The sequence below is a fragment of the Halorubrum californiense DSM 19288 genome, from assembly GCF_000336875.1.
In the GTDB taxonomy this organism is placed as follows: domain Archaea; phylum Halobacteriota; class Halobacteria; order Halobacteriales; family Haloferacaceae; genus Halorubrum; species Halorubrum californiense.
Window position 1 is genome coordinate 1 of the sequence record NZ_AOJK01000017.1, and the last position, 54853, is coordinate 54853.

The window sequence follows — 54853 nt, forward strand, 5'->3', positions numbered from 1 at the left end:
AGATGTGTATAAGAGACAGGAGCCGGAGAGCGTGGGGATGCTCCCGCTCCCGTTCGGCACCCGCGAGGCGTTCGGCGGGACCGTCCTCGTCGGCGCCGTCCACCTCCTCGGCCACTGGGTGTGAGGTAGGCGTCGACGTGCGCTCCGCCCCTCACGGTCTCGGATCCGTTCTCAGCGCTGAGAACCGCGGGGGAGCGATTAAGTGTTCGCTGTGCCCCGCTTCAGACAACAATGGCTACGCGGGTACTCATCGCCGACGACTCGGAGTTCATGCGGAACCTCCTCCGGGAGATCCTCGAAGGCGAGTTCGAGATCGTCGGGGAGGCGGAGAACGGCGTGGAGGCGGTCAACATGTACGAGGAACACGGGCCGGACCTCGTGATGATGGACATCGTGATGCCGATCCGCGACGGGATCGAGGCGACGACGGAGATCCTCGAAGAGAACCCCGACGCGACGGTGATCATGTGTACCAGCGTCGGGCAGGAGGAGAAGATGAAGGCCGCGATTAAGGCTGGCGCGGAGGGGTACATCACCAAGCCGTTCCAGAAACCGAACGTGCTCGACGCCATCGGCTCGGCGGTATAATGCGCGTCGACGTCCGCGCGCTCGGCGCCTGTAACCGCCTCGCGGAGCGAGGTGCCAAACAGGCCGCCGGCGCGCTCTCAGACCTCACCGGGACCGACCTCGCGGTGGAGGTGACGGGCGCGAGCGTCGCCAGCGGCGAGGACCTCGCGGAGTCGTTCGCGGGCCGGGAGTCGATCGGCGTGAGCGTCGGGCTTCGCGGCGGCTTGGACGGCGAGGCGGTCCTCGCGTTCGACGCCGCGAACGTCGACGCGCTGCTCTCGCTGCTCCCCGGCGGCGCGTCGATGGAGCGGAGCGCGGTGACGGAGGTCGGTAACATCGCGCTGGGCGGCTTCCTCGACGGCTGGGCGAACTACCTCGGGAAGGCGATCGACATGTCCCCGCCGCGGTACTTCGAGGCGGACGGCGCGGCGGTGCTGCCGGACGGGGCGCTCGCCGGCGACGGCGTGTTCCTCTTCGAGAGCCGCTTGGACGCGACGACGACCGACCTCGACTTCTCCATCTACATGCTGCCCGACTCCGGCCCGTTCCGCGACCTCATCGTCGGGAAGACGGCGCGCGCCGCGACGGCCGGCGGCGAGGCGGACGGCGGCACGCAGAGTACGGCGGTGCCGTACGAGTCGCTGTCGACGTTCTCCTCGCTGGCGAAGCGAGGGTCAGCGAACGCCGCCGACAACATCGCGATGATGACCGGGTTGGAGACCAGCGTCGACGTGAGCCGGCTCCGATTCGTCCCGCTGGCGGACGTGCCCGCGGAGGTCGGGACCGAACCGCACGCGGGCACGGTGTTCGAACTTCGGGGAGAGCCGAGCGGCTACCTCGCCATCCTCTTCGAGGAGTCGTCGGCCGCCGCGGTCGCCGACGCGATGCTGCCGATGGAGCCCGACGAGCCCCTCGGCGACATGGCCGAGAACGCGCTCTGCGAGCTGGGCAACGTGATGACGAGCGGGTTCATCGACGGGTGGGCGAACGTCCTCGGTACGTCGATCACCCACTCGCCGCCGGAGTTCGTCCACGACATCGGCGCGTCGACGATCAGCCCGCTCGTCGCGAAGCTGAGCGAGCGGCAGGACTACGGCTTCGTGATCGACACCGCGATCCAGACGGAGGGGATCCAGGCGCGGTGTGACGTGTACGCGCTCCCCGACGAGCGCGAACTGGCCCGGGCGCTCGACCGGCTCTCGGGGTCGTGACCCGCTCGCTCTCCGACGACCGGCCGGACGATCCGCCGGACCGAACGGAGAGCGGCGGGGACGCGGTCGCCGACGCGGAGCCCGCGGCCGTCACCGGCGGCGCGGCCTCCGACGATCCCGGCCGGATCAAGGTGGGCGTGGGCGAGCTCGCGGTCACGAGCGACGACGCGGTCCTGACGACCAGCGGGCTCGGCTCCTGCGTCGCGGTCGCGCTCGTCGACGAGCGGGCGGGCGTCCGCGGCCTCCTCCACGCCATGTTGCCCGCGGGAGAGGGCCGGACGACGGCCGTCTCGCGGCCCGCGAAGTACGTCGACACCGGAATTGACTCGCTGATCGGGGCGCTCGACGACGCTGGCGCCGACCCGCGTCGACTGAAGGCGCGGGTCGCCGGCGGCGCGGAGATGCTCGACCTCACCGACGCGGTCGGCCCGCGGAACGTCGACCGGGTCGGAGAGGTGCTCGACGCTGCGGGCGTTCCCGTCGTCGCCAGTGACGTCGGCGACGCGGTGGGTCGAACCGTCCGGTTCGGCCCGGACGGTCGGCTCGTCGTCCGGGCCGCGGACGGCTTCGAACGAGCTATCTGACGCCCAGTCGATCGTTCGGGGGACGCTCAGTCGCCCGGCTTTCTCGTCTCAATTCGGATCGCGGCCGATCTCCGTCCCGTGGCGTGTTTTCTCACGGTTGATATTTTGAGGGGTGAATTGAAGTGTGTTCTGCGGGTCGTACACGGTAATGGGCCTCGAACTACCGGTGTGGGGAGCTCCAACCGCCGCCTGGGCAGTCGCCACGCTGGGGCTCGTCGGTGCGAGCGTCCTCGACAGGTTCCTCGACGACGACGGATCCGACGACGACGGTTCCGGAGGTATGGACGGCGACGACGATCCCTTCGGCGGCGACATGGGCGGCGGCGGTGGCGGTATGGGCGGCGGCGGTGGCGGCGGTGGCGGTGGCGGCGGCGATGGCTTCGACGACTTCGACGGCATGGACGAGTGGGACGACGAGTTCGACGACGGCGGTGGCGGCGGCGGCGCGGCCACCGACGAGCTGGAGAACCGGCTCGACGAGCTCGAAAACGAGGTCGCGTCGCTCTCCTCGACCGTCTCGACGGTCCGCTCGGAGAACGAGGAGATATCGAACGCCGTCGACGACATCGAGGAGGACGTCCGCAACCTCCTCGACATCTACGAGATGGTCACCCGCGGGATCAACCCGTTCGTCGACGACGGCGGCGGCTTCGACAGCGTCGCCGGCGGCGGCGAAGGCTCGTTCGGCATCTTCGACGACGAGGACGGCGGCGAGGAGGAGGACCTCGACGAAGACGTCGCGAACGCCGACGCGGACGGGTTCTTCGACGACGACCTCCTCGACGAGGAAGGAGAGGCGGACGAGTTCGACGAACTGGACGACGACGCGGACGGCGACGACGGGTTCGAAGACCTCGACGACGCGGACGGCGACGACGAGTTCGACGAACTGGACGACGGCGGCTTCGACGACCTCGACGACGAGTTCGACGAACTGGACGACGACAGCACGGACGACGCCGCGTCCGAGACCGAAACGGCGGACGACGGAGACGACATGAACGACGATGGAAAGAGTTTCAGCGAACTGAAAGAAGAGTACGACTCCGGGGAGGCCGACTGGGCCGAGGAGGGCGACGACGCCGCGGACGACGACCCGTTCGAGGACGGGGACGACTCGTTCGCCGACCCCGGCGACGAAACGGACTCGTTCGACGACGGGGCCGCGGACGACGGGTTCGGTGACGACCTCGGCGGAGACGACCTCGGGACCGAGACCGGAGGCGACGGCTTCGGCGAACCGGCGGAGCCCGAACCGGCCGGCGGGGCCGAACCGGATCCCGCCGCCGACCGCCGACCCGGCGGCGACCCCGCCGAGGCCTCCGGCGGCTTCGAGTACGTCGGGAAAGACGACCTCTCGGAGGGGAACGGCCGCGGCAAGCCGTACCTCACCGAGCTGCCGGGCGACTACGTCGGCGACCTCCTCGTGATGGAGTGGCTGGAGTTCCTCGTCTCCGAGAGCGACGTCACCGACGCGGTGCGCGCCATCAACTACTACGAGCGGATCGAATGGGTCGGTCCCGACGCCGCCGCGCGGCTCCGGGACTTCCTCTCCGGGTTCGGGACTATCGACCGCAACCTCGTCGACCGGCCGGGCACCGACCGGCTCGTCCGCGAGCACCACACCCGCAGCCTGCGGTACGTGACCCAGCTCAACGGGACCAGCACCCACACGGTCCTCCTCGACCGCTGGGACGACCTCGCCGGCGGCTCGATCGGCGGCGGCGGCGGGCCGGTCCGCGGTCGCCGCGACGGCCGTCGCAGCGGTCGCGCGGATCCCGGCCGCAACGGGCGGAACGGGCGGAACGGGCGCGACGCGAGAGACGACCGCCCGGCGGCCGAGCGGAACGGCCACGCCGACTCCGGCCGGCGGGACGCCCCCGACGAACGCGGGCGACGGACGAACGGCGCGGACCACGAGGCGACGGAGCGCGGCGGCGCGGGACGCGAGGCGGACGCGGACCGACGCGACGACCGGCGCAACCGGAACGGCTCGACGCGACCGATGAACGACCCGAATCCCCGTTCCGACCGCGCCGATCCGGCCGACGGAGGGTGGGGAGATGGGCGTTAGCGTCTCCGCGTCCACGGCCATCATCGTTGCGGGGCTGTTCTTCGCGTTCACGACGCTCTACCCCGTGGCGGCCAACGGGCTCGACCGCGTCTCCGACGCCCAACACGGCATCAACGAGCGCGCGCTCGAACGGCAGAACACCGACTTCGCGGTGACGAACGCGACCTTCGACGGCGACACCCTCACGATCAACGCGACCAACGAGGGCTCCGTCGGCCTCGTCGCCGACGACGCGACGCTCGTCGTCGGCAACGAGTACGTCGACGTGGGCGGAACGAACGCGTCCACGACCGTCGACGGCGACGGCGACACCGCGCTCTGGCTCGGCGACGAGACGCTCACCGTGCGGGTCGCACAGGACGACGCGGCGACGACCATCGACAACGGAACGCGCGTCGTCCTCGTCGTCGAGTCCGGCGTCCGCGACGCCGCCACCGTGACGGAGGTGAGCGCGTAGATGGCCAGCGTCCCCGTCTCGCACCTGATCCTGTTCATCGCGAGCCTGGTGATCGCCGCCGGCGTCGTCGGCACGATCACCACCGGCGTCGACCGGGTGAGCGCGGCCGTCGACGACGCGGGCCTCGACGCGACGGAACAGCTCCGGACCGACGTGACCATCATCTCGGACCCCAGCGCGGGGGTGTACAACGCGAGCGGCGACCAGAACGTGACGCTGTTGATAAAGAACACCGGCACGTATCGGTTGGCTCCCGACGGCTCCGACCTCGACGTCGTCTTCGACGGCGCGTACGTCCGGCCGGGCGCGCTCTCCGGTGAGGTGGTCTCCGTGGACGGCGCGACCGCGTGGAGCCGCGGCGACGTGTTGCGGCTCACGATAGACGTGAGCGATATCGAGGGGCAGGACGGGGGACTCGTCGACGGCGACCACCGCGTCTACCTCTCCGTGAACGGCGACGAGGAGCTGTTCCAGTTCCGCGTGGAGGGAGGTAACTGAGATGCCCCACGACAACCTCCTCTCCCTCGGCCTCGGCGAACGAGACCGGCTCAACAAGGAGCTGGGCGGCGGCATCCCCCGCGGCAGCATCGTCCTCATGGAGGGGGATTACGGGGCGGGCAAAAGTGCCATCTCCCAGCGGTTCGCCTACGGCCTCGTTCAGGAGGGCGCGTCGGTGACGATGATGTCGACGGAGCTCACCGTCCGCGGGTTCATCGACCAGATGCACTCGCTGGAGTACGACATGGTGAAGCCGCTCCTCCAGGAGGAGCTGCTCTTCCTCCACGCCGACTTCGACTCCGGCGGCGCGTTCTCCGACGGCGACGGCGAGCGCAAGGAGCTGCTCAAGCGGCTGATGGACGCCGAGGCGATGTGGAACTCCGACGTCGTCTTCCTCGACACGTTCGACGCCATCTTCCGGAACGACCCCACCTTCGAGGCCTTGGTGCGGAAAAACGAGGAGCGACAGGCCGCCCTCGAGATCATCTCCTTCTTCCGTGAGATCATCTCGCAGGGGAAGGTGGTCGTGCTCACCGTGGACCCCTCGGCGGTCGACGACGACGCGATCGGCCCGTTCCGGTCGATCGCCGACGTGTTCCTCCAGCTGGAGATGATCGAGGTCGGCAACGACATCCGCCGGCAGATCAACGTGAAGCGGTTCGCGGGCATGGGTGAACAGGTCGGCGACACGATCGGGTTCTCGGTCCGTTCCGGAACCGGAATCGTCATCGAGAGCCGCAGCGTTGCCTAACACATGACCCGCCGACGCACAGCCGGTCCGCGCGCACGGACCGCGACCACCGCGACGACCCGTAGCACATGACCGAACACGGCACCGCTCAACCGTCCGAAGAGCTCCGAAAGGCGGCCATGCGGCGGCCGCACCTCCGGGAGCACCTCCGCGAGTTCAAACAGATCACCGGGGAGTTCCCGCAGTTCATCGAGGAGCCGAAAGACGAGTACGAGTCGGCCCGGCCGAACGTCATCTACCCGGTCGGCGGCCCCATCTACAGTCACATCTACGGCGACCTCGGGCAGGACACGAAGTACTACGCCATCGAGCCGGAGCTCTCCGGTTCACAGGCGGAGATTCTCAACGAGGTGAAAAACCGGCTGCTCACGGTCAGCGGCCAACACACCGCTCCGGACAACGAGGCCGAGTACGACGACCTCATCGAAGAGCTGTTAGAGGAGGTCACGCACATCGACGAGCAGAACGGCGGGCTGCGGGGCAACCTCTCGAAGGTCCTCAACATGGGGAAGCTCTCAGTGACCGAGGAGACCTACGAGAACATCCGGTACCGACTCAACCGCGACATCGTCGGGCTCGGCCCCCTCGAACCGATCATGCGTGACCCGGCCAACGAGGATATTCACGTCATCGGTCCCAAGGAGTGTCACGTCGACCACGGCACGTACGGCATGCTGGAGACGACCGTCGACTTCGGCACGCCCCAAGAGTTCGATAACTGGCTGCGAAACATGGGCGAGCGGATGGGTGACCCCCTCTCCGACTCGGACCCCATCGTCGACTCGACGCTGCCCGACGGGTCGCGTATCAACATCATCTACTCCGACGACGTCTCGCTGAAGGGCTCCTCGCTCACGATCCGCCAGGGCGACGAGGTGCCGCTGTCGATCAACCAGATCACGAACTGGGGGACGCTCTCGCCGCAGCTGGCGGCGTACCTCTGGCTCTGCCTGGAGAACGAGCAGACGGTGTTCGTCGTCGGGGAGACGGCGTCCGGGAAGACGACGACGCTGAACGCCATCCTCTCGTACATCCCCGACGACTCGAAGATATACACGGCGGAGGACACCGCCGAGGTCATCCCGCCGCACAACACCTGGCAGCAGTTGCTGACCCGGGAGGGGGGCGACGAGGGGTCGACCGACGTCGACATGTTCGACCTCGTCGCCGCCGCGCTGCGGTCGCGCCCCGACTACATCATCGTGGGCGAGGTCCGCGGCGCAGAGGGGCGCATGGCGTTCCAGGCGGCCCAGACCGGCCACCCCGTCATGCTGACCTTCCACGCGTCCGACATCGTCTCGATGATCCAGCGGTTCACCTCCGAGCCGATCAACGTCCCGGAGACGTTCATGGACAACGCCGACGTGGCGCTGTTCCAGAACCGCGTGAAACAGGGCGATGATGTCCTGCGACGCGTGACGAGCGTACAGGAGATCGAGGGGTACTCCAAGGAGATGGAGGGGGTCGTCACCCGCGAGGTGTTCAGCTGGGACCCCGTCGAAGACGAGATCGTCTTCCAGGGGATGAACAACTCCTACGTGCTCGAAGAGCAGATCGCGACGCTGCTGGGGTACGCGGACACTCGCGACATCTACGACGACCTCGACTTCCGCGCGGAGCTCATCGAGCGCATGATCCAGGAGGGAATCCTCGGCTACCACGAGGTGAACGACGCGATCAACTCGTTCCAGCGCGACGGGGTCGAAGGGCTCCCCTTCGACATGCACCGGAACACGAGGTAGCGACCATGGAGGGGAGCCACCGATGACGGCGAGGGAGGGACGCTGACGATGGCCGTGAAACAGATGGGCGACGGGCTCGCAACGGTCGCTAAGTTGACTTCGGAGGTGATGGAGTCGTACGAGCAGCTGGACATCTCTAAAGCGAAGTACGTCGGCCTCGTGTTGCTGCCGGCCGTGTTCATCTTCCTCGGGAGCGTCGTCGGGCTGGTCGCGCTCCCGCTCCCCTTCGCCGCCCGGGTCCCGATCCCGATGTTCGGCGGGCTCATCCTGTTTTCGGCCGTCATCTACCCGAAAATCTACCTCTCCAGTCTGGAGACGAAGATCGACAACCAGCTGCACCTCGTGATGACCCACATGACGGTGCTGTCGACGACGAACATCGACCGGATGGAAGTGTTCCGGACGCTGGCGAAAGAGGAGGAGTACGGCGTCGCCGCCGAGGAGATCGGCCGCGTCGTCCACCTCGTCGACACGTGGAACCAGAGCCTCGACGACGCGTGTCGCCGCCGGGCCCAAGAGGTCCCCTCCGACGCGATGGCCGACTTCTTCGACCGCCTCGGCTACACGATGGGCGCGGGGCAGTCCCTCGAAGAGTTCCTCGTCTCCGAGCAGGACGTGATGCTGGCGAAGTACGAGACCCGCTACGAGTCCGCGCTCTCGAACTTGGAGGTGATGAAAGACCTGTACATGTCGATGATCCTCTCGATGACGTTCGCGTTGGTGTTCGCCGTCGTCCTCCCGATCCTCACCGGTAACGACCCGACCGCGACGGTGGCGGCCGTCATCGTCCTCTTCGTCTTCGTCCAGCTCGGCTTCTACGCGATGATCCGCGCGACGTCGCCGTACGACCCGATCTGGTACCACCCCGACGAGCGGGCGCCCGGCGACCTGAAGCTGTGGGGCTCGCTGATCGGCGGCGGCGGGCTCTCGCTTATCATCATCGGGATCACGGCCGCCGGGATGTTCGGGTACGGTCCCGGGCTCCCCGGTATCCTCTTCTTCCTCGACGACGTCAGGCTGCCGCTGTACCTCGCGGTCCCCATCTCGCCGCTCATCATCACCGGGGTCGTCCTCCGGAGCGAGGAGCAGGCGATCACCGCCCGCGACGGCGAGTTCCCCTCGTTCGTGCGCGCGCTGGGCGCGACCGAGAGCGCGAAGCAGTCGACGACCACGGACGTACTGACGACGCTCCGCGACAAGAACTTCGGCAAGCTCTCCGAGTCCATCGAGCGGCTCTATCGCCGGCTCAACATGCGGATCAGCACCGAAGGTGCGTGGCGAGCGTTCTCGCGTGACACGCGCTCGTACCTCATTCAGAAGTTCTCCGAGATGTACCTCGTCGGCCGGCGGATGGGGGGCGACCCGAAGATGCTCGGCGAGCTGATCTCACGGAACATGAACGCCGTCAACCAACTGCGCGAGCAGCGCCGGCAGGCGGCGATGACGTTCATCGGGCTCCTGTACGGGATCACCGCGGCGGCGACGTTCGCCTTCTTCATCGGGCTGGAGGTCGTCGCCATCCTCGCGGACCTGACCGCCGACTTCGGCCTCGAAGAAATGGACATGGCCCAGATCGTCTACCCCGGCGCCTACGACATCCCCCTCATCGAGTACCTCCTCCTTACGGTCGTGCTGTTCAACGCGGCGCTCTCCTCGCAGATGATCCGCCGGATCGACGGTGGCAACCCCGCGAACGGGTACATCCACTTCGTCCTCCTGACGTGGCTCGGAGCGGGCACCGCCATCGCGACGCGGACGCTCGTCAACGCGATCCTGTCGATCTGAGCGCGACTCGCCGCTCTCGGCCCCTTCCGCTACCCCTCGAACAGCGTCGGCTCGGCGACCGCTTCGTCGGCCGCGTCGCGCCACGAGCGCGACGGCGTCCACCCGAACAGCCGCGCCGCCTTCTCGATCGCGTAGGCGCCGCGGTCGTCGCCCTCGTCGAACGCGCTCTCGTCGACCGCGCAGCCGTCTGGCACCTCGCCGTACGACTCGTGGAGGAGGTCGAGCAGCGGACGACCGAGCGCGTTGTCGGCCGCGACGCAGTTGACCGCCTCGTGAGTGCCTGGCCCGACGGCCGGACTCGCTCCGAGGAGGTCCGCGACCGCGGCCGCGACGAGGTCGGCGACGTCGCGGGCGTCGACGTACGACCAGAAGTTGCCCGCACCCGCGTCGAGGTCGGTCACGTACTCGTCCGCGCGGCAGGCGTAGTCGCCGGGGTACTGGATCCACGACGGGCGGAGCGAGACCGCGGGGACCTCGTGACGGCGCGCGACCGCGCCCGCCGCCGCCTCCGCGGTCACCTTCGAGAGCCCGTACGGGTCCTCGGGGCGGAGCGGGTGGTCCTCGGTGATCGGTAGCTCGTCGGGGAACGGCGTCGGATCGGCGAAGAAGAAGCCGTAGGCGCCGTCGCTGGAGGCCTGGACGACCGGCGCGTCCGCCCGGCCGGCCGCGTCGAGGACGCCCTTCGCCGCGAGCGCGTTCGTCTCGAACACCCGGCCTTCGGGGTGCGTGCCGGCGACGGGGATCGCGGCCCAGTGGACGACCGCGTCGGGGTCGACGCTCGTGACGACGTCGAGGGCCTGATCGCGTTCGGCGAGGTCGGCCGCGCGGAACGAGACGTTCGGGGCCGGGTCGACGCCGAGCCCGGGGTGGTCGTAGTCGACGACGACGACCTCGTAGTCGCCGGCGAGGCGGTCGACGACCCAGCGCCCGGAGGCGCCGCGGCCGCCGGTGACGAGGACTGTCTCCATGCGTCGGCGTCGGCGTCGCGGCGCAAAAGCGCACCGTTGCGGCGACGCGCGTCCGCCCGCGGGCAGCGGGTTCCGTCCGGATCGTTCCCGGCTCCGGCAGGCTTTAACGCGCCGAGCGGTAACTCGGAGACATGGACTGGAAGACAGATTGGGGGTTGCGTGGACGGATGGCGTTCACGATGTTCCTCCTGTTCGCCCTCTACGTCGTGTTCGTCGGAGCCCTGACGCTGTACTTCGGCGACTTCCTGTTCCCGCTGATCATGCTCGGCGGGTTCTCGGTCGCGCAGTACTTCTTCAGCGACAAACTCGCGCTGCGGAGCATGGGCGCCCGCGAGGTCGACCCCGACGAGTACCCCGACCTGCACCGTCGGATCGAGCGGCTGAGCCAGCAGGCCGACCTGCCGAAGCCAAAGGTCGCCGTCGCGGACACCCGCGTGCCGAACGCGTTCGCCACCGGCCGGAACAAGAAGAACGCCACCGTCGCGGTGACGACCGGGCTGCTCGACAGCCTCGACGAGGACGAGCTCGACGGCGTGCTCGCCCACGAGCTCGCCCACGTGAAGAACCGCGACGTGATGGTGATGACCATCGCGTCGTTCCTCTCGACCATCGCGTTCTTCATCGTGCGGTGGGGGTGGCTGCTCGGCGGCGACAACCGGCAGGGCGCGCCCGTCATCGTGGCGATCGTCGCCTCGCTACTGGTGTGGGTGATCTCGTTCCTGCTCATCCGCGCGCTCTCGCGGTACCGCGAGTACTCGGCCGACCGCGGCGCGGCGCTCATCACCGGGAAGCCCGGCGCGCTCGCCTCGGCGTTGATGACCATCGACGGGCGGATGGACAGGGTGCCGGAGGAGGACCTCCGCGAGGAGGCGGAGATGAACGCGTTCTTCATCATCCCGATCAAGGCCGGCTTCGTCGGGAAGATCGCCTCCACGCACCCCTCGACGGAGAACCGCATCGAGCGGCTCCGCGAGCTGGAAAAGGAGATGGAGACGGCCTGATACTGCGCTAGGTCCGATTGTTCTGTTTGCGGTTCACACGTTTCTGAGGGTGGCTCGACGACGTACTCCTCCGAAGCCCCGGCCGGGAGGGCGGCGCACGCTCGCTGCGCTCCTCGGTCGCTCACTCCGTTCGCTCCCTGCGGTGCTTGCGTCGCTTGCGACGCCCTCCCGGCCGCCCCTTCGAGTCCCGCCCCTCAACCGCACCTCACACCTCCCCAGCCTCGCGGTTCGCGCTCTTCGAGCGCTCACCGCGTCCCTCGCGCGTGCTGGCGTCGCGGCCGCCGGTGGCGGCCGCTCGCAGGCACGCGCCACCGCAGTCTATTATCGATAGCGGAACGGCCGCGCCGCTGGTCGGTGTGAGCGGACTGAGGGGAGTAAGCCCCCTTCGGTTCGTCCCGACATTCGGCTGAGCGTCCGCGCCGTGGCCAGACTACCTTGTGGCGCGGACTTGCACCGGCGAGGATTCGCCGTTCCATCCGTTCCCGCCCGTCGGTCCTCCTCGGGTTAACTCCCTTCCCTTGCGGGTCGGTTCGCACGAATCACGGGTCGGGGCGGGGGGTGTCGTTGCTGTTCCAGAGCCAGCCGTCTCCGACTCCGGGCGTGTGCCCGGTCGCCTGTCCGGCCGGTGGGGGGACTTTCCTCATGCCAAGGGCACGGGAGTCGGGCTCCCTCTGTCCGGTCTGCCCTTTCGCCCGCCGGCGAATAAGCGGTTCGGTCGGCCGGCTCTCGTGCGAGACACCGCGAACGCCGCGAGCACGGTCCCACAAGGGAAGCGTTCAAGTCGTCAGCAACGTAATGGACTCTCATGTCCGAGGCTCAGACCGTTCAGCTGTCGTACGACGACGGTGCACGAGCGGTCGAACTCGCGCGGGAGGCGGTCGAGTCGTTCGTTCGACACGGGCAACGCGAACAGCCCGGAAGCATGCGAGAGGCGTTCTACGCCCGCACGGGCGCTTTCGTCCGGCTCGAATCCACTCGGGGACGGGGCCGTCTCCGCGGCTGCGCCGGCGCGTGGGACACCTCCGACCAGCTCGGCCACGCCATCGTCGAGGCCGCCATCAAGGCCGCCTCCGACGACTCCTGCGGGTCCGAGGTGGAGCCGAAGGAGCTCGACAACATCACCGTCTCCGTGTTCGTCGTCTCGAACACCGTCCTCACGAACGATCCCGCCGAGGACCTCAAGATCGGCACCCACGGCGTCTCCGTCGACAGCGGCAACGCTCACGGCTGGCTCTACCCGACGGTCCCCGTCGAGAACGGCTGGTCGGCCGCGGAGTTCCTCTCGCGCACCTGCCGGAAGGCGAAGCTCTCGCCGACCGCCTGGCAGGAGGAGGACACGATGGTGACGCTCATCGAGGGCCAGGTCTTCCGAGAGCGCGCCGACGGCGGCGCCGTCGAAGAGCTGTAGACCCCCGTTTCCGTTCCTTTTCAGCCGTCGTTCCCGTGCCCCACCGCCGCCGCGTCCGCGAGCGCCCGCTCCGTCGCGGCCGACAGGTCGAACGCCTCGTCGGCGACGACCTCCCCGTCGCGGATCACGGGCTCGAAGAGCGACTCGGCGTCCTCCGGGCCCGAGCGGCCCGCGATTCCGACCGCGTGCGCTCCGTCGGCGGTGCGGTAGACGTCCTTCGCGCCCGACAGCTTCCCCCGCTTGGCCGCCGGCTCGCCGTCGACTTCGACGATGTCGAGCGCGAAGTCGACCGGGTCCGCGTTGGAGACGTACCCGCCGACGCCGAACCCGTCGACCACGTCGCGCAGGTCGCGGAGGTCCGCGGGGCCCAGCCCGCCCGAGACGTACACGTCGACGTCCTCGTGGCCCCGCGCGTCGAGTTCCCACCCGACCTCGCGGACGATGTGCCGGAAGTCGCCGCGCCGGGAGCCGGTCGTGTCGAGGCGGACGCCGTCGAGGTCGTCGCCGAGCGTCTCGACGGCCCGCAGCACCTCGTCGACCTCGTCGGAGTAGGTGTCACACAGCGCGATCCGGGGCGCGTCCGCGGGGGCGCCCTCGTCGTAGGCGCGCCACGCGGCCTCCTGTTCGCCGCGCCCGAAGCAGATGGCGAGCGCGTGCGGCATCGTCCCCGACGCCGCCCGGCCGATCAGTTCGCCGGCGGCGACGTGCGAGAAGCCGTCGAACCCGCCCACCAGCGCGGAGCGCTCGACCGCCGCGGTCATCGCGGGGTGGACGTGGCGCGCGCCGAACGAGAGGATCTGCGACTCGGGGGCGGCGACCCGGCAGTCGAGCGCCGCCGTCGCCATCCCCGACGCGTGCGAGAGGAAGCCCAGAAGCGACGTCTCCAACCGCGCGAACGCCAGGTACGGCCCCTCGATCCGCATCACCGGCCCGCCGTCGAACAGCCGGCCCTCCGGGATCGCGTCGGCGTCGACGTCGCGGCCGGCGAGCAGTTCGACCGCGTCGCCGAGCCCGGCGAACAGCTCGAACTCCCCGTCCGGGAACTGGTCCGCGGTCACCTCGGCGACCACGCGCGGGTTCCGCCCGGCCGCCTCCAGCGCCGCCTCGGTCCGCTCGAAGTACGCGTCGGTCGCGCGACCGTCCCGGATCGCGGCCGCGTCGACGATGTCGAACTCGCTCATGCCCGGCGGTTCGGCCGCGGGGACGAAAAGGCACCCGTGTCGCAGCGGGGGCGCGGGAGCGTCCGAAACTGCCCGCCCAGCGCGCGGACTCCTACGCCGCCCGTCGCGCGAACAGGCCGAGCGCCGCCGCGAGGGCGACGAGCGCCGCCGCGACGCCGAACCCGGGGGTGCTGCCTTCGGTGTCGCCGTCGCTCCCGCTTCCGCCGTCGGTACCGTCGTCGCCGTCGCTTCCGTCGCCGTCGTCCGTACCGCTGTCCCCGTCGCTACTGTTGTCGTCGGTGCCGTCTCCGGTGCCGTCGCCGTCGCTCCCGTCATCGCCGTCGGCGTCCGGGAGCGCGAGGTCGGCGTCCGGGCGGAGTTCGAGGACGCCCGCCGGCGAGGGCGCGTGGGTTATCGTCACGCTCGTCCCGTCGCGCTCGACGCCGTACGCGCCGGGGAAGTCGCTCTCGTCGTCGATCTCGTACACCGTCCCGTCCGCGTACTCGTCATCTCCGTGCGCGGTCAGCATCCGCACGTAGGCGTCGCGGAACGCCGCGGCGTCCGCCTCGGTCTGCCACTCGGTCGCCCAGACGTAGCCGTCGCGGTCGCCGTTCCGGTAGGGGTACAGCTCGTCGTCGGCCCAGCCGTCCGTCACGGGGTGCGCGTAGTTGTAGGTCCCCCGAGTCTCGAGTTCGGCCTCCGCGTCGAGGTGGATCTGGACGTTCTCACGAACGCTTGCCGACGGGTCGAGGATCGGGTATTCGTACTCCAAGCTCTGGTACCAGAACATCACGAACATCGACGCCTCGCCGGTGGTCTCCGCGCCGTCGACGCCCTGGTCCGAGTACGTCTCCCACCCCTCGGTCGCGGTGTCTTCGAGGGTGACGTTGCCCTCCTCGTAGTCGGGGTTCCGGTGGATGACCTCCGCGGTCGAGTCCGGCGGGTCGTTCATCGTCTCGTTGACGGCCGCCCACCCGCCCTCGTCGCGGAGTTCGCGGACGTACAGCGCGCCGTCGCCGTACGGTTGGAGGACGGTCTGGAGGATGCCGAAGTTGAACTCGGCGCCCCCGCCCCCGCCGTCGCCCTCGGGCGCGTCGGCGCAGGTCCAGTTGTCGGCGCAGCGGGCCGCGTAGCGCTCCTCGACGTGGACCGCCTCGCCCTCGATTATCCCGTCGACCGCGAGGTCGCCGTCCTGCGTCGCGCCGACGTAGCGCGGGTCGGTGAGGTCGTGGTACTGGTCTTGCATCGCGTGGAGCAGTTCGTGCGCGAGCGTCGAGGGGTCGATATCGGGGGACTCGCCGTCGGGGACGACGATGACGATCCGGTCCTGCGAGGGCGAGTAGAAGCCGGAGACCGCGCCGCCGAACACCGAGTCGATCTCGTCGTTGGCGTCCGTGTCGTCGCCGACGACGAACAGCGCCTCCCACACCTGATCGTTCCAGCGCCGGAACGCCTCGGAGCCGTTCCCGCTCGCGGTGTCGTTGGCGTACTCGCTCCGCGTGACCGTCTCGACCGGCACGTCCTGCTTGAAGGGGCGCTGGCGGACGTGTTCGACGCGGGCCATCGTCAGGTCCGTCAGGGCCGCCAGCTGCGTCTCGTTGAGGCCGTCGGTCTCCCCGAAGTCGACCGACTCCTCGTAGTGGGTTCCGTTCCAGCAGCCCACCAGTTCGGTGCCGTCTCCCGGGTCGCACTCGGCGGCCGACGCGGAGGGCACGGCGTCGGACGTCACGGGGCCGTTTCCGGCCGACGCGGCGGGGACCGCGCCGGCGTCCGGAGCGGCGGCGACGCCGGCGGTGAACGCGACACACAGGATGACGACAGCGGCGACGACCGCGGCCGCGATCGGGAGGGTGGGAGCCCGTCGCATAGGAATCGTATCGGACGCCCCGGTAAGTAGTTTGTCGGTTCCTTCGCCGCCGCGGCCGGCGAATTTTTCGGTCGGATTCCGACGGGTCGCCGCGTGGCCCCCGCGGCGGCGCCGACGCTTTTTGCCCCCGCGCGCTAACCGTCGGTATGGCGTTCGATCCGACAGCAACCGCGGCCGTCGTCGTCGACATGCAAAACGGGTTCTGTCACCCCGACGGGAGCCTCTACGCCGAGCCGAGCGAGGCCGCCGTCGAGCCGGTGACGGCGCTCGTCGACCGCGCCCGCGAGGCCGGCGCGTCCGTCGTCTACACCCGCGACGTCCACCCGCCCGAACAGTTCGACGAGACCCACTACTACGACGAGTTCGACCGGTGGGGGGAACACGTCGTCGAGGGCTCGTGGGACGCCGAACTCCTCGACGACCTCGACGTGCGGGAGGAGGACCACGTCGTCGAGAAGCACACCTACGACGCCTTCTACAACACCGACCTCGAGGGACACCTCGACGCACACGGGATCGACGACCTGCTGATCTGCGGCACGCTCGCGAACGTCTGCGTCCTCCACACCGCCGGCAGCGCGGGGCTCCGGGACTACCGCCCGGTCGTCGTCGAGGACGCGCTCGGCTACATCACCGAGGAGCATCGCGAGTACGCCGTCGACCACGCCGACTGGCTGTTCGGCGAGACGGCGACCCGCGACGAGGTCGCCTTCGCGTCGGCGTAGTCGGGACCGACGACACCGCCGGTCGTAGGCGTTTCCAGTCGCAGACGTTTCCGGTCACAGGCGTTTCCGACCGCCGAAATTATCGCCCGCGCAAATCGGCGTGTAACCCTTTTTACCGCTCGCCGGGACCGGAGGGTATGGACATCTCTCGACGGGGCGTTCTCGGCGGCCTCGGCGCGGCCTGTGCGGTCGGCGCCGTCGGCTTCGCGGGCGCGGCGACGGTGACGGACGGGGAGGCGGCGGGGGGAATCGGCGGCGACGGTCCCCGACCGACGGGCGAGTCGACCGCGGGCGACGACGGCCCCGAGTCGGCCGCGGTCGACCCGGACGCGCCGTTCGAGGCGCGGCTGGTCGGCGACGACGGGACCGACGCGCTCCTGTTCGACGCGAGCGACCTCGACCGCGTCAAGGGCGTCTTCGCCGAGGAGGGCGAGTACCTCGTGCAGGTCGTGCTCCCCGACGCGGGCGTCGAGTCGTTCCGGACCCGCCTCGACGAGGCCGGCGCGACCGACGACCCGGCGGCGTTCGTCGTGTCGATGACGCTCGACGGGACCGAGGTGCGGCGCGTCGAACTCGACCGGGAGACCGTCGACGCCCTCACCGGGTCCGACTGGGAGGGCGTGTTGACGCTCCCGTTCGGCGAGGAGGGGGTGGCCCGGTCCGTGTACGACCGGCTGGCCGACAGCTAACCCGTCTCGGGGACCGACCGCGGACGACTGACTGGTCAGGTGTCGCGGCGGCCGAGCCGGAGGACAGTGTTTTGCCCCTCGACCGCGTGGCTCCGACGTGAGCGACGAATCGGGGAACGACGGCGGCCGCCCGTGTCCGGTCTGCGAGACGCCGATGTACCACCGTCACTGTAAGTACGTCTGTCCGGCGCACGGCGTCGTCTACGACTGTAGCGACACGTTCTACTGAGCCGCCGGTCGTCTCTCGTGCCGCGCCCGTCGCCGGAATTAACAGGGGTGACGGCGAACCAAACTGGGTCGTGCGAACTGTTATGTTCTTGGAGGCCGACCTTTCTTCCATGATGGGCGACCCGTACGTGACCCTCCACGCCGACCCACCGAGGTCAGCATGGTAGAGCAAAACCAGGTTGCCCGGAGCAAGCGGATCCAGCGCCGCACCGGGAAGACGTTCCACGTCGCCACCCGGCTGCTGCCGCAGCGGATCCGCCATCCGACGTACGTGCTGTACGGATTCTTCCGTATCGCCGACGAGGTCGTCGACGCCGAGGACACCGCGCCGCCCGCCGAACAGCGGGCGGAGCTCGACCGGCTCCGGGCCGCCGCGCTCGGCGAAGAGCCGACCGACGACCCGGTGTTGGAAGCGTTCGCCGAGGTGGTCGAGCGCAACGGTATCCCGGACGAGGACGTCCACTCGTTCGTGGACGCGATGGCGAGCGACATCGACACCGACCGGTACGAGACGTATACCGACTTGGAGGCGTACATGGACGGCTCCGCGGCCGCCGTCGGGCGGATGATGACGGCGATCATGGACCTCGACGAGGAGACCGAGGCGCGGGCGCTCCCCCACGCCACGAAGCTCGGCGAGGCGTTCCAGATGACGAACTTCCTCCGGGACGTTCGCGAGGACGTCGTCGAGCGCGACCGGATCTACCTCCCGCTGGAGACGCTCCGCCGCCACGGCGTGAGCGAAGGGCAGATCCTCGACCTGGAGTTCGACGACAGCGTCGCGGCCGCGATCCGCGAGGAGATGGCCCGCACCGAGCGGCTCTACGAGGAGGGCGTCGCCGGGATCAAGTACCTCCCCGACGACTGCCAGCTCGCGGTGCTGCTCGCGGCGGTGCTGTACGTCGACCACCACCGACTCATCCGCAATCGCGGCTACGACACCGTCTCGACCACCCCGGAGCTGTCGCTCACCCGGAAGCTGTCGCTGCTCGTCCGCACCCGCTGGAAGTGGCAGTGGAACCGCGACCCCGAAGCGGTGTTCTACGACATGTGTACCGACTTCGACCCCAGCCGCGAGCGCCACGGCCACGGTCCGCACGGGACGGGCGTCCCGCAGACGGACTGAGCGGCCGTGGACCGCTCCCGGTTCGTCGCCCTCGCGGTCGGCGCGTTCGGGCTCGTCTTCGTCTCCTTCCTCCTGCGCGGACTGACCCGCTTAGTGGCCCCCTACGAGGTCGCCGTCGCCGTGTCGGCGCCCGTCCTCTTCGCGGCGGCCGCGCTGCTGGCCGTCCTCGTCGGCCTCGCACTCCTCGACGTGACCGGGATCCGTCGGCTGACCTGAACGCCGGCGCGGTCGGCCTGCGCCGTTCGACCGAGTCGGAACGCCCTTGCCCCGCCGCCCCCGACGGCGCGTATGGACGTACGAACCGTCGCGGACCTCTCGCCGGCCGAGCGCCGCGCCCTCTTCGAGCGCGACGCCGGCGTCGACGGGGTCCGCGAAGACGTGCGGGAGATCGTCGAGCGGGTCCGCGAGGAGGGCGACGTCGCGGTCCGCGAGTTCGCCGAGGAGTTCGACGGCGTCGCCGTCGGCAACGTGGACATCACCGACGACGCGACGCGGGCGCACGAGGAGTTGGCTGACGCGGACGACCCCGTCCTCGACGCGGTCCGAGAGGCGGCCGCGAACGTCCGCGAGTTCCACGACCGGCAGCGCCCAGAGGACTGGCGCGACGACTTCGGCGGCCGGGAGCTGGGGCGGCGCTTCCGACCGATCGACCGCGTCGGGGTGTACGTGCCCGGCGGCGCGGCCGCGTACCCCTCCAGCGCGCTGATGGGGATCATCCCCGCGGTCGTCGCCGGCGTCGACCACGTCGCCGTCGCCACGCCGCCGGCGGCGGAACTGAACCCGGTCACCCTCGCGGCGATCCACGAGGCGGGCGCGGACGCGGTGTACCAGGTCGGCGGCGCACAGGCCATCTCCGCGCTCGCGTACGGGACGGAGACGGTGACGCGGGTCCAAAAGATCGTGGGGCCCGGAAACAAGTGGGTCACCGCGGCGAAGTCGATCGTTCAGGGCGACGTGGAGATCGACTTCCTCGCGGGCCCGAGCGAGGTGCTGGTCCTCGCCGACGACACCGCCGACCCCGACCTCGTCGCGGCGGACCTCGTCGCGCAGGCCGAACACGACCCGAACGCCTCCGTGGTCGCGGTCACGGACGACGCCGCCCTCGCCGACGCCGTCGCCGACGCCGTCGACGCGCAGGCGGCCGAGCGAGAGCGCGAGGAGACGATCCGGGCCGCCCTCGACAACGAGGCGTCCGGCGTCCTCCACGCGCGGTCGATGCCGGAGGCAGTGTTGTTCGCCGAGGAGTACGCCGCCGAACACCTCTCGATCGTGGCCGACGACGACGAGGCGCTCCTCGACCGGATCACCAACGCCGGCTCGGTGTTCCTCGGGCCGTACTCGCCGGTCGCCGCGGGCGATTACGCGGCCGGGACGAACCACGTGCTGCCGACGAACGGCGGCGCGAAGCGCTACGGCGGGCTCTCCGTGGACACGTTCCTCCGCTCCTCGACGGTCCAGCGGCTCGACCGCGACGCGCTCGACGACCTCTCGGAGACGATCACGAGCCTCGCCAAGGCCGAGGGGCTGGAGGCGCACGCCGAGAGCGTCCGGAAGCGGTTCGAGTAGGCGTCGGCATTTTTAAACTGATTTTGGTAGCGTTATATACTCTGCCGAGCCGAAGGATCGCCTCAGTACCAAAAATGACGAGCACCGGGCGGTACGAACCGCTCTAAACCACCATATTCGGCTCATAGCAGCCTTCTTACTCGGAAAAGCAGCCTGTTAATTCGTAATGGTGGACGACACCGACGGACGGCGGGAATCGAGTTCGCGACGGAAGTTCCTCATCGCCGGCGGCGCGGCCGGAATCACCGGTCTCGCCGGCTGTTCAGGCGGGTCCGGTTCGTCCGCGTCGGGGTCGGACGGCTCCGACGGCGGCGACGGCGCGTCCAGCAGCGCCAGCGGCTCCGGCGACTCGATGCTGGCCGAATCGAGCGCCTTCGACCCCGAGAGTCCGAACTGGGAGGAGAACAACTACCTGTCGAGCCCGCTGATCGACGCGGGGTACGAGCGCGGGACGCAGGCCGACCTCAAACGGATGGGGAACCGCGAGGTCGAGGAGGTCCCGCACGGCGAGCCCGTGCAGGAGACGCCCGACGACGAGAGCGAGTGGCTCGAACCCGACACGCTCGTGTTCACCGAGAGCCCGAGCGAGGACGTCCAGGGCCGCTACGAGGAGGACTTCGCGGCCGTCTTCGAGCGCATCGAGGAGGAGACCGGCATCCCGGTCGAGTACAACCGCGTCAACAACTACGCCGCCTCCGTGGAGGCGATGCGCTCCGAGCGGGCCCACATCGCGAACTTCTCGACCGGGACCACCGCGTTCGCGGTCAACCTCGCCGGCGCGGTGCCGTTCACCGCCGGCATCGCGCCCAACGGCGCGTTCGGCTATCGCCTGTTCGCGACCACCCGGGCCGACGCCGACGACATCCAGAGCGTCGCGGACTTCGCGAACGACGACGTGCGGATGGCCCACGCCGAGCCGGCCTCGAACTCCGGCCATCAGGCCCCGTCGGCGCTGTTCGACCAGTACTTCGACGTGACCGCCGAGGAGGACTACGAGGTCAACTTCTCCGGCGGCCACTCGCAGACCACGCGCGGCATCGCGGCGGGCGACTACGACGCGGGGCCGATCTGTTCGACCTGCTTCCTCGACACCGTCGAGGGCGACAGCAACCTGAGCTTCGACGACTTCAAAGTCGTCTGGGCGTCCGACCCGTTCCCGAACGGCCCGGTCGCCTACCGCTACAACCTCCATCCCGACATCCAAGAGGGGATCCGCGCGGCCTGGCTCGACTCCGACTTCGCCGGCACGGCGTACGCCGAGCGCACCGGCTACGAGGAGTACGTCCCCATCGAGTACAAGCGCCACTGGTACAACATCATGGTCATCCAGCGGTACAACGGCGTCGAGTACACGCAGGGCTCGCTGAGCGAGTGACTCGATGACGCTCGACGTAACCGATCTGCGGAAGACGTACCCGACCGGGGACGAGGCGTTGAATGGCGTCGACCTCTCGGTCGGCGGCAGCGAGACGACCGCGATGATCGGCCCGAGCGGCGCCGGGAAAAGCACCTTCATCAGGTGCGTCAACCGTCTCACGGAGCCCACCGGGGGAACGGTGGAGATCGACGGCACGGACCTCACCGCGCTCGACGACGACGGGCTCCGCGAGGCTCGCCGGGACATCGGCATGATATTCCAGGAGTACAACCTGGTCGAGCGGCTGACCGTGATGGAGAACGTGCTCACCGGTCGGCTCGGGTACGTCTCGGCGTGGCGGGCGTTCCGCCGCTCGTTCCCGCCGGAGGACATCGAGCGCGCCTACGAGATACTGGAGACCGTGGGGCTCGACGACATGGAGAACAAACGCGTCGACGAGCTGTCCGGCGGGCAGCGCCAGCGCGTCGGCATCGCCCGCGCCGTCGTCCAACAGCCGAAGATCCTGCTCGTCGACGAGCCGACCTCCAGTCTCGACCCCGAAACGTCGAACACGGTGATGCGGCTGCTCACCGAGATCGCGGCCGAGCGCGAGGTCCCCGTGCTGATCAACATCCACGAGGTCGACCTCGCGGTCGAACACGCCGACCGCATCGTCGGACTCCACGACGGCGAGGTGGTCTTCGAGGGGTCGGCGGACGAGCTCGGCGACGACACGCTCGACCGCGTGTACCGCGGCGGCGACCCGCCCGAATCGCGCGCACCGAACGCCAGCGAGGGGCCGGCAGACGACGACGCGGCGGACGAGTCGGTCGTCCGGAACGGGGTCGTCTCGGCGGACGGCCGCGCCTCCGAGCGACCGACGTCCGGTGGGTCCTGAGATGGCGGCGGAACAGCGCACCTGGCGGCGACCGACGGCGTTCGGCCGCCGGGAGTTCAAGTGGGCCGCGTACGTCGGTCTCGTGGCCTTCTTCCTCTGGTCGGCGCTGGGAGTGGGCGTCGATCCCGCCCGGATCGCGCAGGGGATCGGCCGCGGGCTGACGCTGCTCGGTGACTTCTTCCCACCGGAGGCGACGCCGCGACAGGCCCAGCGGATCGTCGACAAGATGGTCGAGAGCGTCGCCATGGCGATGATATCGACCGTGACGGGCATCCTGATCAGCGTCCCCGTCGCGTTCATGGCCGCGGAGAACCTCTCGCCGAAGCCGCTGTACTACCTCAACCGCGGGTTCATCTCGCTGTCGCGGGCGCTCAACGCGATCATCGTCGCCATCCTCGTGGTGAAGGCGGTCGGGCTCGGTCCGCTCGCCGGCATCATCACGATCACGTTCAAGACGGTCGGCTTCTTCGCGAAGTTGCTCGCGGAGGACCTCGAAGACATCGACATGGGGAGCGTCGACGCGGTGCGGGCGGCCGGCGCGTCGCCGGTACAGACCCTGCTGTACGGGGTCGTCCCGCAGATAATCCCCCGGTTCGCGGGGCTCAGCGTCTACCGCTGGGACATCAACATCCGGACCTCGACCGTCGTCGGGATCGTCGGCGCCGGCGGGATCGGCTCCGTGCTGCTCACCGCCTTCAACCGCTACTCCTACCAGTACGTCAGCGCCATCCTCGTCGCGATCATCGCGGTCGTGCTCGTGGCCGAGGGAGTCAGCGCGGTCGTCAGACGGAGGTACCAGTGATGTCCGAGGTCGACGTCTCCACCACCTGGCGGCGGTTCGACCGCCGCCGAAGGATCGGCCGGTTCGTCGGGGTGCTGGGAGCGCTGGTCGTGTTCCTCGCCTCGTGGCGCTACCTCGACATGGGGATCACCAACGTTGAGACGGTCCCGCGCGAGATCAACGACCTGCTCACACGGATGTACCCGCCGGACGTGGCGTACACCGTCGAGATCGTGGAGCCGCTGATCGAGACGCTCCACATCGCCGCGCTCGGCACCGCCGGCGCGGTCGTGCTCGCGGTTCCCGTCGCGCTGCTCGCGGCCGAGAACACCACGCCGAACGCCGCGACATACTGGCTCGGAAAGCTGATCGTGACGGTGAGCCGGTCGGTGAACACGATCATCTGGGCGCTGATCTTCGTGGTGGTGTTCGGCAGCGGCCCCCTCGCCGGCGCGGTCGCCATCGCGTTCCGGTCGGTCGGCTTCCTCGGGAAGCTGCTCGGCGAGGAGATAGAGGAGATCGACTTCGGACAGGTGGAGGCCGTCCGCGCCGCGGGCGCCTCCTCGGTACAGGTCCTGCTGTACGGCATCCTCCCGCAGGTGAAGCCGGCGCTCGTTGGGCTCAGCGTCTACCGCTGGGACATCAACGTCCGCGACTCGACGATCCTCGGCTTCGTCGGCGCCGGCGGCATCGGCGTCCAGCTGTTCCGGGCGGTGAACGCCTTCGCCTGGCAGTCGGTGGCGATGATACTGATCGTCATCCTCGGGGTCGTCCTCGCGAGCGAGGGGATCTCGGCGTACGCGCGGAGGCTCGTCCGATGAGCCCGAACCGGTCGGCCGGGTACGAGACGGTGTTGTTCGACATGGACGGCGTGATCCTCGAAGGCTGGGGGACCGACGACGCCGTTCACGCCCGCGCGCTCGACGACGTGCTCGAAGCGCGGGACGTGCGAGCGACGGGGGACCTCCGGCGGTCCCTCGAAACGTACGAGTACGACGACGGGTTCCGTGCCGCCTGCGAGGAGCTCGGCGTCGACCCGTCGGAGCTCTTCCGGGAGCGGGAAGAGCGTAGCGCGAAGCGCGCGGTCGCTCGGCTCTCGGCCGGGGTGCGACGGCTTCACCGGGACGTCGACGCCCTCGACGAGGTGGCCGAACACGCCGCGCTCGGGCTCGTGAGCAACAACTACCACCCGACGGTCGAGTTCGTCGTCGACCACTTCCGCCTCGACGCGTTCTCGTTCGTCCGGGGGCGAGACCTCGGGCCGACCGGGTTCCGGCGCCGCAAGCCCGACCCGCACTACCTGAACGAGGCGCTCGACGCGCTCGGCGCCTCGACCGGGCTCTACGTGGGCGACCGCGCGACGGACATGATCGCCGCCGAGCGTGCCGGCCTTGACGGCGCGTTCCTGCGGCGCGACCACAACGCCGCGCTCGATCCGGACGCCGATCCGACCGTCGAGATCGAGGGCCTCGGAGCGGTGGCCGACCTCGTCGGTACGGAGGAGTCGACCGGGAGACCGACGCGCTCGACGGACGACGCCCCGAGCGACCGGGTCCGGACCGAGTAGCGGAGAGGGGCCCGCGACTCCGCCCTTCGGCGGCGGACGCGGCCGGCCGTCGGCGGCGGAAACGGCCGCCAATCGACGGCGTCCGCGGCCGACCTCCGCAGCAACGGTTATCCCTCGCTGTCGCGTCCCGGACGACATGATTCCGTCGCCGCTGACGCTGTTCGGGGGGTTCACCGCGCTGGAGGCGACGGTCGCGGTCCTCGTCGTCTCGGTCGTCGCCGCCGCGGCGATGGAGTTCGTCGTCATCCGGGTCGCCCGTCGGTTCGTCTCGACCACCGACTCCGCGTACGACGACATCCTCGTCTCCTCGCTCCGCGCGCCGCTCGTCGTCACCGCCGCGCTCGCCGGCGTGTTCGTGCTCACGCAGGTGCCGGCGGTCCGGTCGTCGGTGCTGGTGAGCCCGCAGCTGCTCGACGCGGCGTTCGGGCGGCCGTCGCTGTCGGTCATCGTCCTCGTCTGGGCGTACGCGGCGAACACCGTCGTCAACCGACTCGTCGCCGCGGTCAACGTCGAGGGCGGCCGGTTCGACTTCGCGCCCGTCTTCTCGAACGTCTGGACGATCGCGGTGTTCGTCGGGAGCGTCGGCACGCTGCTGTGGCTGTGGGGCGTCGAGATCACGCCCCTGCTCGGCGCGGCCGGGGTGGCGGGTATCGCGGTCGGCTTCGCGGCGAAGGACACCGTCGCGAACTTCTTCGGCGGGATCGCGCTGTACTTCGACGACACCTACAAGATCGGCGACTACATCGTCCTCGACGACGGCACCGCGGGGACCGTGATCAAGGTCGGCGTGCGCTCGACGACGCTGCTCACCCGCGACGAGGTGCTGGTGACGGTCCCGAACGCGGCGCTCAACGCCTCGAAGGTGACCAACGAGTCCGCGCCCCAGCGCCGCCGCCGCGTCCGCGTCCCGATCGGCGTCGCCTACGGGACGGACGTGGACGAGTTCGAGGCGCTCGCGCTGGCGGTCGTGGGGGCGGAGTCGCTGGTCCTCGACTCCCCGAAGCCGCGGGCGCGGTTCCGGTCGTTCGGCGACTCGTCGCTCCAGTACGAGATCCTCTGTTGGGTGAACGGGCCCACCCGTCGCCGCCGCGCCCAGCACGAACTCAACCGGGCGCTGTACATCGCGCTCGGCGACGCCGACATCGAGATCCCGTATCCGAAACGGGACGTGACGGTCAGCGGGGCCGTCGGGCCCGCGGTGGCCGCTCGCGACGGCGCGCCCGAGTCCGACGCGGACCCGAGCGCCGACGCCGCGACCTGACGGCTCCCGCCGGCAGGGTTTTGAGTGTCGACGCCGAACGCGTTCGCATGAGTACCGAACCGGCCGACACCGGGACCGAGGGGAACGACCCGGCGATCGAGGTGACGCCGGACGCTGCCGAGGAGGCGCTCTCGCTCCTCGAGGGCGAGGGGCTCGACACCGACATCGCCGGACTGCGGCTGTTCGTCCAGCAGGGCGGCTGCGCGGGGCTGTCGTACGGCATGCGCTTCGACACCGAACCGGAGGAAGACGACCTCGTCGTGGAACACCACGGGCTCCGGGTGTTCGTCGACCCCGCGAGTAAGAACTACATCGGCGGGAGCACGCTCGACTACGAACACGGGCTTCAGGCGGCCGGCTTCGAGGTCGAGAACCCGAACGTCGTCTCGGAGTGCGGCTGCGGCGAGTCGTTCCGGACGTAACGGGCCGGTTCGCGGTCCGAGAACAGAGCTTTCCTCACCCTCGACCTCCCGTTTCCCCCGACCCCCGAGTCCGCCGCTTAAGTCGCTCGGGCGGGTACGGGCTCCCATGAGCCTGGAAGCGTCGACGACGGCGAGCGGGGAGCGGGTGTACACCGACCGGTCGAGCACGGAGCGCGGCGCTGACGGCCCCTTCTACCTCGTGTTCGCGGACGAGGCGGGCGAATCGCGCTGGGGGTTCCGCTGCGGCAACTGCGAGTCGTTCGACACCGCGATGGACACGATGGGCCGGATCCAGTGTACCGAGTGCGGCAACCTCCGGAAGCCGGACGAGTGGGACGCGGCCCACGAGTGATCCTCCGGCGACGGGGCGCGCTCGCGGCTCTCCGCGGCGTTCCCGACCGCACCGCCGATTCTCCGCGTCCGGAATCGTGAGAAACTTTATCACGGATGGAGCCGAACTTCGAGCCAGATGGCCACTGCGAGCATCCCCCCGACGACCGAGGCCAGAGACGTCTTCCGCGAACTGGGATACACCGTCTCCGACGGCGGACGAGAGTTCGTCGCGGAACGCAAATGGCGGCGCGTGTTCGTGACGGTGCTGTGTATGGACGACGACGACCTCGACCCGTATCTCGCAGACGGCGGTGACGACGCGCGCCTCCGGTGTTTCGTCACGTGGCGCGACCGCGCGGCCGACCTCCAAGAACGGCTCCTCGACTCGAAACCCCCCTACGACTGGGCCGTCATCGGTATCGACCGCGACGGCGAGGACTTCGCCGTGATGGAAGGCGCGCCCGGAAGTCCCTGACTGTCTCCGCGGCTACGGGTATTTGCGACCCCGCCGCGTACGGTCCCCATGGAACACGTCGAGTACGTCTACACCAGCGGCATGACCGGGTCGGATATCGACGCCCGTCTCCGGGCCGGCGAACACGGCGTCTTGGGGCTGGCGGACGGCGACGACGCGTACGCCGTCCCGTTGAGCTACCACTACGACGGCGACCGCCCCCGCTTCCGCGCGAGCGCCCACGACGGTGACGACGAGAAGGGGCGGTCCCTCGAGACGACCGACACCGCCACGTTCGTGTGCTACGCGTCGTCGACGGACGCGTCGTGGAGCGTCCACGCTCGCGGGCCGCTCCGACGGTCCGAGCGGGCCGTCGACGAGGCGACGCTCAACGAGTGGTTTCAGCCGTTTCGCCTCTTCGCCGAAGCGGTCGAAGCCGTCGAGTTCACTCTTTACGAGCTTCGGCCGGAGACCCTCATCGGTCGTGCGACTCCGCCCTCGTAGACGCCCATTTTTATCCCCCCGTGCGTCCTACCAGCACGCGACATGGTGTTCAAGAAAATCACGCTGATCGGGACGAGCGAGGAGAGTTTCGACGCCGCGGCCGACGACGCCATCGACCGCGCCGAGGACACCCTCGAAAACGTCTACTGGGCCGAGGTCGAGGAGTTCGGCGTCGAGTTGGACGGCGCGGCCGACCGCGAGTATCAGGCGGAGGTCGAGGTCGCGTTCGAACTGGAAGGGTAAGCGAGAGGCGGTTTTTATCGTCTATTAGTGGTTTTGAGCGGCGCTGAGGTCTGAGTATAAACGGTGGTTCACGGATCGCCGACGAACACCGCCGAAGCCCCAGTCGCGAGGGCTCGGTGCGCTCGCTGCGCGCTCGTTCGTTCGCGCTGCTCACTCACTGCGGTGCTTGCGTCGCGCGCCTTCGCCCTCGCGACTGCCCCTTCGATTCCCACCCCGCACCGCACCTCTCCCTCCCCAGCCTCGTCGGCCACCCTCCGCTTCGCTTCGGGTGGCCGACTCCCTCGCGCGTGCGACACGCAGCCTGACGGCTGCTCGTCGGCACGCGCCACCGCAGTTCATTTATAACCTATACGGCGGCGGTCACCTATTTACCCGACCGCGCCCACGACCCGGCAATGACCGCTTCACGCGCGCCGGCCGAGCCGACGGTCCGAGAGTTCGAAGCGACGGTCGACCACGTCGACGGCCGCGAGGTCGTCCTCGACGAGACGTACTTCTACCCCGAGTCCGGCGGCCAGCCGGCCGACAGAGGGACGCTCGACGGCCACCTCGTCGACGACGTGGTCGAGCGTGAGGGGGAGGTCGTCCACGCCCTCGACCCCGACGCGGACCTCGACCTCGCGCCCGGCGACGAGGTCACGGGGCTGATCGACGACGCGTTCCGGACCTACTGCGCTCGCGCGCACACCGCCTCCCACGTGCTGTTCGGCGCCGCGCGCCGGATCGCCGACGACCTCGGCTACGCCGGCTTCGACATCTCGGAGACGAAGGTCCGCGTCGACCTGACGACCGCCGAGCCGCTGGACGACGGCGACCTGATCGAGCTGGAGCGGCTCGCCAACCGCGCCGTCTGGGACTCGCTGCCCGTCTCGTGGGAGACCCACTCGGCCGACGAGGCCCGCGATGTCGACGGGATCGCGTTCAACACCAAGACCGAGGAGGGCGCGATGAGCGGCGGCGCGGTCCGGGTCGTGACCGTCGGCGAGGCGGACGACCCGTGGGACGTCGCCGCCTGCGGCGGGACCCACGTCGCGAACACCGCGGAGATCGGGCCGATGGCGGTGCTGGACCGGTCGAACCCGGGCGAGGGGGTCACCCGCGTCGAGTTCGCGGTCGGCCCGACCGCCATCGACGAGATCGGGGCGGTCCACGCCGCCGCGCTCGACGCCGCCACGACGCTCGACGCGCGCGTCGGCGACCTCCCGGACGCCGTCTCACGCCTCCGCGATGAAGCCGACCGGCTGGAGGCCGACCTCCGCGACGCACGCGAGGAGCTGCTCGCGGCCCGCCTGCGCGACCTCCCGACGGCCGAGGTCGACGGCGCGCGGTGGGCGGTCGGGACCGTCGAGGACGCCGATCCGAACGAGCTCCGGGAGCCGGCGACCGAGGCGGTCGGGAGCGACACCGACCGCGACGCCCTCGCGGCGGTCGGGGCGGGGGACGCCCCGTTCGTCGTGGTCGCGGCCGCGGGCGACGCCGACATCGACGCGGGCGACGTCGTCGCCGCGGTCACCGACGAGTTCGGCGGCGGCGGGGGCGGCGGCCCGACGTTCGCGCAGGGCGGCGGCCTCGACGCCGACCCCGAGGCCGTCGCGGCGTGGCTCCGCGAGCGATGACCGGGAAGCTGGGGCCCGACGCGCTCGCGACGGCGCTCGCGGCGACCGGCGCGCCGGACGCGGCGGTGACGCAGGGACCGGCCTACGGGGAGGACGCGGCCGCGATCGACCTCGGCGACGCCGCCGAGACGCTCGTCGTCGCGGCCGACCCGCTGTCGCTGGCCGCCGAGTCGGTCGGGACGCTCGCGGTCCACGTCGCCTGTAACGATGTCGCCGCGAGCGGGGCCGACCCGCGCTGGCTCACGCACACGCTCTTCCTGCCCGACGACGACCCCGACCGGCTCCGAACTGTCGTCGACCAGGTCGACGCGACGGCGCGCGAGCTCGGGTGCGCGGTCGTCGGGGGCCACACCGAGGTGCTCGGCGCGCTCGACCGCCCGCTCTGCTCGATGACGGCGATGGGGACGACGGACCGCTTCGTGTCGAGCGGCGGGGCCGAGCCGGGCGACCGCCTCCTCCTCACGAAGGGCGCGGCGATCGAGGCGACGGCGATCCTCGCGACCGACTTCCGCGAGGAGTGCCGCGAGGCGGGCGTCCCGGCCGCGACGCTCGACGCCGCCGCCGGCTTCCTCGACGAGGTGAGCGTCGTCCCCGACGCGGCCGCGGTCCGGGACGCCGCCAGCGCGCTTCACGACCCGACCGAGGGGGGCGTGGCGACCGCCCTCGTCGAGATGGCGACGGCGAGCGAGTCGGTCTTCGCCGTCGACCGCGACGCGGTCCCGGTCCGCCCCGAGACGCGGGCCTGCTGTGACGCGCTCGGCGTCGACCCGCTCGCGACGTTCGGCTCCGGCGCGCTGCTGGCGGCCGTCCCGCCCGAGCGGGTCGACGACGCGCTCGACGCGCTCGACGCGGCCGGGATCGAGGGGGCGGCGATCGGTGTCGTCGAGGCCACAGGGGGCAACGAGGAGGCTGCCGACGATGCTCTGGGAACCGTCCGAATCGACGGCGAGGCGCTTTCCGAGTCGCCCCGAGACGAACTGTACCCCTTGTGGGAAGCGCGCGATTCGGGAGAGTAGGGGCACCGGGTCAGGACGGGCCGCCCCGTCGACCGCTGCGACCCCGCCGATCGCGCACCTTTTTCGGTGAGGGTCCGAAGGCGGTGACATGACCGGAGTACGCGTCGGCTCGGCGCTCACCGACGAACAGCAGGCGGTCCGCGACCTCGTCGAGGAGTTCGCGGCCGAGGAGGTCCGGCCGGCGGCGGCCGCGGCCGACGAGACGGAGACGTTTCCCGAAGAGGTCTGGGACGGGCTCGCGGAGCTCGGGCTGACGGGGCTGACGGTCCCCGAGGCGTACGGCGGGTTCGGCGCCGACGAGACGACCTACGCGGTCGTCAACGAGGCGCTGGCGCACGGGTCGCTCGCGGTCGCGACCGCCCTCTCCGTCCACTGTCTCGCCACCTCCTGTATCGCCGAGTTCGGCACCGAGGCCCAGCGCGAGGCGTGGCTGCCGGAGATGGCGGAGACGGGTCGCCCGGTCGGGATGTTCTGCCTCTCCGAGCCGCAGGCGGGGTCGAACCCGGCCGAGATGGCGGCGACCGCGACGTACGACCCCGAGACGGACGAGTACGTCCTCAACGGCGAGAAGCAGTGGATCACGAACGGGGAACGCGGCGGGGTCGCGATCGTCTTCGCGAAGGTCGACGACCCGGAGCGGGACCCGGACGACGACGCGATCACCCAGTTCCTCGTGCCGGCCGACACCGAGGGGTTCGAGGTCGGGAAGAAGGAGGAGAAGCTCGGCCTCCGCGCCTCGGACACGACCGGGATCACGTTCGACGACTGTCGGGTCCCCGCTGAGAACCGGCTCACCGAGCCGGGGAAGGGACTCTCGGCCGCGTTCCGCACGCTCACCGAGGGTCGGATCGGCATCGCGGCGCAGGCGGTCGGCGTCGCGCAGGCCGCGCTCGACGAGGCGAAATCGTACGCCGAGGAGCGTGAGCAGTTCGACCGGGCGATCGCCGACATCCAGACGATCCGGCACAAGCTCGCGGAGATGTCGACCGACGTGTCGGCCGCGCGGCTGCTCGTCCGCGAGGCGTGCCGGCAGGCCGAGGCGGGCGAGGACTACCGCGTCGCCGCCTCGAAGGCGAAGTACCGCGCCAGCGAGGCCGCGATGTCGGTGACGAACGAGGCGGTCCAGATCCACGGCGGCTACGGCTACACGACCGAGTTCGACGTCGAGCGCCTCTACCGCGACGCGAAGATCACGGAGATCTACGAGGGGACGACGGAGATCCAGAAGACGATCATCGCCCGAGGGGTGTTCGGCGAGTGAGCGGCGTCGGCTCGCGGCTCGCCGGCTACGACGCGGTCGTCTACGACCTCGACGGCACGCTCGTCGAACTCGCGGTCGACTGGGACGCCGTCGCGGACGCGGTCCTCGACGTCTACGCCGAGCGTGCGCTCATCCCGCCGACAGAAGAGCTGTGGGACCTGCTCGGGGCGGCCGACGGCTACGGAGTCCGCGACGAGGTCGAGGAGGCGATCGCGGGCCACGAGCGGCCCGGCGCCCGCGAGTCCGCGCGGCTCCCGCTCGGGGACCGACTGACGGGAACCGCGGACGGCGGCGGTTCGCACCCGCCCGCGGGCGTCTGCTCGCTCAACTGCGAGGACGCGTGCCGGATCGCGGTCGACACCCACGGGCTCGGCGACGCGCTCGTCTCGGACGCAATCGTCGGCCGCGACACTGTCGCGACCCACAAGCCGGACCCGGCGTCGCTGTTCGCGGCGATCGATCGACTCGGCGCCGCCCCCGAAGACGCGCTGTTCGTCGGCGACTCGCGGAGCGACGCGGTCACCGCCGAGCGCGGCGGCGTCGACTTCGCGTGGGTGTCGGACCTGCTCGCGGAGTAGAGCGCAGCAAGAGGCCGCCGCGCGGCTTCAGTCCTTCTTTTCAGCTTCGTTCGTTTTCGGATCGTCGTCCGTCTCCGAGTCGGCTTCGTCCGCGCCGACTTCGTCGTCCGTCTCCACACCGACTTCGTCCACACCGACTTCGTCGTCCGTCTCCGCGCCGCCGTCGCCGGCCTCGGCCCGTTTCGCGTACAGCGCGACGGCGACCGCGGTGACGAACCAGATGGGCGCGCCGACCCGGACCGCGAACGCGGCGCGCGCGCCCCACGACTCCAGCGTCACGAGCGTCGACAGGACGGCGACGACGGGGGCGCCGACGAGGATTGTGACGACGAACGTCGTCTGCATCACCCACGCGTAGTCGACCCCTTCGTACTCGGCCCGCTCGACTGGTTGCACGCCACGGGCTCCGCGGCGGAGCGGCAAATCGGTGGCGGTCGCCGCCGCACCGGCAGGAACGCTTCGGTCGCCGCCGCGCTCGCTTTCCGGTTCCCGACGATTTTACAGCGGCGCGGGGGTGACTCCGAGACATGACCACGACGCGGGGACTCCGGGAGGCCGAGGATGCGATCACGATGCTCACCGCCTACGACGCCCCGACGGCGGCGGTCGTCGACGAGGCCGGGATCGACGTCGTCCTCGTCGGCGACAGCATGGGCAACGCCGCGCTCGGCTACGACTCCACGCTCCCCGTGACGTTCGACGAGGTCGCGAGCCGGACCGCGGCGGTCGCGCGCGCGACAGAGGACGCGCTGGTCGTCGCCGACATGCCGTTCCTCTCGTTCGGCGTCGACGAGGCGGAGTCGGTGCGGAACGCCGGCCGACTGCTGAAGGAGGCGAACGCGGACGCGGTGAAGATCGAGAGCGGCCCGCACACCGTCTCGACCACGCGCCGCATGACGGAGGTCGGGATCCCGGTGATGGCGCACCTCGGCTTGACTCCCCAACACGTGAACCGGCTGGGCGGCTACACCCGACAGGGGACGGAACAGGAGGCCGCCGAGGAGATCATCGATCTGGCCGGCGCCCACGTCGACGCCGGGGCGTTCGCGCTCGTGTTGGAACACGTGCCCGCGAACCTCGCGGGCGCGGTGACCGAGGCGCTGGATATCCCGACGATCGGCATCGGCGCGGGCCCGGACTGCGACGGACAGGTGCTGGTGATCAACGACGCGGTCGGGCTCGGCGAGTGGTCGCCGCCGTTCGCCAAGCAGTTCGGCGACGTGCGCGGGGAGATGGTCGGCGCCGTCGAGGCGTACAGGGACGCCGTGACGAGCGGTGAGTTCCCGGCCGAGGAGCACTCGCACGTCGAGGAGACCCTCGACGACCTGTACTGAGCGGGGACGCATCCCGCAGCGCGTCCGACGGTCTGAAAAAAGCGCCGTTCGGTCGACTCTCGAAGCGGTGTGGCCCTCGCTGCGGGGTTCACACCTTCTTGGTAGCGGTGTGCGGACAGTTCGGACAGTCCCAGTGGAACTGCGTTCCGCCCGAACTGAGCAGGCCGCCGCTGTCGGTCGCCCCCTCCCGCATCCAGCCTTTGCTCTTCGCGCACTGGAGGTGGAGCTCGATGCCACAGTTCGAACAGTGGAAGTGCTGTGCGTCCGAGAGCTTGTTCCCGCACACGTCACATTTCGGGCTGCTAAACAGTCCCATGGTTCAACCACACAATGTTAGCCATTATTCATAAATCTATCTTCACATTCGCGAAACGTGTCCCGCGGGTGGGGCCGTTCCGTGCGTCTTCAGACGACTCCGAGGACGGCCGGCAGCTCGCTCGGATCCACCTGGGTGACGGTGACGTAGAGGGCGGTGAAGATCACGGCGTTGTGGAGCCCGTGGAGCAGCGCCGGAACCACGAGGTTCTCGGTGTACTCGTACACCGCCCCGAACACCAGACTCGGCACGAAGAGGATGGCGACGGTCGTCAGCCGCGCGGAGAGGCCGCCGGTCAGCGCCATCACGTGGATGGTCGCGAAGATGGCGGCGGTGAGCAGGATCGACGGGGCCGCCGGCAGCGACTCGCGGAGCCGGCCTTGGACGACGCCGCGGTAGAGGATCTCCTCGCAGGGGCCGATGACGAGGAACGAGGCCGCGACGAAAAGCGGGATGATCGCCGGGTTCGCCATCGCCAGCTCCGCGCTCTGGTTCGCCGCGGTCTCCGTCCCGAGCAGCTGGACGATCGTCGAGATCACGAGGATCAGGATGAAGATCACGACCCAGCTCCCGAGGACGAGCCCGATCTCCTTGAGGCTGGGCACCCGGACGCCGAGGTACGAGACGATCCCCTCGCGATCGAAGCCCCGCCACGCGAGGTAGCCGACCGCGAGACCGCCGAACGCGACGTACTGACCGAGTATCAGCGAGAGCACGACGCTCGCGGCCAGCGAGAGCCCGCCGGTCGCGGCGTCGATCGCGAACACCGCCACGCCGCTCGCGAGCGCGATGACCGGCCCGAGAACGCCGAGGAGCAACGCGGTCGCGACCGCGATACCCGGCGAGTCGCTGGTCTGTCCCGGCCCGTCCGCATCGTCGGACACGGGGTCGACGTCGTCGACCTCGTCGCGGACCCCGCCGTCCAGGACCGGATCGCCGCTGGAGGGATCTGTCATTGCCGCGCATACGGGCCGCCCGGCAAAATGGTTGTCCGTGTCGGAATCGACGGCGGCGCCACACCGCTCGGCGGCGGCGGCGCCACACCGCTCGGCGGCGGCGGCGCCGGCGGAGCCTTCCGACCGCCTACCGGTGGAGCAGCTCGTACCACAGCACCGCGGTGACGGCCCGTCCGTCGCGCAGCCCGTCGTCGACGACCGCGGCGAGCAGGTCGTCGTACGGCAACGTCTCGACCGCGATCGACTCGTTGTGGTCCAGATCGCGGTCCGCCGTCGGCTCGCAGCCGGTCGCCAGCACGTGGTGGTGGACCGCGTTCGCCATCCCGTTCGTCGGCTCGACGGTCGTCAGCCGCTCGAAGGCGTCGGCCTCGTATCCCGTCTCCTCGGCGAGTTCGCGGGCCGCGGCGCGCTCGACCGCGTCGTCGCTCGGCCCGCCGTCGCTCGCCGCACCCTCCGCGCCCGCTTCCTCTTCGTCCGCCGACTCCATCGTTCCCGCCGGAATCCCGCGGTTCACCCGCCCGACCGCCTGTCGCCACTCGTCGATGACGACGACGTCGCCGTCGGGCGTCAGCGGGAGCACCACGACCGCGGGCGGCTCGTCGACGTAGTGGAACCCGTCGCTCTCGCCGTTCGGGAACCGCACCTCGTCGCGGCGCACGTCGAAGCCGGGACAGGCGTAGTCGACCGCCGAGTCGAGCGTCTCCCACGAGAGGTCGGGGGAATCGTCCATGGATCGCCGTCGGCGCTCGGGGACCTAAACTCCCCTCACTCGCCGGACGCCGTCGCCGACGCGTCCCGTCGCTCCCGGACCCGATCGACCGCGAGCGCGGCGACGGTCCCGACGAGCCACGCGACCGTCCCGAAGACCAGCGCCTCGACGCCGAGGAAGACGAGGCCGTCGGGCGAGAGGAACGCGGCCGCGCGCTCCGCGAGGGACCGACCGGAGAGCCCGAGGAAGTAGTGGACCGCGCTGTACCCGAGCAGCGCCGCGTAGACGGTGACCCACGCGGGGAGCAGCCCGTCCCGTCGGTACGACAGCGCGACGGCGGCGACGACGCCGAGCGCCGCGGCGTCGAACGGGACGAACACCACGCCGCCCGCGATCGAGAAGACGTCGGTCGCGTAGGCGGCGAAGGCGACGACGAAGCACAGCGGCGGTGCGACGAGTCGGAGCGACGGACGCGGCCGACATCGGTCCGATCCGAGGAGGGCCGCGCGGAGTGCGGAGGGCATGCGACCCACTTCTCGCGTCGTCCGGATAAATCTCCTCTCGGCGGGGTCACGACCAGTCGCCGAGCGACGCCTGTCCGTCGCCGGTCCGACGCTCGGCGTCGCCCCCGGCCGCGTCGCCCTCGGCCGCCTCCGCGGTCGGTTCCCCGTCCATCCAGTCGGTGAGCTTGCCGCCGTCGCCGTCAGTCGCGGTCGCCCGCGCGTCGGACCCGCGGGGACGGTCGGCCGCGCCGTCGTGTCCGTCCCCGTCGCGTTCGGCCCCGTCGCCCGCCTCGAACCCGCCGAGCGTCGCCTGATCGCTCTCGGCGAAGTCGAGCTTGGAGACGCGCACGCCGAGTTTGCGGACCCGGGCGTCGTCGAACTCGCCGAGCAGGTCCAGCGCCACCTCCTCGACGAGGTCCGGGTCGTCGACCGGCCCGGGGAGGCTCCGGGCGCGGGTGTTCACGTCGAACGGGGGCTCGACCGCCTTGATCCCGATGGTCCGGTAGAGGCAGCCGCGCTCGCGGGCGCGGCGGGCCACGTCGGCGGCGAGCGCGGAGACGGTCTCCCGCTTCGTCGACTCGTCCGCGGTCGTCGGCAGCGCCGACTCGCGCGAGAGGCTCTTCGGGAGGCCGGTCGGCGTCACCTCGCGGTCGTCGTCGCCGGCGGCTCGCCGGGAGAGCTCCGGGCCGCGCTCGCCCAGCGCCTCGGCGAGTCGGTCGCGGTCGGCGGCGGCCAGGTCGCCAGCCGTCTCGATACCGAGTTCCGCGAGGGTCTCCTCGGTCACTGGTCCGACGCCGTGGACGTCGGCGGTCGGGAGCGGCGCGAGGAAATCGGCGACCGACCCCGGCGGCACGACGACGAGCCCGTCGGGCTTGTCCGCGTCGCTCGCGACCTTCGCGGCCGACATGTTGGGCGCGACGCCGACGCTCGCCGGCACGCCCGCCTCGCGCTCGATCCGGTCTTTCACGTGGCGGGCGTACCCCTCGGCGAGCGTCCGCGCCTCGGCGGGCCCCGCGGCGCCGCTCGGCGGCGGGTCTCCGGGGCCGGTGTCGCCGCCGGTCCCGCCGCCGCCTCCCGCGACCGTCCACGCGGTCCGGTCGGTGACGTCGAGGTACGCCTCGTCGATGCTCACCTCGCGGCGGGTGTCGGCGCAGTCGCGCAGCACGTCCTTCACCTCGTTCGCCACGTCCTCGTAGAAGTCGAGGTCGACGGGGAGGTACCGGCCCGTCGCCTCCGAGTCCGGCGCGTCCGGGTCGTCGGGGTCGGCGTCGGCGCGGCGGGGGAGCAGCTCCAGCGCCTTCGATATCGGCATCGCGCTCTCGACGCCGAACTCGCGGGCCTCGTAGCTCGCGGTCGCGACCGCGCCGATCGACTCGCCCGGCTCGTATCCCATCCCCACCACGACGGGCTCGCCCGCGAGGTCGCCGTGGCGCAGCCGCTCGCAGGAGGCGTAAAAGCAGTCCATGTCGACGTGGCAGACGACGCTCTCGGGCGCGTCGTCGTCCCCGTCGCCGGCGCCCGGGAGCGTCTCCCCGGCGGCGGGCGTCCCGCCGGTCATCGCGTTCGGGTCCGCGCTCCGCGGCCTTAAGAACCAGCCACGCGCGCCGGAAGTGGAACGCGGACCGCTGTCGGCGCCGCCCCGGTCGGCGCCGAACGCGGATCCAAACCCGATAGCCGGGGCGGTAATCGTTTATTCCGTGCGCCCCTGCTATCCCGCATGCCCGGAGCGATCGACGTGCTACACGTCGACGACGATCCGTCCGTCCTCGACCTCACGGAGGCGTACTTCGAGCGGGAGCTCGACTCGGTGGCGGTGACGAGCGTCACCGACCCGGAGGCCGCCCTCGACCGGATCGACGAGACCGCGTTCGACTGCGTCGTCAGCGACTACGACATGCCCCCGATGGACGGCTTGGAGTTCTTCGACGCCCTCCGCGAGCGCCACCGGAAGGTCCCCTTCGTGCTGTACACCGGCAAGGGATCCGAGGAGATCGCGAGTCAGGCGCTCAACGCCGGCGTCACCGGCTACTTCCAGAAGGGGGGGCCCGAGCAGCTCCGCCGGCTCGCGAACCGCGTCGACCAGGCCGTCGAGGAGTACCGGACCAAGGAGATCGCGGAGCGCTACTCGACGGTCATCGAGGCGCTCGGCTACCCGGTGTACGTCGTCGACGAGACCGGCGTCTTCCGGTTCGTCAACGAGCCGTTCGCCGAGCTCACCGGCTACGACCGCGAGGAGATCATCGGGCAGACCCCCGGGTTCATCAAGGACGACGCGGCCGTCGCGGAGGCCGAGGACCGGCTCGGCACCATCCTCTCGGACGACGGGCCCGACGTCCAGCACTTCGGCGTCGACATCGTCTCCAAGGAGGGCGAGTCGATCCCCTGTCGCGACCACATGGCCGCGCTGCCGTACGAGGGCGACTCCTTCGACGGCAGCGTCGGCATCCTCCGCGATGTCTCCGACGAGCGCGAGCGCCGCGAGGAGCTGGAGACGAAGACCCGCGCGCTCGACGAGGCGCCCGTCGGGATCACCATCACGAACCCCGCGCGGGAGGACAACCCGATGGTGTACGTCAACGATCGGTTCGTCGAGATGACCGGCTACGACCGCGAGGAGTCGATCGGCGTCAACTGCCGGTTCCTTCAGGGACCGGACACCGAGGAGGCGTCGGTCCAGGCGCTCCGCGACGCCATCGACGCCGAGGAGTCGACGAGCGTCGAGCTGTTGAACTACCGGAAGGACGGGACGGAGTTCTGGAACCGGGTGAGTATCGCCCCGATAAGCGACGCGAACGGGACGGTCACCCACTGGGTCGGGTTCCAAGAGGACATCACGGCGTTCAAAGAGCGGGAGGCGGCCCTCGAACGGCAGAACGACCGGCTCGACTCCTTCGCGAGCATCGTCTCGCACGACCTGCGGAACCCGCTCAACGTCGCGCAGGGGCGCGTCCAGCTGGCGCGCGAGACGTCGGACGACGCGGCGGATCTCGACGCCACGCTCGACGCGCTCGACCGGATGGAGTCGATCGTCGAGCGCACCCTCACGCTGGCGCGGGAGGGGGAGACGGTGGGCGACCCCGAGCCCGTCGACCTCGCGGCCGTCGTCGCCGACAGCTGGTCGACCGTCGACACCGCCGACGCCTCGCTCTCGGTCGAGACCGAGCGCGAGGCGCTCGCCGACCCGGACCGGCTCCGGAACCTCTTCGAGAACCTGATGCGCAACGCGGTCGACCACGTCGGCCCGGACGTCTCGATCCGCGTCGGCGACCTCCCGGACGGCTTCTTCGTCGAGGACGACGGGCCGGGGATCGACCCCGAAGTCGCCGACTCCCTCTTCGAGCCCGGTGAGAGCGGCAGCGCGGGCAACACCGGGTTCGGGCTCGCGATCGTCCAGGAGATCGCCACCGCGCACGGCTGGACGGTCGAGGCGACGACCGGCGAGGACGGCGGCGCGCGGTTCGAGGTCCGCGGGATCGACAAGCGGACGCCAGCGTCCCCCTGACGGGCCGACTCTCCGACCGCTCCGGCTCGTCCGAAAGCGGATCGACTCCCCCCGTTCACAAGCGCCTTTATCCTCCGTTCCGAAGGCTGACTGAATGGGATCGCTCTCCGGTATCGCCGAGACCGACCGTCGCGTGATCGTCTTGGCGCTCGCGCGGATGGTCGGCGCGGCCGGGAACTCCTTCCTCATCGTCGTCCTCCCGCTGTACATCACGAGCGACGTGGTCGACATCGAGGGGCTGCTCGGGACCGAGGTCGGGGTCGGCGCGGCCGCGGTCACGCTGACCGAGCCGCTGCTCATCGGCGTCGTCCTCTCGCTTTTCGGCTTCCTCAACAGCCTCTCGCAGCCGTTCACTGGGCGGCTCTCCGACCGAACGGGCGCGAGACGCCCCTTCGTCCTCGCCGGCATCCTCCTGCTCGGCACCGCTAGCGGGCTGTACACGGTCGCGACGAGCTACCCGGCGCTGGTCGCGCTCCGCGCGATCCAGGGGCTCGGCGCGGCGCTCATCATCCCCGCGACGGTCGCCCTCGTGAACGAGTACGCCGCGAGCGACGCCGACCGCGGCGGGAACTTCGGCGTGTACAACACGTTCCGGCTCATCGGCTTCGGCTTCGGCCCGGTCCTCGCGGGCGCGGTCGTCGCGCGCGGGCCGTACGACCTCTCGTTCGTCGGACTCCCGGTCCTCGACGGCTTCGACGCGGCCTTCGTCGCCGCCTGCGCGGGGGCGTACCTCAGCTTCACGCTCGTGTTCCTGCTCGTCCGCGACGCCGACGTCGAGGCCGAGGCGGGCGACGACGTCTCGATCCGGGTCCGCGGCGAGGACCGCCTGCTCGACCCCGTGTTCACGCTCGGGCTCGCTACCGTCGCCATGGGCGCGTGTATCGCGCTGTTCGCGACGCTCCAGAATCAGGTGAACGTCCGGCTCGACCAGCCGCCGGTGTGGTTCGGCGCGCAGTTCGCGGCCGTCACGATCGCCAACGTGATCTTCCAGGTCCCGGTGGGGCGCGCCAGCGACCGGATCGGCCGTCGACCGTTCCTGCTCGCCGGCTTCGTCCTGCTCGTCCCGACGACGCTGCTCCAGGGGATCGTGACGGTGCCGGCGCTGATGATGCTCGTCCGGCTCGGCCAGGGGATCGCGGTCGCGTGCGTGTTCGCCCCGTCGCTCGCGCTCGCCGGCGACCTCGCCCGCGAGGGCGAGTCCGGAACCACCCTGTCGGTGCTCACGATGGGCTTCGGCTTCGGCGTCGCGCTCGGACCGCTGGCGTCCGGTTGGCTCTACGGCTTCGGCTTCGTCGTCCCCTTCGCGGTCGGGGCCGCGGCCGCGGCGGTCGCGCTGGTCGCGGTGTTCACGCAGGTGGAGGAGACGCTCGATACCGGCGACGAGCCGGCCGCGGCGGCGGGCGCGGACTGAGGGGGTAGCGGACCGAAAACCGGACACCGGCGCGTGGGTGAGTTCACTCGCTTCGGCGACTCTCTGCGGACGGCGGGTCTCAGCGGCCGTGCCAAATCCTGACACTGGATCGGCACGGACCGCTTCTGCTCAGGACTCTCGCTGTTGTTTCCGTTTACACCACTCGAACAGTTCCTGTCGCAGGTCGTCGTCTGTTTCGCCGAATACGCTTCCGAGGCGGTACCCGAGGTTATCCCACGTGAGAGATTCCGGCGGCGGCCCTTCGGCATATTTTGCCGATGTTGCGTCGTCGCTGAGGTCTTTGACCGCCGCAGTCCAGCCTCGTTTGAATGCTTCTTACCGGTCGCTTCCCGGACCGCTCTGTCGAACGTCTCCGAAGGGGGATCGTTGGATCGTCTCCCATACCATCTTTCCGGCGGTCCAATCGAAAAAATCCCGATGGCGATCGCCTCCCTCTCGACCCCGCGCAGCAACAGAGCCATACCGGTCGCGGCCGAACCGCGTCGCGTGCCGAGCGACCGCCTCCGCTGCGTCGAGTGCCGCGAGCCGATCCCGGCCGACGCGCGGATCTGTCCCCACTGTCGTGCGATCCAACCCTCGCCGCTGCTCGACGTCGGGGTCGTCGTCGCCGGCGTGTTCGCGCTGCTGTTCGGCGTCGTCCTCGCGGTGATGACCGTCGGGACGAGCCGCCTCCTCGGGTTTCTCCTGCTCGTCGTCGGCTTCGGGCTCGCCGTCGGCGGGTACACGCGGTATATCGACCGACAGGCGGCGAGCCGAGCGCGGTGAACGCGGCCGCTCTCTCGCGTCGAGCGCTTCCCGTCGCCTCGTCCGCGACAATTTAAGTGCCAGCGCGCGCCACGGTACGGATATGCTCACCCCACTCAACGGCGGCTTGGTCCTCGCGGGGCTCGCGCTCGCGTTCGTCGGCGCGGCGGTCTCCGTCTACGCGGTGACGCTGACGGGCCTGCTCGTCGGCGCCGGCGCCGGCTACCTGTTCGCGCCGAACGTCGTCGGCCTCGTCGCCGTCGACGGGGCGGTCCTCACCGCCGGCGCGGTCGCGGTCGGCGGGCTCCTCGGCGGTTTCCTCGCGTACGCCGGGCTCTCCTTCGCGGTGCTGGGGATCGGCGCCGTCGTCGGCGGCTTCGCCGGGCGGTTCGCGGTCGGCCCCTTCTACGCGGCGGACGCCGCGGGGATCGAGGGGACGGCGCTGCTCATCGGTGCGACGCTCGCGGGCGTCGCGGTCGGCGCGCTGTTCGGCTTCGTCCTTACGCGGACGACGCTCGTGGTCTCGACCGCGCTCATCGGCGCGGCGTTCGCCTCGCGGTCGCTCACGCCGGCGAGCTTCGAGACGGCCGCCGCCGAGACGACGGTCGAACCGCTCCTCTTCGACCTCTCCGCGCCCGCGTTCCTCGCGGTGTTCGTCCTCGGCGCGCTCTCGCAGTTGGGGCTGTTCCGGTTCGGCTACGTGACGAAGCTGGTCGGGCTGCTGCCGGGCGCGCGCCGGTGGACGGCGGACGACGACCGCGACGGCGACGCGGACGCGGCCTGACAACGGCGCGTCGCGCCGTCGCCGCGCCGTCTCGCGGCCTAATCGTACTCGTAGAAGCCGCGCCCGGTCTTCTTCCCGAGGTCGCCCGCCTCGACCTTGCGCTTGAGGAGATAGGCGGGCTTGTAGCGGTCGCCGAGTTCGTCGTGGAGCGTTTCGCTCGCGTCGAGCGCCACGTCGAGGCCGATGTGGTCGGCGAGTTCGAGCGGCCCCATCGGGACGTTCGTGCCGAGCGTCATTCCGCGGTCGATGTCGGCCTTCTCCGCGACGCCCTCGTCGTACGCGCGGATCCCCTCGTTTATCCACGGCATCAGGATGCGATTGGTGACGAAGCCGGGCTTGTCGTCGGCCTCCCACGTCTCCTTGCCGAGGTCCTCGGCGAAGGCGTGCGCGAAGTCGACGACGGCGGGATCGGTGCGCTCGCCCACCACGACCTCGACGCCGTCCATGATCGGGACGGGGTTCATGAAGTGGAGGCCGACCACGTCGCTCGCGCGGTCGGTCGCGCTCGCGATGGTCGTGATAGACAGCGTGGAGGTGTTCGTCGCGAGGACGACGTCGTCGTCGGTGACGCGGTCGAGGTCGTCGAACACGTCGCGTTTCACGTCGAGATCCTCGATCACGGCCTCGATCGCGACGTCGGCGTCCGCGAGGTCGTCGAGGTCGGTCGTGCCCGTGATCCGGTCGCGGATCGCGTCCGGTTCCTCGTCGAGCGCGTCCTTCCCGGCCAGCCGGTCGAGGCTGTCCTCGACGCTGTCGAGGCCGCGCTCGACGTACTCGCGCTCGACGTCGCGCATCACCACGTCGTAGCCCGCGGTCGCCGCGACCTGCGCGATGCCGTTGCCCATCGTCCCGGCGCCGACGACGCCGACGACGTCGACCTCGGTGAGTTCTCGCATGCGCACCGCTGCCGCGCCGCGGGTGGTAAGTATTGCGGAACCCCGGCCCGACTGGATTCTTCGCGAAGAAATTAACAATTAGAGTAGTAACGAGTTTTGAGCCACTATCGCTCGATTTTCCAGCTGAAACGGCGTCCAACTCCGCGTTTCATTTCTTTATTCTCGGTGGGTTCACCGCAGTACTTTTATTCTATGTAACGGAAGGACGAACTGATGCTTCCTCACGCCGCCGACGACATCTCGCGAGACGGCAAGTCGCTCATCCTCGCGTACGACCACGGGATCGAACACGGGCCGGTCGACTTCGAGCCGAACCCGGACACGGCGGACCCGGAACGGATCTTCGAGCTCGCCACCCACGAGGCGGTCACCTCGGTGGCCGTCCAGAAGGGGCTCGCCGAGGCGTACTACCCGGCGTACGAGGACGAGGTAAACCTCCTGTTGAAGCTCAACGGGACTTCGAACCTCTGGCGCGGCGAGCCCGACAGCGCGGTCAACTGTACCGCCGAGTACGCGGCGGAACTGGGTGCCGACGCGATCGGGTTCACCGTCTACGGGGGCTCGAATCACGAGGTCGAGATGGCCGAGGAGTTCCGCGAGGCGCAGGAGGGCGCCCGCGAACACGACATGGGCGTCGTCATGTGGTCGTACCCGCGCGGACAGGGGCTCCGCAACGACGGGAGCCCGGACGTCATCTCGTACGGCGCGCGGCTCGGCTTGGAGCTCGGCGCCGACGTGGTGAAGGTGAAGTACCCCGGCTCCGCCGAGGCGATGGGCCACGCCGTCGAGATGGCCGGCCCCGCGGACGTCGTCATGTCCGGCGGGACGATGCGCGACGACGAAGCGTTCCTCCGGAACGTCTCGAACGCCATCGACGCGGGGGCCACCGGCATCGCCGTCGGCCGAAACGTCTTCCAGCGCGACGAGCCGGAGCGCATCCTCGACGCCTTGGAGGCCGTGATCTTCCAAGAGGTCGACCCGGCCGAGGCGCTGGCCATCGCCGAGAGCGAGGACTGATGACCGACCCGGACCGCGCGACCGACGGCGGCCGTCCCGCCGACCCGACCGTCGACGCCGTGTTCGACGCAGTCGCGGCGACGGCCCCCGAGATCCGCGCCGCGCTCCCCGGCCGCCGCGTCGAGAGCGGGACGGAGAACGAGTCCGGCGAGAGCGTCATGGCCGGCGACCTCTACGCCGACGAACTGCTCGGCGACGCGATCACTGCGGTCGACGGCGTCGGCTCGTTCGTCAGCGAGGAGCGCGAGACGGCGGTCGACGCGGGCGGCGCGGTCGGGAGCGGCGCGGACGAGGCGTACGCCGTCGCGATCGACCCCCTCGACGGCTCCTCGAACCTCCGGTCGAACAACGCGATGGGGACCGTCGTCGGCGTCTACGACGCGCCGCTGCCCGCGAGCGGCCGCGACCTTGTCGCCGCCGGCTACGTCCTCTACGGCCCGATCACGACGATGGTCGTCGCCGACGAGACGGGCGTCCGTGAGGAGGTGGTCACCGCCGACGGCGACGGCGTCGACAGGTCCGTCGTCGAAGCGGACTTGACGCTGCCCGAGACCCCGACCGTCTACGGATTCGGGGGGCGCGTCCCCGACTGGCCCGCCGACTTCCGGGCGTACGCCCGATCGATCGAAGACGAACTGAAGCTCCGCTACGGCGGCGCGATGGTCGGCGACGTGAACCAAGTGCTCACCTACGGCGGCGTGTTCGCCTATCCCGCGCTCCGGAGCGCGCCGGAGGGGAAACTCCGGCTCCAGTTCGAGGCGAACCCGATCGCCTACATCGTCGAGCGCGCGGGCGGCGCCTCCTCGGACGGCGCCGGCTCGATCCTCGACGTCGAGCCCGAGGCGGTCCACCAGCGCACGCCGGTGTACGTCGGCAACGAGGGGCTCATCGAGCGGCTGGAAGCGGCGGTCGACGCGGACTGAGGGGTCGAACGCGGCCGGGGTCTAGGGTGGGGATTGCCAACCGAACCCGGTCGCGGCTCGGGACGGGAATCGCTCGCCGATTCCTCCCGCGAACGCCGATCCCGCATAGAAAACTGTTTAGGACTCTCCGCAAATCTTGCGTCCATGAAAGTCCACGTCGGCGCGGCAGCGACGCCCGAGGAGGCCGAAGCGATCGCGAAGTCGCTCGCCGAGCACCTCGGTGTCGACGTCGATGTCCACGTCGGCGACGCGGAGACGCCGGCCGCCAGCGCCGAACCGTCCGAACCGAGCTACCCGCTCGACGACGACCTCGGCCCCACCGACCGCGAGCGCGACCTGCGCGCCGAGATAGCCGACATCCGCGAGGGCGGGCCGGAGAAGTACCGCGATCGGCTCGAAGGACAGGGGAAGCTGTTCGTCCGCGACCGCCTCGACCTCTGGTTCGGCGGCGAGGGCGGGACGAGGGGAACGGGCGACGCGGACGCGGCCGGCGGCGACCCCGCGGGCGTGACGTTCGAGGACGGGAAGTTCGCCGCGTTCGACGACTGGCACCCCGATGCGCCCGCCGACGAGGACGGGGAAGAGAACGAGCGCGGCGGCGACCGCCTCCCCGGCGACGGCCTGCTGACGGGCGCGGCCGAGTTCGAGGGTCGCGACGTCCACTTCATGGCCAACGACTTCACCGTGAAGGCGGGGTCGATGGCGTCGAAGGGCGTCGAGAAGTTCCTCCGGATGCAACAGCGCGCGCTGAAGACGGGGAACCCCGTCCTCTACCTGATGGACTCCTCCGGCGGCCGGATCGACCAGCAGACCGGCTTCTTCGCCAACCGCGAGGGGATCGGGAAGTACTACTACAACCACTCGATGCTCTCCGGGGCGGTGCCGCAGATCTGCGTCCTCTACGGCCCCTGTATCGCCGGCGCCGCCTACACGCCCGTCTTCGCCGACTTCACCGTGATGGTCGAGGACATGTCCGCGATGGCGATCGCCTCCCCCCGGATGGTCGAGATGGTCACCGGCGAGCAGATCGATCTGGAGGAGCTCGGCGGCCCGCGCGTCCACGCCGAGGAGTCCGGCTCCGCGGACCTGATCGCCCGCGACGAGGAACACGCCCGGGAGCTGGTGGCGGACCTGATCGGCTACCTCCCCGACCGGGCCGGCGAGAAGCCCCCGCGGCGCGAGACGAAGCCGCCGAAGTTCTCGCCCGACGGGATCGACGAACTGATCCCCGAGTCGCCGAACCGCCCGTACGACGCCCACGACCTGATCGACCGGATCGCCGACGCCGAGTCGGTGTTCGAGCTGAAAGAGGGGTACGGCCCGGAGATCGTCACGGCGTTCTGCCGGATCGACGGGCGCCCGGTCGGCGTCGTCGCGAACCAGCCGACGGAGCGGTCGGGCGCCATCTTCCCGGACGCCGCCGAGAAGGCCGCGGAGTTCATCTGGACCTGCGACGCCTACGAGATCCCCCTGCTGTACCTCTGTGACACCCCCGGCTTCATGGCCGGCTCGCAGGTGGAGAAGGACGCCATCTTGGAGAAGGGGAAGAAGATGATCTACGCCACCTCCTCGGCGACGGTGCCGAAACAGACCGTCGTCGTCCGGAAGGCGTACGGCGCGGGCATCTACGCGATGGGCGGCCCGGCGTACGACCCCGAGAGCGTCATCGGTCTCCCCTCGGGCGAGATCGGTATCATGGGACCCGAGGCCGCGATCAACGCGGTGTACGCCCGGAAGCTCGCCGAGATCGACGACCCCGAGGAGCGCGCGGCCGAGGAGGAGCGCCTGCGCGAGGAGTACCGCGAGGGGATCGATGTCCACCGGATGGCCAGCGAGGTGGTCATCGACGAGATAATCCCGCCCTCGGACCTCCGCGCCGAGCTCGCCGCCCGGTTCGACTTCTACGAGGATGTCCAGAAGGACCTGCCGGACAAGAAGCACGGGACGGTCCTGTAGCCGGGCAAACCCGGTCCGACCCGGCCCGACCTACAGCGCCGCGACGAGGTCGGCGCCGACGAGTCCGACGGCGCTCTCGACCCCGAGCGCGACGGCCAGCCCGATCGCGAGCAGCGCGCCCGCGTAGGCGGCCGACCCGAGCAGCGACGCGGCGGCGAACCGCGGGGCGGACACCGACGAGGCGCTCGCGCTGGGGAGCGCGAGCCACCCGCGCGTCCCGGGGACGGCGTTCGAGGCGGCGACCGCCGGGAGTCCCCACCGGTCGAGCCAGCGGGCCGCGCCGTCGATCCGGGCCTCGCCGACCGGGACGAGCGGGAGCGACGTCGGGTCCGCGTCGAACCGGCGAACGGCCGCGAAGACGGCGGACTGCCCGACCGTCGCGCCGGCCACCGCCGCGACGAACACCGGGGCCACCGCCGCCGCCTCGACGCCCGCGGCGACGACCGCCGCGACGAACAGCGTCCGCGCCGGCAGCACCTTCCCGACGAGGGCGCCTTCGAGGGCGAAGACGACGAAGACCGCCGCGGCGCCGTAGGTGCCGACGAGGACGAGCGCCGTCTCCGCGTGGGCGCCGATCACGGGTCATCTCCGCGCCCAGTGCGTATAACTCCCCTGAGACGCCTGTTCACACCCGTCAGGGTGCGGTTTTACCCCCACCGATCGGGCGACGCGGCGCTCGTCGCGTGGCTATTTATCGCTCAAACCCCTCGTCGATCCCATGATCGGCGCCGGCGACACGGCACCCGACTTCATCGCGCCCGCAGTTAGAGACGGGGAGGCGACCGAACTGGAACTGTTCCGGCTCGTGGAGGCGCACGACGCCGTCGTCTGCTGTCTCGCGCCCGCGGCGTTCGTGCCCGCGTGTACGGCCGAGTTCGCCGCGGTCCGCGACGCCGGGTGGCACGACCGCGACGACCTCGCCGTCGTCGCGCTCACCGGCGACTCGCTGTACGCCGGGTTCGCGTACGCCGACCGGTTCGCCCTCCCGTTCCCGGTCGTCGCCGACTTCCACGGCGGCGTCGCCGAGTCGTACGACCTGCTGGCCGACTCGTGGGAGGGCCACTCCGATATCCCGCGGCGCGCGACGGTCGTGATCGACGGCGACTGGACGGTCCGATTCGCCGAGGCGACCGACGACCCGCTCGACCGCGCCGATCCGGCTCCGGTTCAACGCGCGACCGAGACCCTCCGAGAGATCGGCGTCGACGTCGACCGCCCGCGGGTGGCGTACGACGGGCCGTGGGAGCGGTGACGCCGTCGAGGCCGTCGACCCGATCGGTTTCCCCAGCCGGCAGCTCGCCCGACTGCGTCGCCGTGGTTCCACCCAACCGCGTCGCCGTGGTTATTTGACCCGCGCGCGCCGAGGGATCGGCATGGAAGCCGCCCTCGCGGAGTACCTCGACGAGTTCACGCGCCGGGACTGGGAGACGCTCGACCCCGACGCCGTCGCCGACCCCGTCCGAGTCGCGGTCGTCGGCCTCGGCTGGTTCGCCCGCGAGTGGGCGCTGCCCGGTATCGCGCGGTCGGCGTACACCGAGGCGACCGTCGTCAGCGACGTCGACGCCGCCGCGGTCGAATCGGTCGCCGCCGAGCGCGACCTGACGAGCGTCACGCCCGAGGAACTCCGCTCGGGGGCCGCCGCGGACGAGTACGACGCCGTCTACGTCGCGACGCCGAACGCGACCCACCTGGAGTACGTCGAGGCCGCCGCGACGCAGGGGAAGGCGGTCCTCTGCGAGAAGCCGCTGGAGGTGACGCCGGAGCGCGCGCGGAAGCTGGTGGCAGCCTGTGACGACGCCGACGTGCCGCTGATGGTCGGCTACCGGATGCAGACCGACCCCGCGGTCCGGCGGCTCCGCGACCTGCTCGACGCGGGCGTCGCCGGCGAGGTGACTCACGTCCACGCGACGATGTCGCAGACGATGCTCGGCGAACTCGGCAGCGACACGGACCAGTGGCGGCTCGACCCGGCGCTGTCCGGCGGCTGCGCGGTCATGGACTTGGGCGTCTACCCGCTCAACACGACGCGGTTCGCCCTCCGCGAAGACCCGGTCCGCGTCTCCGGTCGGACTCGGTCTGAACACGAGGCGTTCGCCGATGTCGACGAGCACGCCACGTTCCGGCTGGCGTTCCCGGGCGACGTCGACGCGCTGTGTACGGTGAGTCAGAACGCCCAGCACGCGAGCCGGCTGGAGGTCACCGGGACGGACGCGAGACTCATGCTTGACCCGGCGTTCTACGAGCGGGAGGACCGCGGGTTTGCGGTCGTCCGCGACGGCACGCGGGTCGACGTCGATTTCGACCAGGTCCACCAGATCGAAGAGGAGTTCGCGTACTTCGGCCACCACCTGCTGGCGGGCGAGCCGTTCCACCCGGACGGCGAGCACGCGCTCACGGACATGCGCGCGCTCGCCGGCGTCTACGAGTCGGCCGAGACCGGGCGACCGGTCGAACTCGGCGACGACTGAGTCGCGGCCTGCGAGGCAGGGCCCGCGGCCGCCGACCTACTGCTCGATCCCGTACACGTCGCTCGTCCAGTCGCGGGCCGGGGTGTCGTACACCGGGGCGTCGCGGTCGCGCTCGTTGAGGCGCCGCCGGTCGGCGTCGTCGAGTTCCCAGCCGAGATCGGCGTTGGCCCGGACGTGGTCCGGGGTCGACGAGCGCGGGAGCGGGACGACGCCGTTGTCGATCCCCCACCGGACGACGACCTGCGCCGGGTGCTTGTCGTACTTCTCGGCCAGCTCGGCGACGACCTCGTCGCCGAACACGTCCGTCCGCGCGAGCGGCGCCGCGGCCTCGACCACGGTGTCGGTCTCGCGGCAGTAGTCGACGAGGTCCGGCCGCTGGAACCACGGGTGGAACTCGATCTGGTTGACCGCGATCGGCACGTCCGAAATGTGATGCGCGCAGCTCAGCTGGTACGCGCTGAAGTTCGAGACGCCGACGTCGCGGACGAGCCCCCGCTCGCGTAGCTCCGCCATCGCCCGGAGCGTCTCGCGCAGGGAGATGGCGGGGTTCGGCCAGTGGATCAGGTAGAGGTCGAGGTAGTCGGTGCCGAGTCGGTCGAGCGAGGCCTCGCACGATTCGATCACCGACTCGTAGTTGAGGTTCTTCGCGAGCACCTTCGAGGTGAGGAAGACGTCGTCGCGGTCGACGTCGCTCGCCGCGAGCGCCTCCCCGACGGCCGCCTCGTTGTGGTACCCCTCGGCCGTGTCGATATGGCCGTAGCCGGCGTCGAGCGCCGCGCGCACGCTGTCGGCGGTCTCGTCGTCGTCGAGGTCGTACGTGCCCAGTCCGAGCGCCGGCAGCTCGGCGCCGCTCGGGAGCGTCTCCGTTGGTACGGTCACGCGAGGGGGTTCGCCGGATCGCCGATTGAAACTACCGGTCGGGGAACCGTGTGCGGTGGCGCGCGCCTGCGAGCGGCCGCCCTCGGCGGCCGCGAGACAGCGCGTGCGAGGGAGTCGCTGGCCCCGGAGCGAAGCGGAGGGTGCCAGCGACGAGGCTGGGGAGGCGTGAGGTGCTATGCCGCGAGCAAACCCGTGTTCCGCGGTGACTGCGACCGACACGAACCACTCTCTGGGTCGACTCACGACGTTAGGAACCGCACCGGCCGAGACTCCCGCGAGCAGCAAGGGACCTTCGGTCCCTCTGGCAGCCGGCGCTTCGCGCCGGCAACGCAGCGAGCGGGAGTCAGGCCGGTGGATCTTCGAGCGCAGCGAGAAGATGTACCGGCCGAGATTTGAACTCAGAATCAGACGTGCTCGCTCACGGCTCGCTCCGCTCGCCGTTTGCTGCGCGCGACTGATAGCGTTCAAATCTCTCTCGTGATTTTACTCACTTCGTTCGCAAGTCCGCTGAGCGGAGCGAAGCGGACGCTGACTGACGCAGTCAGTCAGAAAATGCACCGGCCGAGATTTGAACTCGGGTTGCAACCATGGCAAGGTTGCGTGATACCACTACACTACCGGTGCGTGCTTCGCATCCGATCGTAGCCCGGGTCGGAGATATAAGGGTTCCGAAGGACGGTCGGCGGAAGGGTCATCGGTGCCGCGGCCTCACCTGTGAACCATGACGGACGGCCCCGACCGGATCGACAGACGCACCGCCCTCCGCGCGGCCGGCGGCCTCGCCGGCGCGACCGCCCTGCCCGCGCTTTCTGGCTGCCTCGGCGACTCCGGCGGCGACGGGAATCCAGCGGGCGACAGATCCGACGGCGACGACGCCCCGCCGGACGACGGCGACGACGTGGACTACGCCGTCGAGACCGTTGCCGAGGGGTTCGAGAACCCGTGGGGGCTCGCCTTCTTGCCCGGCGACGGTCGCCTGCTCGTCACCGAGCGCTCGGGACGGCTCTCGCTCGTCGACCCCACGGACGGGGCGGTTGAGGGGGTCTCGGGCGCGCCGGAAGTGTTCGCCGAAGGGCAGGGCGGCCTGCTCGACGTCGCGGTCCCCCCCGACTATCCCGACGACCCGCGCGTCTACCTCACGTACGCGGCGGCCAACGATGCGGGTGAGGCGACGACGCACGTCGGGGCCGGGCGGCTCTCGCTCGACGGCGGCGACGGGCCGGCGCTGGCGGGGTTCGAGCCGATCCGCGTCGCCAAGCCGTTCCGCGGCGGCTCGAATCACTTCGGATCCCGCGCGACGTTCGGCCCCGAGGGGTCGCTGTACGTCACGGTCGGCGACCGGCGTGACAAGAACTTCGGGCCCGACCACGTCTCGCAGGACCGCTCGAACGAGCTGGGCGCGACGCTGCGGCTGACGCCCGACGGCGACGCCCACCCGGACAACCCCTTCGTCGACGACCCGGACGCCGCGGACGCGCTGTACAGCTACGGGCACCGGAACCCGCAGGCGATGGCGGTGCGCCCCGAGACGGGCCGGATCTGGCAGTGCGAACACGGCGAGGAGGACGGCGACGAGATCAACGTCGTCGAGCGCCGCGGGAACTACGGCTGGCCGGTCGCCAGCGAGGCGTGCCGCTACGGGACCGACGACCCCCTCGCGCCGGCCCACGACGAGCGCGACGGCGTGATCGCGCCCGTCCACTACTGGCCGTGCGGCTCCGGCGGGTTCCCGCCGAGCGGCGCGGTCTTCTACGACGGCGACGCGTTCCCCGAGTGGAAAGGGGACCTCTTTGCGGGCACTCTCGCCGCGCAGTACCTCGGGCGGTTCACGGTCGAGGGCGACGGGCTCGACGCGACCGTGACCGAGCGCGACCCGCTGCTCGACGACCGATCGTGGCGCATGCGGGCGGTCGTGGTCGAACCGGACACCGGCCACCTCTACGTCGCGGTCGACGACGGCGACGCGCCGGTCGCGCGGATCGTTCCCGAGTGACCGTCGCCGTTCGGGTCGTTTCGGGATGACGGCGGTCGCCCGAGCGCTCCCGCCGCGCCCCCGTTCACCGCGGTGATAGTTCTCACGATCTGGTGGGCGGAATTCCCCCGCAGACCCCGTGTGAACGCGGCACAGCCGGAGATCCGGACCGCTATCCTTTTAGGGTGCCGTCCGGAATCGAGGGTTACAGTCTCGCCACGATGCGTACCGAAGACGGACTCACGATATGCGTTCCGTCTTCGCTCGTCCGGGAAGCCGAGGACGACCGCGAGGCGACTCGCAAACTCGGCTACGTCGCCCGTGCGGCGGCGGTGTTCCGGGCGGATCGGCTCGTGGTCTTCCCCGACCGGGAAGGCGACGGGCGACGGGGCGGGGAGTACGTCCGCACCGTGCTGGGGTACGCCGCGACGCCGCCGGAGCTCCGAAAGGACCTCTGGGGGCAGCGCGACGAACTCCGGTACGTCGGTGTACTCCCCCCGCTCCGCGTGCCGTGGCGGACCGGCTCGACCCCTAACGGGGAAGAGTCGAAAACACAGGGACTCGTGACCGAGGTCGGACCTGAAGGCCGCGTCCGGGTCAATTCCCCGCTGCGGGAACACCCGATCTCCCTGCTCGTTCCCTCCGGAATGGAGGTCGAGCAGGGGGAGCGCGTCACCATCAGGGTCTCTTCGAGAGAACCGGTCCGCGCCCGCATCGCCGGGAAGCCCGAGGAGGGGTTCCAGGTCGTGGCCGCGGACCTGTCGGAAGCGCTCGCCGGCGACGGACTGGCCGTCGCGACGTCGCGACACGGAGAATCGCTCTCCGTCTCGCGGCTCGGCGACCTCGTCTCGGACGCCCGCGAGGCCGGCGGTTACACCGTCGCCTTCGGGGCGCCCGAGCGGGGGCTTCCGGAGATGCTCGGGCTTTCGCCCGACCGCATTCGGGCGGCCGTCGCCGACGGCCGCTCGGTCGAACCCGATCCGGGGTTCGACCTCTGGCTGAACACGATCCCGGCACAGGCGAGCGAGGTCGTCCGGACGGAGGAGGCTCTGTTCGCGACCCTCGGCTCGCTCACACTCACGGAGTAAACACATGCCACAACCAAGCCGACCACGAAAAGGCTCGCTGGGCTACGGCCCGCGCACCCGCGCAGACAGCGAGGTGCCGCGCATCCGTTCGTGGCCAGAAGACGATGGGGCCCCTGCGCTACAGGGATTCGCCGGCTACAAGGCCGGGATGACCCACGTCATGATGGTCAACGACGAGGCGAACTCGCCGCGTGAAGGGATGGAAGAAGCCGTCCCCGTCACCGTCGTCGAGACGCCGCAGATGTACGCCGTCGCCGTGCGCGCCTACGAGAACACGCCGTACGGACAGAAGCCGGTCGAAGAGGTCTGGGCGACCGAGTTCCACGAGGAGCTCGACCGCGCGCTCGACCTCCCGGCCGAGGAAACATTCGAGGAGGACGCCGACGAACTTCGCGCGCTGCTCGACGACGACGTCGTCGACGACGTGCGCGTCATCACGCACACGGCCCCCTCGGACCTCTCGAACGTCCCCAAGAAGAAGCCCGACGTCATGGAGACGCGCGTCGGCGGCGGATCCCTCGAGGAGCGCGCCGACTTCGCGCTCGACCTCGTCGCTGAAGGCGGCGCCCACGAGTTCGGCGACGTCTTCCGCGCGGGGCAGTACACCGACGTCTCCGGCATCACGAAGGGGAAGGGGACGCAGGGTCCCGTCAAGCGCTGGGGCGTTCAGAAGCGG

57 protein-coding genes, 1 tRNA gene and 1 other RNA gene (1 of these 59 cut by a window edge) are annotated in these 54853 nt (G+C 70.3%); 45 read left to right on the forward strand and 14 right to left on the reverse strand.

Annotated features, from left to right (window positions below; translation table 11 throughout):
* Nucleotides 1-231 precede the first annotated feature (231 nt).
* From cheY to flaJ, 9 genes are all read left to right on the forward strand, one after another.
* Nucleotides 232-588 (forward strand): chemotaxis protein CheY, encoded by a 357-nt coding sequence (gene cheY / locus C463_RS03130; protein ID WP_004597560.1) that lies wholly within the window; start codon nt 232-234, stop codon nt 586-588.
* Complete coding sequence (locus C463_RS03135) at nt 588-1778, forward strand: chemotaxis protein CheC (RefSeq protein WP_008441002.1); 1191 nt, start codon at nt 588-590, stop codon at nt 1776-1778. Before cheY ends, C463_RS03135 begins: the two co-directional genes overlap by 1 nt.
* Nucleotides 1775-2362 (forward strand): chemotaxis protein CheD, encoded by a 588-nt coding sequence (locus C463_RS03140; RefSeq protein WP_008441003.1) that lies wholly within the window; start codon nt 1775-1777, stop codon nt 2360-2362. The genes C463_RS03135 and C463_RS03140 overlap by 4 nt, the downstream gene beginning before the upstream one ends.
* 148 nt (nt 2363-2510) lie before the next feature.
* Nucleotides 2511-4436 (forward strand): FlaD/FlaE family flagellar protein, encoded by a 1926-nt coding sequence (locus C463_RS03145; RefSeq protein WP_008441004.1) that lies wholly within the window; start codon nt 2511-2513, stop codon nt 4434-4436.
* On the forward strand, nt 4426-4893 hold the full coding sequence (locus C463_RS03150; protein WP_008441005.1) for a flagellin: 468 nt from the start codon (nt 4426-4428) through the stop codon (nt 4891-4893). Before C463_RS03145 ends, C463_RS03150 begins: the two co-directional genes overlap by 11 nt.
* A complete protein-coding gene (locus C463_RS03155) occupies nt 4894-5391 on the forward strand; it encodes a flagellin (RefSeq protein ID WP_008441008.1) in 498 nt (165 codons plus the stop codon).
* A gap of 1 nt (nt 5392) precedes the next feature.
* On the forward strand, nt 5393-6142 hold the full coding sequence (locus C463_RS03160) for an ATPase domain-containing protein (RefSeq protein ID WP_008441009.1): 750 nt from the start codon (nt 5393-5395) through the stop codon (nt 6140-6142).
* Nucleotides 6143-6210: 68 nt separating this feature from the next.
* Nucleotides 6211-7884 carry a type II/IV secretion system ATPase subunit gene (locus C463_RS03165; RefSeq protein WP_008441010.1) on the forward strand — a complete coding sequence of 558 codons (1674 nt, stop codon included), beginning with the start codon at nt 6211-6213 and terminating at the stop codon, nt 7882-7884.
* Nucleotides 7885-7932: 48 nt separating this feature from the next.
* On the forward strand, nt 7933-9669 hold the full coding sequence (gene flaJ / locus C463_RS03170; RefSeq protein ID WP_008441011.1) for an archaellar assembly protein FlaJ: 1737 nt from the start codon (nt 7933-7935) through the stop codon (nt 9667-9669).
* Nucleotides 9670-9698: 29 nt separating this feature from the next.
* On the opposite strand, the gene C463_RS03175 is transcribed toward flaJ, so the two are convergent.
* The gene (locus tag C463_RS03175) at nt 9699-10637 is read right to left on the reverse strand and encodes an NAD-dependent epimerase/dehydratase family protein (protein WP_008441012.1); all 939 of its coding nucleotides are present in this window, start codon (nt 10635-10637) and stop codon (nt 9699-9701) included.
* A 131-nt stretch (nt 10638-10768) separates the two neighbouring features.
* On the opposite strand from C463_RS03175, the gene htpX reads away from it, so the two are divergent.
* Nucleotides 10769-11638, forward strand: a complete 870-nt coding sequence (htpX, locus tag C463_RS03180) for a zinc metalloprotease HtpX (RefSeq protein WP_008441013.1) — start codon at nt 10769-10771, stop codon at nt 11636-11638.
* Between the two features lie 363 nt (nt 11639-12001).
* Here htpX and rnpB read toward each other — a convergent pair.
* Nucleotides 12002-12314, reverse strand: an RNA gene (gene rnpB / locus C463_RS03475) — RNase P RNA component.
* A gap of 129 nt (nt 12315-12443) precedes the next feature.
* On the opposite strand from rnpB, the gene C463_RS03185 reads away from it, so the two are divergent.
* On the forward strand, nt 12444-13046 hold the full coding sequence (locus C463_RS03185) for a TIGR00296 family protein (protein WP_008441015.1): 603 nt from the start codon (nt 12444-12446) through the stop codon (nt 13044-13046).
* Nucleotides 13047-13066: 20 nt separating this feature from the next.
* Here the strand turns inward: C463_RS03185 and C463_RS03190 are convergent, their stop codons facing one another.
* Nucleotides 13067-14227 (reverse strand): nicotinate phosphoribosyltransferase, encoded by a 1161-nt coding sequence (locus tag C463_RS03190; protein WP_008441016.1) that lies wholly within the window; start codon nt 14225-14227, stop codon nt 13067-13069.
* Between the two features lie 91 nt (nt 14228-14318).
* The gene (locus C463_RS03195; protein ID WP_008441017.1) at nt 14319-16073 is read right to left on the reverse strand and encodes an Hvo_1808 family surface protein; all 1755 of its coding nucleotides are present in this window, start codon (nt 16071-16073) and stop codon (nt 14319-14321) included.
* A gap of 146 nt (nt 16074-16219) precedes the next feature.
* Here C463_RS03195 and C463_RS03200 point away from each other — a divergent pair, with 146 nt between their 5' ends.
* The 21 genes from C463_RS03200 (at nt 16220) to C463_RS03295 (ending at nt 32698) form a co-directional block, all read left to right on the forward strand.
* A complete protein-coding gene (locus C463_RS03200; protein ID WP_008441018.1) occupies nt 16220-16798 on the forward strand; it encodes a cysteine hydrolase family protein in 579 nt (192 codons plus the stop codon).
* Nucleotides 16799-16935: 137 nt separating this feature from the next.
* On the forward strand, nt 16936-17487 hold the full coding sequence (locus tag C463_RS03205) for a hypothetical protein (protein WP_008441019.1): 552 nt from the start codon (nt 16936-16938) through the stop codon (nt 17485-17487).
* 97 nt (nt 17488-17584) lie between these two features.
* On the forward strand, nt 17585-17716 hold the full coding sequence (locus tag C463_RS19890) for an HVO_2523 family zinc finger protein (protein ID WP_008441020.1): 132 nt from the start codon (nt 17585-17587) through the stop codon (nt 17714-17716).
* Between the two features lie 159 nt (nt 17717-17875).
* Complete coding sequence (locus C463_RS03210) at nt 17876-18841, forward strand: phytoene/squalene synthase family protein (protein WP_008441021.1); 966 nt, start codon at nt 17876-17878, stop codon at nt 18839-18841.
* Between the two features lie 6 nt (nt 18842-18847).
* A complete protein-coding gene (locus C463_RS03215) occupies nt 18848-19057 on the forward strand; it encodes a hypothetical protein (protein WP_008441022.1) in 210 nt (69 codons plus the stop codon).
* Nucleotides 19058-19129: 72 nt separating this feature from the next.
* Nucleotides 19130-20407, forward strand: a complete 1278-nt coding sequence (gene hisD / locus C463_RS03220) for a histidinol dehydrogenase (protein WP_008441025.1) — start codon at nt 19130-19132, stop codon at nt 20405-20407.
* 166 nt (nt 20408-20573) lie between these two features.
* Nucleotides 20574-21782, forward strand: a complete 1209-nt coding sequence (phnD, locus tag C463_RS03225; RefSeq protein ID WP_008441026.1) for a phosphate/phosphite/phosphonate ABC transporter substrate-binding protein — start codon at nt 20574-20576, stop codon at nt 21780-21782.
* A 4-nt stretch (nt 21783-21786) separates the two neighbouring features.
* A complete protein-coding gene (gene phnC, locus C463_RS03230) occupies nt 21787-22662 on the forward strand; it encodes a phosphonate ABC transporter ATP-binding protein (RefSeq protein WP_008441027.1) in 876 nt (291 codons plus the stop codon).
* Nucleotide 22663: 1 nt separating this feature from the next.
* A complete protein-coding gene (gene phnE, locus C463_RS03235) occupies nt 22664-23464 on the forward strand; it encodes a phosphonate ABC transporter, permease protein PhnE (RefSeq protein WP_008441028.1) in 801 nt (266 codons plus the stop codon).
* The gene (gene phnE / locus C463_RS03240; RefSeq protein ID WP_008441029.1) at nt 23464-24264 is read left to right on the forward strand and encodes a phosphonate ABC transporter, permease protein PhnE; all 801 of its coding nucleotides are present in this window, start codon (nt 23464-23466) and stop codon (nt 24262-24264) included. The genes phnE (C463_RS03235) and phnE (C463_RS03240) overlap by 1 nt, the downstream gene beginning before the upstream one ends.
* Complete coding sequence (locus C463_RS03245; RefSeq protein WP_008441030.1) at nt 24261-25010, forward strand: HAD family hydrolase; 750 nt, start codon at nt 24261-24263, stop codon at nt 25008-25010. Before phnE (C463_RS03240) ends, C463_RS03245 begins: the two co-directional genes overlap by 4 nt.
* 136 nt (nt 25011-25146) lie before the next feature.
* On the forward strand, nt 25147-26271 hold the full coding sequence (locus tag C463_RS03250) for a mechanosensitive ion channel family protein (protein WP_008441031.1): 1125 nt from the start codon (nt 25147-25149) through the stop codon (nt 26269-26271).
* A gap of 47 nt (nt 26272-26318) precedes the next feature.
* A complete protein-coding gene (locus C463_RS03255) occupies nt 26319-26693 on the forward strand; it encodes a HesB/IscA family protein (protein ID WP_008441032.1) in 375 nt (124 codons plus the stop codon).
* Nucleotides 26694-26799: 106 nt separating this feature from the next.
* Entirely contained in the window at nt 26800-27045 is a 246-nt protein-coding gene (locus C463_RS03260) for a DUF5816 domain-containing protein (protein ID WP_008441039.1), read from the forward strand.
* Between the two features lie 117 nt (nt 27046-27162).
* Nucleotides 27163-27501: a DUF7116 family protein gene (locus C463_RS03265; protein WP_008441040.1), complete on the forward strand. Its 339-nt coding sequence runs from the start codon at nt 27163-27165 to the stop codon at nt 27499-27501.
* Between the two features lie 48 nt (nt 27502-27549).
* Nucleotides 27550-27984 (forward strand): pyridoxamine 5'-phosphate oxidase family protein, encoded by a 435-nt coding sequence (locus C463_RS03270; RefSeq protein WP_008441041.1) that lies wholly within the window; start codon nt 27550-27552, stop codon nt 27982-27984.
* Between the two features lie 42 nt (nt 27985-28026).
* The gene (locus tag C463_RS03275) at nt 28027-28227 is read left to right on the forward strand and encodes a dodecin (RefSeq protein ID WP_008441042.1); all 201 of its coding nucleotides are present in this window, start codon (nt 28027-28029) and stop codon (nt 28225-28227) included.
* Between the two features lie 395 nt (nt 28228-28622).
* The gene (locus C463_RS03280; protein ID WP_008441052.1) at nt 28623-29843 is read left to right on the forward strand and encodes an alanyl-tRNA editing protein; all 1221 of its coding nucleotides are present in this window, start codon (nt 28623-28625) and stop codon (nt 29841-29843) included.
* Nucleotides 29840-30859 (forward strand): AIR synthase family protein, encoded by a 1020-nt coding sequence (locus tag C463_RS03285; RefSeq protein ID WP_008441054.1) that lies wholly within the window; start codon nt 29840-29842, stop codon nt 30857-30859. Before C463_RS03280 ends, C463_RS03285 begins: the two co-directional genes overlap by 4 nt.
* Before the next feature lie 88 nt (nt 30860-30947).
* The gene (locus tag C463_RS03290; protein WP_008441055.1) at nt 30948-32120 is read left to right on the forward strand and encodes an acyl-CoA dehydrogenase family protein; all 1173 of its coding nucleotides are present in this window, start codon (nt 30948-30950) and stop codon (nt 32118-32120) included.
* Nucleotides 32117-32698, forward strand: coding sequence for an HAD family hydrolase (locus tag C463_RS03295; protein ID WP_008441056.1), 582 nt, complete (start codon nt 32117-32119; stop codon nt 32696-32698). Before C463_RS03290 ends, C463_RS03295 begins: the two co-directional genes overlap by 4 nt.
* A gap of 27 nt (nt 32699-32725) precedes the next feature.
* Here the strand turns inward: C463_RS03295 and C463_RS03300 are convergent, their stop codons facing one another.
* Nucleotides 32726-33094 carry a DUF5822 domain-containing protein gene (locus tag C463_RS03300; RefSeq protein ID WP_008441057.1) on the reverse strand — a complete coding sequence of 123 codons (369 nt, stop codon included), beginning with the start codon at nt 33092-33094 and terminating at the stop codon, nt 32726-32728.
* Between the two features lie 131 nt (nt 33095-33225).
* Here C463_RS03300 and panB point away from each other — a divergent pair, with 131 nt between their 5' ends.
* Nucleotides 33226-34032: a 3-methyl-2-oxobutanoate hydroxymethyltransferase gene (panB, locus tag C463_RS03305; protein ID WP_008441058.1), complete on the forward strand. Its 807-nt coding sequence runs from the start codon at nt 33226-33228 to the stop codon at nt 34030-34032.
* Nucleotides 34033-34120: 88 nt separating this feature from the next.
* Here the strand turns inward: panB and C463_RS03310 are convergent, their stop codons facing one another.
* The 5 genes from C463_RS03310 to C463_RS03330 form a co-directional block, all read right to left on the reverse strand.
* Nucleotides 34121-34348, reverse strand: a complete 228-nt coding sequence (locus C463_RS03310) for a hypothetical protein (protein WP_049905476.1) — start codon at nt 34346-34348, stop codon at nt 34121-34123.
* An 89-nt stretch (nt 34349-34437) separates the two neighbouring features.
* The gene (locus C463_RS03315; RefSeq protein WP_008441060.1) at nt 34438-35304 is read right to left on the reverse strand and encodes a CPBP family intramembrane glutamic endopeptidase; all 867 of its coding nucleotides are present in this window, start codon (nt 35302-35304) and stop codon (nt 34438-34440) included.
* A gap of 127 nt (nt 35305-35431) precedes the next feature.
* Nucleotides 35432-36034, reverse strand: a complete 603-nt coding sequence (locus tag C463_RS03320; protein WP_008441068.1) for an NUDIX hydrolase — start codon at nt 36032-36034, stop codon at nt 35432-35434.
* A gap of 35 nt (nt 36035-36069) precedes the next feature.
* Nucleotides 36070-36537, reverse strand: coding sequence for a hypothetical protein (locus tag C463_RS03325; RefSeq protein WP_008441069.1), 468 nt, complete (start codon nt 36535-36537; stop codon nt 36070-36072).
* Between the two features lie 46 nt (nt 36538-36583).
* Nucleotides 36584-38074, reverse strand: coding sequence for a DNA polymerase Y family protein (locus C463_RS03330; RefSeq protein WP_008441070.1), 1491 nt, complete (start codon nt 38072-38074; stop codon nt 36584-36586).
* A gap of 159 nt (nt 38075-38233) precedes the next feature.
* On the opposite strand from C463_RS03330, the gene C463_RS03335 reads away from it, so the two are divergent.
* From C463_RS03335 to C463_RS03350, 4 genes are all read left to right on the forward strand, one after another.
* A complete protein-coding gene (locus C463_RS03335; RefSeq protein WP_008441071.1) occupies nt 38234-40018 on the forward strand; it encodes a PAS domain S-box protein in 1785 nt (594 codons plus the stop codon).
* Between the two features lie 94 nt (nt 40019-40112).
* Entirely contained in the window at nt 40113-41429 is a 1317-nt protein-coding gene (locus C463_RS03340; RefSeq protein WP_008441072.1) for an MFS transporter, read from the forward strand.
* Between the two features lie 507 nt (nt 41430-41936).
* Entirely contained in the window at nt 41937-42215 is a 279-nt protein-coding gene (locus C463_RS03345; protein WP_049905481.1) for a hypothetical protein, read from the forward strand.
* 82 nt (nt 42216-42297) lie between these two features.
* Nucleotides 42298-42978 (forward strand): hypothetical protein, encoded by a 681-nt coding sequence (locus tag C463_RS03350; RefSeq protein ID WP_008441074.1) that lies wholly within the window; start codon nt 42298-42300, stop codon nt 42976-42978.
* Nucleotides 42979-43016: 38 nt separating this feature from the next.
* Here C463_RS03350 and C463_RS03355 read toward each other — a convergent pair whose 3' ends face one another.
* The gene (locus C463_RS03355) at nt 43017-43874 is read right to left on the reverse strand and encodes a 3-hydroxyacyl-CoA dehydrogenase family protein (protein ID WP_008441075.1); all 858 of its coding nucleotides are present in this window, start codon (nt 43872-43874) and stop codon (nt 43017-43019) included.
* 213 nt (nt 43875-44087) lie between these two features.
* Here C463_RS03355 and C463_RS03360 point away from each other — a divergent pair, with 213 nt between their 5' ends.
* The 3 genes from C463_RS03360 to C463_RS03370 all read left to right on the forward strand — a co-directional run bounded on the left by C463_RS03360 (nt 44088) and on the right by C463_RS03370 (nt 47770).
* Nucleotides 44088-44891 (forward strand): class I fructose-bisphosphate aldolase, encoded by an 804-nt coding sequence (locus C463_RS03360; protein WP_008441076.1) that lies wholly within the window; start codon nt 44088-44090, stop codon nt 44889-44891.
* Entirely contained in the window at nt 44891-45814 is a 924-nt protein-coding gene (locus C463_RS03365) for a class 1 fructose-bisphosphatase (RefSeq protein WP_008441077.1), read from the forward strand. The genes C463_RS03360 and C463_RS03365 overlap by 1 nt, the downstream gene beginning before the upstream one ends.
* A 144-nt stretch (nt 45815-45958) precedes the next feature.
* Entirely contained in the window at nt 45959-47770 is a 1812-nt protein-coding gene (locus C463_RS03370; protein ID WP_008441078.1) for an acyl-CoA carboxylase subunit beta, read from the forward strand.
* 30 nt (nt 47771-47800) lie between these two features.
* On the opposite strand, the gene C463_RS03375 is transcribed toward C463_RS03370, so the two are convergent.
* A complete protein-coding gene (locus C463_RS03375; protein WP_008441080.1) occupies nt 47801-48349 on the reverse strand; it encodes a VTT domain-containing protein in 549 nt (182 codons plus the stop codon).
* Between the two features lie 139 nt (nt 48350-48488).
* Between C463_RS03375 and C463_RS03380 the strand changes: the two genes are divergently transcribed.
* Together C463_RS03380 and gfo6 are read left to right on the forward strand one after the other, a co-directional pair.
* Nucleotides 48489-49022: a redoxin domain-containing protein gene (locus C463_RS03380; protein ID WP_008441083.1), complete on the forward strand. Its 534-nt coding sequence runs from the start codon at nt 48489-48491 to the stop codon at nt 49020-49022.
* 121 nt (nt 49023-49143) lie between these two features.
* Complete coding sequence (gene gfo6 / locus C463_RS03385) at nt 49144-50238, forward strand: D-xylose 1-dehydrogenase Gfo6 (protein WP_008441084.1); 1095 nt, start codon at nt 49144-49146, stop codon at nt 50236-50238.
* 36 nt (nt 50239-50274) lie between these two features.
* On the opposite strand, the gene C463_RS03390 is transcribed toward gfo6, so the two are convergent.
* The gene (locus C463_RS03390) at nt 50275-51117 is read right to left on the reverse strand and encodes an aldo/keto reductase (protein ID WP_008441086.1); all 843 of its coding nucleotides are present in this window, start codon (nt 51115-51117) and stop codon (nt 50275-50277) included.
* Between the two features lie 553 nt (nt 51118-51670).
* A tRNA-Gly gene (locus C463_RS03395) sits at nt 51671-51741 on the reverse strand.
* 97 nt (nt 51742-51838) lie between these two features.
* Between C463_RS03395 and C463_RS03400 the strand changes: the two genes are divergently transcribed.
* From C463_RS03400 to C463_RS03410, 3 genes are all read left to right on the forward strand, one after another.
* Nucleotides 51839-53110, forward strand: coding sequence for a PQQ-dependent sugar dehydrogenase (locus tag C463_RS03400; protein WP_008441088.1), 1272 nt, complete (start codon nt 51839-51841; stop codon nt 53108-53110).
* A 200-nt stretch (nt 53111-53310) separates the two neighbouring features.
* Nucleotides 53311-54177, forward strand: a complete 867-nt coding sequence (locus C463_RS03405; protein ID WP_008441089.1) for a putative RNA uridine N3 methyltransferase — start codon at nt 53311-53313, stop codon at nt 54175-54177.
* A 4-nt stretch (nt 54178-54181) separates the two neighbouring features.
* Nucleotides 54182-54853, forward strand: the 5' portion of a protein-coding gene (locus C463_RS03410; protein WP_008441092.1) for a 50S ribosomal protein L3. Its footprint extends 345 nt past the window's final position; the window shows 672 of its 1017 coding nt (coding positions 1-672); its start codon is at nt 54182-54184; its stop codon lies off the right edge, out of view.

What these genes read in the sequence shown, in the direction of transcription:
- cheY (WP_004597560.1), top strand. Translation starts at nt 232, where the DNA reads ATGGCTACGCGGGTACTCATCGCCGACGACTCGGAGTTCATGCGGAAC.
- C463_RS03135 (WP_008441002.1), top strand. Translation starts at nt 588, where the DNA reads ATGCGCGTCGACGTCCGCGCGCTCGGCGCCTGTAACCGCCTCGCGGAG.
- C463_RS03145 (WP_008441004.1), top strand. Translation starts at nt 2,511, where the DNA reads ATGGGCCTCGAACTACCGGTGTGGGGAGCTCCAACCGCCGCCTGGGCA.
- C463_RS03150 (WP_008441005.1), top strand. Translation starts at nt 4,426, where the DNA reads ATGGGCGTTAGCGTCTCCGCGTCCACGGCCATCATCGTTGCGGGGCTG.
- C463_RS03155 (WP_008441008.1), top strand. Translation starts at nt 4,894, where the DNA reads ATGGCCAGCGTCCCCGTCTCGCACCTGATCCTGTTCATCGCGAGCCTG.
- C463_RS03160 (WP_008441009.1), top strand. Translation starts at nt 5,393, where the DNA reads ATGCCCCACGACAACCTCCTCTCCCTCGGCCTCGGCGAACGAGACCGG.
- C463_RS03165 (WP_008441010.1), top strand. Translation starts at nt 6,211, where the DNA reads ATGACCGAACACGGCACCGCTCAACCGTCCGAAGAGCTCCGAAAGGCG.
- flaJ (WP_008441011.1), top strand. Translation starts at nt 7,933, where the DNA reads ATGGCCGTGAAACAGATGGGCGACGGGCTCGCAACGGTCGCTAAGTTG.
- C463_RS03175 (WP_008441012.1), bottom strand. Translation starts at nt 10,637, where the DNA reads ATGGAGACAGTCCTCGTCACCGGCGGCCGCGGCGCCTCCGGGCGCTGG.
- htpX (WP_008441013.1), top strand. Translation starts at nt 10,769, where the DNA reads ATGGACTGGAAGACAGATTGGGGGTTGCGTGGACGGATGGCGTTCACG.
- C463_RS03185 (WP_008441015.1), top strand. Translation starts at nt 12,444, where the DNA reads ATGTCCGAGGCTCAGACCGTTCAGCTGTCGTACGACGACGGTGCACGA.
- C463_RS03190 (WP_008441016.1), bottom strand. Translation starts at nt 14,227, where the DNA reads ATGAGCGAGTTCGACATCGTCGACGCGGCCGCGATCCGGGACGGTCGC.
- C463_RS03195 (WP_008441017.1), bottom strand. Translation starts at nt 16,073, where the DNA reads ATGCGACGGGCTCCCACCCTCCCGATCGCGGCCGCGGTCGTCGCCGCT.
- C463_RS03200 (WP_008441018.1), top strand. Translation starts at nt 16,220, where the DNA reads ATGGCGTTCGATCCGACAGCAACCGCGGCCGTCGTCGTCGACATGCAA.
- C463_RS03205 (WP_008441019.1), top strand. Translation starts at nt 16,936, where the DNA reads ATGGACATCTCTCGACGGGGCGTTCTCGGCGGCCTCGGCGCGGCCTGT.
- C463_RS03210 (WP_008441021.1), top strand. Translation starts at nt 17,876, where the DNA reads ATGGTAGAGCAAAACCAGGTTGCCCGGAGCAAGCGGATCCAGCGCCGC.
- hisD (WP_008441025.1), top strand. Translation starts at nt 19,130, where the DNA reads ATGGACGTACGAACCGTCGCGGACCTCTCGCCGGCCGAGCGCCGCGCC.
- phnD (WP_008441026.1), top strand. Translation starts at nt 20,574, where the DNA reads ATGGTGGACGACACCGACGGACGGCGGGAATCGAGTTCGCGACGGAAG.
- phnC (WP_008441027.1), top strand. Translation starts at nt 21,787, where the DNA reads ATGACGCTCGACGTAACCGATCTGCGGAAGACGTACCCGACCGGGGAC.
- phnE (WP_008441028.1), top strand. Translation starts at nt 22,664, where the DNA reads ATGGCGGCGGAACAGCGCACCTGGCGGCGACCGACGGCGTTCGGCCGC.
- phnE (WP_008441029.1), top strand. Translation starts at nt 23,464, where the DNA reads ATGTCCGAGGTCGACGTCTCCACCACCTGGCGGCGGTTCGACCGCCGC.
- C463_RS03245 (WP_008441030.1), top strand. Translation starts at nt 24,261, where the DNA reads ATGAGCCCGAACCGGTCGGCCGGGTACGAGACGGTGTTGTTCGACATG.
- C463_RS03250 (WP_008441031.1), top strand. Translation starts at nt 25,147, where the DNA reads ATGATTCCGTCGCCGCTGACGCTGTTCGGGGGGTTCACCGCGCTGGAG.
- C463_RS03255 (WP_008441032.1), top strand. Translation starts at nt 26,319, where the DNA reads ATGAGTACCGAACCGGCCGACACCGGGACCGAGGGGAACGACCCGGCG.
- C463_RS03260 (WP_008441039.1), top strand. Translation starts at nt 26,800, where the DNA reads ATGAGCCTGGAAGCGTCGACGACGGCGAGCGGGGAGCGGGTGTACACC.
- C463_RS03265 (WP_008441040.1), top strand. Translation starts at nt 27,163, where the DNA reads ATGGCCACTGCGAGCATCCCCCCGACGACCGAGGCCAGAGACGTCTTC.
- C463_RS03270 (WP_008441041.1), top strand. Translation starts at nt 27,550, where the DNA reads ATGGAACACGTCGAGTACGTCTACACCAGCGGCATGACCGGGTCGGAT.
- C463_RS03275 (WP_008441042.1), top strand. Translation starts at nt 28,027, where the DNA reads ATGGTGTTCAAGAAAATCACGCTGATCGGGACGAGCGAGGAGAGTTTC.
- C463_RS03280 (WP_008441052.1), top strand. Translation starts at nt 28,623, where the DNA reads ATGACCGCTTCACGCGCGCCGGCCGAGCCGACGGTCCGAGAGTTCGAA.
- C463_RS03285 (WP_008441054.1), top strand. Translation starts at nt 29,840, where the DNA reads ATGACCGGGAAGCTGGGGCCCGACGCGCTCGCGACGGCGCTCGCGGCG.
- C463_RS03290 (WP_008441055.1), top strand. Translation starts at nt 30,948, where the DNA reads ATGACCGGAGTACGCGTCGGCTCGGCGCTCACCGACGAACAGCAGGCG.
- panB (WP_008441058.1), top strand. Translation starts at nt 33,226, where the DNA reads ATGACCACGACGCGGGGACTCCGGGAGGCCGAGGATGCGATCACGATG.
- C463_RS03310 (WP_049905476.1), bottom strand. Translation starts at nt 34,348, where the DNA reads ATGGGACTGTTTAGCAGCCCGAAATGTGACGTGTGCGGGAACAAGCTC.
- C463_RS03315 (WP_008441060.1), bottom strand. Translation starts at nt 35,304, where the DNA reads ATGACAGATCCCTCCAGCGGCGATCCGGTCCTGGACGGCGGGGTCCGC.
- C463_RS03320 (WP_008441068.1), bottom strand. Translation starts at nt 36,034, where the DNA reads ATGGACGATTCCCCCGACCTCTCGTGGGAGACGCTCGACTCGGCGGTC.
- C463_RS03325 (WP_008441069.1), bottom strand. Translation starts at nt 36,537, where the DNA reads ATGCCCTCCGCACTCCGCGCGGCCCTCCTCGGATCGGACCGATGTCGG.
- C463_RS03330 (WP_008441070.1), bottom strand. Translation starts at nt 38,074, where the DNA reads ATGACCGGCGGGACGCCCGCCGCCGGGGAGACGCTCCCGGGCGCCGGC.
- C463_RS03335 (WP_008441071.1), top strand. Translation starts at nt 38,234, where the DNA reads ATGCCCGGAGCGATCGACGTGCTACACGTCGACGACGATCCGTCCGTC.
- C463_RS03340 (WP_008441072.1), top strand. Translation starts at nt 40,113, where the DNA reads ATGGGATCGCTCTCCGGTATCGCCGAGACCGACCGTCGCGTGATCGTC.
- C463_RS03350 (WP_008441074.1), top strand. Translation starts at nt 42,298, where the DNA reads ATGCTCACCCCACTCAACGGCGGCTTGGTCCTCGCGGGGCTCGCGCTC.
- C463_RS03355 (WP_008441075.1), bottom strand. Translation starts at nt 43,874, where the DNA reads ATGCGAGAACTCACCGAGGTCGACGTCGTCGGCGTCGTCGGCGCCGGG.
- C463_RS03360 (WP_008441076.1), top strand. Translation starts at nt 44,088, where the DNA reads ATGCTTCCTCACGCCGCCGACGACATCTCGCGAGACGGCAAGTCGCTC.
- C463_RS03365 (WP_008441077.1), top strand. Translation starts at nt 44,891, where the DNA reads ATGACCGACCCGGACCGCGCGACCGACGGCGGCCGTCCCGCCGACCCG.
- C463_RS03370 (WP_008441078.1), top strand. Translation starts at nt 45,959, where the DNA reads ATGAAAGTCCACGTCGGCGCGGCAGCGACGCCCGAGGAGGCCGAAGCG.
- C463_RS03380 (WP_008441083.1), top strand. Translation starts at nt 48,489, where the DNA reads ATGATCGGCGCCGGCGACACGGCACCCGACTTCATCGCGCCCGCAGTT.
- gfo6 (WP_008441084.1), top strand. Translation starts at nt 49,144, where the DNA reads ATGGAAGCCGCCCTCGCGGAGTACCTCGACGAGTTCACGCGCCGGGAC.
- C463_RS03400 (WP_008441088.1), top strand. Translation starts at nt 51,839, where the DNA reads ATGACGGACGGCCCCGACCGGATCGACAGACGCACCGCCCTCCGCGCG.
- C463_RS03405 (WP_008441089.1), top strand. Translation starts at nt 53,311, where the DNA reads ATGCGTACCGAAGACGGACTCACGATATGCGTTCCGTCTTCGCTCGTC.